At 72.4% G+C, this 56,017-nt stretch carries 52 protein-coding genes and 1 tRNA gene (2 of these 53 running past the window's edge); 29 read left to right on the plus strand and 24 right to left on the minus strand.

What is annotated here, in order from left to right:
* Positions 1-2,037, plus strand: partial view of a protein kinase gene (locus tag ACBJ32_RS27605; protein ID WP_375129169.1) — the 3' portion only. 1,881 nt of this gene lie to the left of the window's left edge; only the last 2,037 of its 3,918 coding nucleotides appear in the window; the start codon falls outside the window, past its left edge; the stop codon is at positions 2,035-2,037.
* A gap of 78 nt (positions 2,038-2,115) precedes the next feature.
* On the opposite strand, the gene ACBJ32_RS27610 is transcribed toward ACBJ32_RS27605, so the two are convergent.
* The 4 genes from ACBJ32_RS27610 to ACBJ32_RS27625 form a co-directional block, all read right to left on the minus strand.
* Positions 2,116-4,035 (minus strand): protein kinase, encoded by a 1,920-nt coding sequence (locus tag ACBJ32_RS27610; RefSeq protein ID WP_375129170.1) that lies wholly within the window; start codon positions 4,033-4,035, stop codon positions 2,116-2,118.
* Between the two features lie 33 nt (positions 4,036-4,068).
* Positions 4,069-5,685, minus strand: coding sequence for a methionine--tRNA ligase (gene metG, locus ACBJ32_RS27615; RefSeq protein ID WP_375129171.1), 1,617 nt, complete (start codon positions 5,683-5,685; stop codon positions 4,069-4,071).
* An 84-nt stretch (positions 5,686-5,769) separates the two neighbouring features.
* Positions 5,770-6,774, minus strand: a complete 1,005-nt coding sequence (locus tag ACBJ32_RS27620; RefSeq protein ID WP_357872569.1) for a hydroxyacid dehydrogenase — start codon at positions 6,772-6,774, stop codon at positions 5,770-5,772.
* Between the two features lie 97 nt (positions 6,775-6,871).
* On the minus strand, positions 6,872-9,712 hold the full coding sequence (locus ACBJ32_RS27625) for an AAA family ATPase (protein WP_375129172.1): 2,841 nt from the start codon (positions 9,710-9,712) through the stop codon (positions 6,872-6,874).
* Between the two features lie 176 nt (positions 9,713-9,888).
* Between ACBJ32_RS27625 and ACBJ32_RS27630 the strand changes: the two genes are divergently transcribed.
* The 3 genes from ACBJ32_RS27630 to ACBJ32_RS27640 all read left to right on the plus strand — a co-directional run bounded on the left by ACBJ32_RS27630 (position 9,889) and on the right by ACBJ32_RS27640 (position 13,652).
* Positions 9,889-10,911: a hypothetical protein gene (locus ACBJ32_RS27630; protein ID WP_375129173.1), complete on the plus strand. Its 1,023-nt coding sequence runs from the start codon at positions 9,889-9,891 to the stop codon at positions 10,909-10,911.
* A complete protein-coding gene (locus tag ACBJ32_RS27635) occupies positions 10,881-12,458 on the plus strand; it encodes a clostripain-related cysteine peptidase (RefSeq protein WP_375129174.1) in 1,578 nt (525 codons plus the stop codon). Before ACBJ32_RS27630 ends, ACBJ32_RS27635 begins: the two co-directional genes overlap by 31 nt.
* A gap of 93 nt (positions 12,459-12,551) precedes the next feature.
* Entirely contained in the window at positions 12,552-13,652 is a 1,101-nt protein-coding gene (locus ACBJ32_RS27640; RefSeq protein WP_375129175.1) for a winged helix DNA-binding domain-containing protein, read from the plus strand.
* On the opposite strand, the gene ACBJ32_RS27645 is transcribed toward ACBJ32_RS27640, so the two are convergent.
* Genes ACBJ32_RS27645 through ACBJ32_RS27655 form a run of 3 tightly spaced genes read right to left on the minus strand, consistent with a single transcriptional unit; the run spans position 13,623 to position 16,557 of the window.
* Entirely contained in the window at positions 13,623-14,438 is an 816-nt protein-coding gene (locus ACBJ32_RS27645) for a carbohydrate ABC transporter permease (protein ID WP_357872558.1), read from the minus strand. The genes ACBJ32_RS27640 and ACBJ32_RS27645 overlap by 30 nt on opposite strands.
* On the minus strand, positions 14,435-15,316 hold the full coding sequence (locus ACBJ32_RS27650) for a carbohydrate ABC transporter permease (protein ID WP_375129176.1): 882 nt from the start codon (positions 15,314-15,316) through the stop codon (positions 14,435-14,437). The genes ACBJ32_RS27645 and ACBJ32_RS27650 overlap by 4 nt, the downstream gene beginning before the upstream one ends.
* Complete coding sequence (locus ACBJ32_RS27655; protein ID WP_375129177.1) at positions 15,313-16,557, minus strand: extracellular solute-binding protein; 1,245 nt, start codon at positions 16,555-16,557, stop codon at positions 15,313-15,315. The genes ACBJ32_RS27650 and ACBJ32_RS27655 overlap by 4 nt, the downstream gene beginning before the upstream one ends.
* A gap of 107 nt (positions 16,558-16,664) precedes the next feature.
* On the opposite strand from ACBJ32_RS27655, the gene ACBJ32_RS27660 reads away from it, so the two are divergent.
* The 6 genes from ACBJ32_RS27660 (at position 16,665) to ACBJ32_RS27685 (ending at position 22,066) form a co-directional block, all read left to right on the plus strand.
* Positions 16,665-17,432: an IclR family transcriptional regulator gene (locus ACBJ32_RS27660; RefSeq protein ID WP_375129178.1), complete on the plus strand. Its 768-nt coding sequence runs from the start codon at positions 16,665-16,667 to the stop codon at positions 17,430-17,432.
* Positions 17,429-18,373, plus strand: a complete 945-nt coding sequence (locus tag ACBJ32_RS27665; RefSeq protein WP_375129179.1) for a sugar kinase — start codon at positions 17,429-17,431, stop codon at positions 18,371-18,373. Before ACBJ32_RS27660 ends, ACBJ32_RS27665 begins: the two co-directional genes overlap by 4 nt.
* 109 nt (positions 18,374-18,482) lie before the next feature.
* Positions 18,483-19,529 carry a hypothetical protein gene (locus tag ACBJ32_RS27670; protein ID WP_375129180.1) on the plus strand — a complete coding sequence of 349 codons (1,047 nt, stop codon included), beginning with the start codon at positions 18,483-18,485 and terminating at the stop codon, positions 19,527-19,529.
* 98 nt (positions 19,530-19,627) lie between these two features.
* Positions 19,628-19,999 carry a BlaI/MecI/CopY family transcriptional regulator gene (locus tag ACBJ32_RS27675; RefSeq protein ID WP_375129181.1) on the plus strand — a complete coding sequence of 124 codons (372 nt, stop codon included), beginning with the start codon at positions 19,628-19,630 and terminating at the stop codon, positions 19,997-19,999.
* A 76-nt stretch (positions 20,000-20,075) separates the two neighbouring features.
* Positions 20,076-21,734, plus strand: coding sequence for a catalase (locus ACBJ32_RS27680; RefSeq protein ID WP_375129182.1), 1,659 nt, complete (start codon positions 20,076-20,078; stop codon positions 21,732-21,734).
* A gap of 59 nt (positions 21,735-21,793) precedes the next feature.
* On the plus strand, positions 21,794-22,066 hold the full coding sequence (locus ACBJ32_RS27685) for a DUF1876 domain-containing protein (RefSeq protein ID WP_357872540.1): 273 nt from the start codon (positions 21,794-21,796) through the stop codon (positions 22,064-22,066).
* A gap of 41 nt (positions 22,067-22,107) precedes the next feature.
* Here the strand turns inward: ACBJ32_RS27685 and ACBJ32_RS27690 are convergent, their stop codons facing one another.
* The 5 genes from ACBJ32_RS27690 to ACBJ32_RS27710 are packed head-to-tail and all read right to left on the minus strand — an operon-like array spanning position 22,108 to position 28,564.
* Entirely contained in the window at positions 22,108-23,094 is a 987-nt protein-coding gene (locus ACBJ32_RS27690; protein ID WP_375129183.1) for a dihydrodipicolinate synthase family protein, read from the minus strand.
* Positions 23,091-24,080, minus strand: a complete 990-nt coding sequence (locus ACBJ32_RS27695; protein WP_357872534.1) for an ABC transporter ATP-binding protein — start codon at positions 24,078-24,080, stop codon at positions 23,091-23,093. The genes ACBJ32_RS27690 and ACBJ32_RS27695 overlap by 4 nt, the downstream gene beginning before the upstream one ends.
* Complete coding sequence (locus ACBJ32_RS27700; RefSeq protein ID WP_375129184.1) at positions 24,073-26,007, minus strand: dipeptide/oligopeptide/nickel ABC transporter permease/ATP-binding protein; 1,935 nt, start codon at positions 26,005-26,007, stop codon at positions 24,073-24,075. Before ACBJ32_RS27700 ends, ACBJ32_RS27695 begins: the two co-directional genes overlap by 8 nt.
* On the minus strand, positions 26,004-26,963 hold the full coding sequence (locus ACBJ32_RS27705; RefSeq protein WP_375129185.1) for an ABC transporter permease: 960 nt from the start codon (positions 26,961-26,963) through the stop codon (positions 26,004-26,006). Before ACBJ32_RS27705 ends, ACBJ32_RS27700 begins: the two co-directional genes overlap by 4 nt.
* A complete protein-coding gene (locus ACBJ32_RS27710; RefSeq protein WP_375129186.1) occupies positions 26,960-28,564 on the minus strand; it encodes an ABC transporter substrate-binding protein in 1,605 nt (534 codons plus the stop codon). The genes ACBJ32_RS27705 and ACBJ32_RS27710 overlap by 4 nt, the downstream gene beginning before the upstream one ends.
* Positions 28,565-28,698: 134 nt before the next feature.
* Here ACBJ32_RS27710 and ACBJ32_RS27715 point away from each other — a divergent pair, with 134 nt between their 5' ends.
* Positions 28,699-29,409 carry an FCD domain-containing protein gene (locus ACBJ32_RS27715; protein ID WP_357872523.1) on the plus strand — a complete coding sequence of 237 codons (711 nt, stop codon included), beginning with the start codon at positions 28,699-28,701 and terminating at the stop codon, positions 29,407-29,409.
* 4 nt (positions 29,410-29,413) lie between these two features.
* On the opposite strand, the gene ACBJ32_RS27720 is transcribed toward ACBJ32_RS27715, so the two are convergent.
* Complete coding sequence (locus ACBJ32_RS27720; RefSeq protein ID WP_375129187.1) at positions 29,414-29,998, minus strand: HD domain-containing protein; 585 nt, start codon at positions 29,996-29,998, stop codon at positions 29,414-29,416.
* A 49-nt stretch (positions 29,999-30,047) separates the two neighbouring features.
* Here ACBJ32_RS27720 and ACBJ32_RS27725 point away from each other — a divergent pair, with 49 nt between their 5' ends.
* Both ACBJ32_RS27725 and ACBJ32_RS27730 read left to right on the plus strand, forming a co-directional pair.
* Positions 30,048-30,911, plus strand: a complete 864-nt coding sequence (locus tag ACBJ32_RS27725) for a DUF4429 domain-containing protein (RefSeq protein ID WP_375129188.1) — start codon at positions 30,048-30,050, stop codon at positions 30,909-30,911.
* Positions 30,912-30,975: 64 nt separating this feature from the next.
* The gene (locus ACBJ32_RS27730; protein ID WP_357872515.1) at positions 30,976-31,311 is read left to right on the plus strand and encodes a hypothetical protein; all 336 of its coding nucleotides are present in this window, start codon (positions 30,976-30,978) and stop codon (positions 31,309-31,311) included.
* 48 nt (positions 31,312-31,359) lie between these two features.
* Here ACBJ32_RS27730 and ACBJ32_RS27735 read toward each other — a convergent pair.
* The 3 genes from ACBJ32_RS27735 to ACBJ32_RS27745 all read right to left on the minus strand — a co-directional run bounded on the left by ACBJ32_RS27735 (position 31,360) and on the right by ACBJ32_RS27745 (position 33,050).
* Positions 31,360-31,436 (minus strand) — tRNA-Lys (locus tag ACBJ32_RS27735).
* 44 nt (positions 31,437-31,480) lie between these two features.
* Complete coding sequence (locus tag ACBJ32_RS27740) at positions 31,481-32,407, minus strand: nucleoside hydrolase (RefSeq protein ID WP_375129189.1); 927 nt, start codon at positions 32,405-32,407, stop codon at positions 31,481-31,483.
* A 250-nt stretch (positions 32,408-32,657) separates the two neighbouring features.
* Complete coding sequence (locus ACBJ32_RS27745; protein ID WP_357872510.1) at positions 32,658-33,050, minus strand: OsmC family protein; 393 nt, start codon at positions 33,048-33,050, stop codon at positions 32,658-32,660.
* A 51-nt stretch (positions 33,051-33,101) separates the two neighbouring features.
* On the opposite strand from ACBJ32_RS27745, the gene ACBJ32_RS27750 reads away from it, so the two are divergent.
* Positions 33,102-33,803, plus strand: coding sequence for a hypothetical protein (locus ACBJ32_RS27750; protein WP_375129190.1), 702 nt, complete (start codon positions 33,102-33,104; stop codon positions 33,801-33,803).
* A 51-nt stretch (positions 33,804-33,854) separates the two neighbouring features.
* Positions 33,855-34,658, plus strand: coding sequence for an FAD:protein FMN transferase (locus ACBJ32_RS27755; protein WP_375129191.1), 804 nt, complete (start codon positions 33,855-33,857; stop codon positions 34,656-34,658).
* Positions 34,659-34,946: 288 nt separating this feature from the next.
* Here ACBJ32_RS27755 and ACBJ32_RS27760 read toward each other — a convergent pair whose 3' ends face one another.
* Positions 34,947-35,222: a hypothetical protein gene (locus ACBJ32_RS27760; protein ID WP_357872502.1), complete on the minus strand. Its 276-nt coding sequence runs from the start codon at positions 35,220-35,222 to the stop codon at positions 34,947-34,949.
* A gap of 132 nt (positions 35,223-35,354) precedes the next feature.
* Between ACBJ32_RS27760 and ACBJ32_RS27765 the strand changes: the two genes are divergently transcribed.
* Entirely contained in the window at positions 35,355-35,735 is a 381-nt protein-coding gene (locus tag ACBJ32_RS27765) for a phage holin family protein (RefSeq protein WP_375129192.1), read from the plus strand.
* Positions 35,736-35,744: 9 nt separating this feature from the next.
* Positions 35,745-37,091, plus strand: a complete 1,347-nt coding sequence (locus ACBJ32_RS27770) for an aromatic amino acid lyase (protein ID WP_375129193.1) — start codon at positions 35,745-35,747, stop codon at positions 37,089-37,091.
* Positions 37,092-37,167: 76 nt separating this feature from the next.
* On the opposite strand, the gene ACBJ32_RS27775 is transcribed toward ACBJ32_RS27770, so the two are convergent.
* Positions 37,168-38,157, minus strand: a complete 990-nt coding sequence (locus ACBJ32_RS27775) for a LacI family DNA-binding transcriptional regulator (RefSeq protein ID WP_357872494.1) — start codon at positions 38,155-38,157, stop codon at positions 37,168-37,170.
* Positions 38,158-38,572: 415 nt separating this feature from the next.
* Here ACBJ32_RS27775 and ACBJ32_RS27780 point away from each other — a divergent pair, with 415 nt between their 5' ends.
* Positions 38,573-39,505, plus strand: a complete 933-nt coding sequence (locus ACBJ32_RS27780; protein WP_375129194.1) for an amidohydrolase — start codon at positions 38,573-38,575, stop codon at positions 39,503-39,505.
* A complete protein-coding gene (locus tag ACBJ32_RS27785) occupies positions 39,502-40,095 on the plus strand; it encodes a cysteine dioxygenase family protein (RefSeq protein ID WP_357872488.1) in 594 nt (197 codons plus the stop codon). The genes ACBJ32_RS27780 and ACBJ32_RS27785 overlap by 4 nt, the downstream gene beginning before the upstream one ends.
* Here the strand turns inward: ACBJ32_RS27785 and ACBJ32_RS27790 are convergent.
* Positions 40,064-40,732, minus strand: coding sequence for a hypothetical protein (locus ACBJ32_RS27790; protein WP_375129195.1), 669 nt, complete (start codon positions 40,730-40,732; stop codon positions 40,064-40,066). The two genes, ACBJ32_RS27785 and ACBJ32_RS27790, sit on opposite strands and share 32 nt — an antisense overlap.
* Before the next feature lie 19 nt (positions 40,733-40,751).
* The gene (locus tag ACBJ32_RS27795; protein ID WP_375129196.1) at positions 40,752-41,924 is read right to left on the minus strand and encodes a CynX/NimT family MFS transporter; all 1,173 of its coding nucleotides are present in this window, start codon (positions 41,922-41,924) and stop codon (positions 40,752-40,754) included.
* Between the two features lie 68 nt (positions 41,925-41,992).
* Here ACBJ32_RS27795 and ACBJ32_RS27800 point away from each other — a divergent pair, with 68 nt between their 5' ends.
* Complete coding sequence (locus ACBJ32_RS27800; protein ID WP_375129197.1) at positions 41,993-42,979, plus strand: LacI family DNA-binding transcriptional regulator; 987 nt, start codon at positions 41,993-41,995, stop codon at positions 42,977-42,979.
* Here the strand turns inward: ACBJ32_RS27800 and ACBJ32_RS27805 are convergent.
* Positions 42,976-44,208 carry an MFS transporter gene (locus tag ACBJ32_RS27805; protein WP_375129198.1) on the minus strand — a complete coding sequence of 411 codons (1,233 nt, stop codon included), beginning with the start codon at positions 44,206-44,208 and terminating at the stop codon, positions 42,976-42,978. The two genes, ACBJ32_RS27800 and ACBJ32_RS27805, sit on opposite strands and share 4 nt — an antisense overlap.
* A gap of 65 nt (positions 44,209-44,273) precedes the next feature.
* Here ACBJ32_RS27805 and ACBJ32_RS27810 point away from each other — a divergent pair, with 65 nt between their 5' ends.
* The 9 genes from ACBJ32_RS27810 (at position 44,274) to ACBJ32_RS27850 (ending at position 54,011) form a co-directional block, all read left to right on the plus strand.
* Positions 44,274-45,242, plus strand: a complete 969-nt coding sequence (locus tag ACBJ32_RS27810; protein ID WP_375129199.1) for a DUF5937 family protein — start codon at positions 44,274-44,276, stop codon at positions 45,240-45,242.
* An 84-nt stretch (positions 45,243-45,326) separates the two neighbouring features.
* On the plus strand, positions 45,327-46,292 hold the full coding sequence (locus tag ACBJ32_RS27815) for a sugar-binding domain-containing protein (protein ID WP_357872475.1): 966 nt from the start codon (positions 45,327-45,329) through the stop codon (positions 46,290-46,292).
* A gap of 132 nt (positions 46,293-46,424) precedes the next feature.
* Positions 46,425-47,513, plus strand: coding sequence for a sugar ABC transporter substrate-binding protein (locus ACBJ32_RS27820; protein ID WP_375129200.1), 1,089 nt, complete (start codon positions 46,425-46,427; stop codon positions 47,511-47,513).
* Positions 47,513-48,274, plus strand: a complete 762-nt coding sequence (locus tag ACBJ32_RS27825; RefSeq protein ID WP_357872469.1) for an ATP-binding cassette domain-containing protein — start codon at positions 47,513-47,515, stop codon at positions 48,272-48,274. The genes ACBJ32_RS27820 and ACBJ32_RS27825 overlap by 1 nt, the downstream gene beginning before the upstream one ends.
* A complete protein-coding gene (locus ACBJ32_RS27830; RefSeq protein ID WP_375129201.1) occupies positions 48,271-49,503 on the plus strand; it encodes a sugar ABC transporter permease in 1,233 nt (410 codons plus the stop codon). Before ACBJ32_RS27825 ends, ACBJ32_RS27830 begins: the two co-directional genes overlap by 4 nt.
* Complete coding sequence (locus tag ACBJ32_RS27835) at positions 49,503-50,978, plus strand: FGGY family carbohydrate kinase (RefSeq protein WP_375129202.1); 1,476 nt, start codon at positions 49,503-49,505, stop codon at positions 50,976-50,978. The genes ACBJ32_RS27830 and ACBJ32_RS27835 overlap by 1 nt, the downstream gene beginning before the upstream one ends.
* Positions 50,975-52,396, plus strand: coding sequence for an FGGY-family carbohydrate kinase (locus ACBJ32_RS27840; RefSeq protein ID WP_375129203.1), 1,422 nt, complete (start codon positions 50,975-50,977; stop codon positions 52,394-52,396). The genes ACBJ32_RS27835 and ACBJ32_RS27840 overlap by 4 nt, the downstream gene beginning before the upstream one ends.
* Entirely contained in the window at positions 52,393-53,010 is a 618-nt protein-coding gene (locus ACBJ32_RS27845; protein ID WP_357872460.1) for a histidine phosphatase family protein, read from the plus strand. The genes ACBJ32_RS27840 and ACBJ32_RS27845 overlap by 4 nt, the downstream gene beginning before the upstream one ends.
* On the plus strand, positions 53,007-54,011 hold the full coding sequence (locus ACBJ32_RS27850) for a 2-hydroxyacid dehydrogenase (protein ID WP_375129204.1): 1,005 nt from the start codon (positions 53,007-53,009) through the stop codon (positions 54,009-54,011). Before ACBJ32_RS27845 ends, ACBJ32_RS27850 begins: the two co-directional genes overlap by 4 nt.
* Here ACBJ32_RS27850 and ACBJ32_RS27855 read toward each other — a convergent pair.
* The 3 genes in view from ACBJ32_RS27855 to ACBJ32_RS27865 are tightly spaced (at most 48 nt apart) and all read right to left on the minus strand, a layout consistent with a single transcriptional unit that may run on beyond the window.
* Positions 54,001-54,861, minus strand: coding sequence for a carbohydrate ABC transporter permease (locus tag ACBJ32_RS27855; protein ID WP_375129205.1), 861 nt, complete (start codon positions 54,859-54,861; stop codon positions 54,001-54,003). The genes ACBJ32_RS27850 and ACBJ32_RS27855 overlap by 11 nt on opposite strands.
* Complete coding sequence (locus ACBJ32_RS27860) at positions 54,858-55,739, minus strand: carbohydrate ABC transporter permease (protein WP_375129206.1); 882 nt, start codon at positions 55,737-55,739, stop codon at positions 54,858-54,860. The genes ACBJ32_RS27855 and ACBJ32_RS27860 overlap by 4 nt, the downstream gene beginning before the upstream one ends.
* A gap of 48 nt (positions 55,740-55,787) precedes the next feature.
* Positions 55,788-56,017, minus strand: the end of a protein-coding gene (locus ACBJ32_RS27865) for an extracellular solute-binding protein (RefSeq protein WP_357872449.1). Its footprint extends 1,066 nt past the window's final position; only the last 230 of its 1,296 coding nucleotides appear in the window; its start codon lies off the right edge, out of view; it ends in the stop codon at positions 55,788-55,790.

Consider the following 56,017-nt stretch of genomic DNA (forward strand, 5'->3'; position numbering starts at 1 on the left):
CTGGCCGCGGGCCGTACCAGGACCGGGGTGGTCGAGGTCGAACCGCTCGCGGACGCGGCCGCCCCCGCCCTCGCCTTCAGCCCCGACGGGCGCACGCTGGCGGTGGCGGGGCGCGACGGGGTCACGCTGGTGGGGGCCAAGGACGTCCGGTCGCGTACGGGGTCCGCGGAGACGTTCGGCGCGGCCGTGGAGCCGGGCCCCGACACCCCCGCCGACCTCGCCCGCAGCCCGGGGCCCGCCCCGCCCGCGGCCGCGCAGAGCCCTGGTGTGCTCGCGCTCCCGACCCCCGCCCAGGCCCGCCCCTCGGCCCCGCCCGCCTCCCCGGCTCCCGCCACGGCCGCCTCGCAGGCTCCAGCGGCAGGCACCTCGCGGGCCCCCGCGACGGGTACCTCACAGGCCCCCGCGGCAGCCGCCTCGCAGGCTCCCACGGCGGGCACCTCCCAGGCTCCCGCGGCGGGCGCGTCCGAGGGCACCGGCGCGGGCGCGCCGGCGACCGGGCGGGACGGGGTCCAGACCTTCAGCGCCGGCGGCGGCCAGACCGCCGGGCCGCAGGCCCGCGCGACCGGAACAGGCCGGCCGGACGCGCGGGCGGGGACGGCGCAACCCGACACGAAGACCCGCGCGAGCGAGGCCACCAGGCCGGGCACCGGCGACTCGGGCACCGCCCGGCCGCAGCCTCGCGCGACCGGAGCGGACCGGCGGGACGCCGGCGATGCGGGTGCCGGGCAGCCGGACGGCGGCGATCCCCAGGCGGCGCGCACCCGCGACAGCGAGGCGGCACGCACCCGCGACGGCGAGGCGACCCGGCCGGGCGGCGATACGGGGGCCGCGCCGACCACGGGACGGGAGGCCGAAGCCGGGCCGCCGCAGGACGGCGCGTGGGGTGCCGAGGTCGTGGACGGGCTGGAGACGACCCCTGGCGCGTCGGCGGGCCCACTGGTCTTCAGCCCCGACGGCCGCCTGCTGGCACTCCCCGGCGACGGCGAGGTACGCGTCTGGAACGTCGCCGAGCGCCGCCTGGCCGGCTCCTACCCCCTCCAGAACCCCGGCCACGGCCTGACCTTCTCCTCGGACGGCCGCCAGCTGCGCTACCTCAGCGGCAGCGGCTCGGTCGTCTCGCTCGACGTGACCGGCCTGCCGGCGCCGTCCGACGACGGGCACGTCGCCGCGTTCTCCGGCAACGGCCGGGTCGCCGCCAAGGAGGTCGGCGACGCCATCGAGCTCACCGACACCGAGGAGCACAGGAAGCTGGGCCGCATCGCGGCGGCCGGCGACCTGGCGTTCGACGCGGGCGGGCGGCTGCTGGCGGTGGCGGGCGACCCGGTGACCGTGTGGGAGGTGGCCGGCGGCAGGCAGGTGTCCATGATCAGGGCGGGCGGTGACGTGCCCGCCGTCGCGCTCTCCCCCGACGGCGGCACCCTGGCCACCGCCCGCGGAACGCTGCTGGAGACGTGGGAGGTGCGCACGGGGCGGCGGATCAAGGCGTACGCGGGCGCGGGCGACCTGGCGCTGGCCTTCAGCCCCGACGGCGCCACGCTGGCCGCCGGGCCGAACCTGCTCGACCTGCCCACCGGCCGGATCACCCCGCTCGACCTGAGCGACGGCGCGGCCCCGACGGCGCTGGCCTTCTCCCCCGACGGCGCCAGGCTGGCGATCGCGCTGGACGCCGGCAGGGTGCTGCTGTGGGACGTACGCGAGCGCGAGCCCATCGGCACGATCGAGACCGGCTCGGCCCCGGTGGACGAGCTGCGCTTCTCCCCCGGCGGCGACCTGCTGGCCGTCGATGCCGCCCGTACCTCGCTCTGGGACACCGCGGCGCTGCGCGAGGTCGGCCAGGTCGGCTCGTGGGCCGCCGGGCTGGCCTTCAGCCAGGACGGCAAGCGGCTGCGCGGGGTCGCGCTCGACGGGACCGTACGGGAGGTCGCGGTCGACCCGGGGCTGACGGCGCGCGAGGTGTGCGCGCGGGCGGGCGGGGCGCTGAGCAGGGCGGAGTGGGCGCGCCTGATCCCGGAGAGCGGCTACCAGGACAGCTGCTGACCCTGCGGACGGACGCCCCGCCGACCCGGCGCCGCCTTCGGCGGCCTTCTTGCTGCGGCTTGCTGCGGCTTGCTCCGGTCAGTCGACGACCTTGAGCACCTTCCCCTGGGGGTTGGCCACCAGGTAACCGCCCCGGTTGTACTCGTCGGAGGCGTAGACCAGCAGCACCTGCCTCGTCGAGGTGAACGAGTAGTCGGGGTCCACGATCATGTGGTGGGAGATCGGAGCGCGCGCGCCGAGGTCCTGCTTCGCCTTCTTGAGCAGGTTCGGCAGGGCGTTCCAGTTGAACTTGGCCAGGTCCACCAGGGGCGTGTCGAACGTGCTTCCCGCCGTGGGGCCGGTGACCTCGCCGTCGCGGTAGTCGTAGCTGTCGTAGACCTCCGGGTCGTCCTTGCGGGGCACGTAGACGGAGGCGTGCGTCGGATGGATCGACATCTTGACGACCTTGGTGCCGCCGATGACCGGCTTCAGCTTGGCGATCATCCCGCGCATGCCGGCCGGGGTCAGCAGGTCCTTCTCGGCGGGCTGTTCCGTGGGTTCGTCCGTGCGTTCATCCGTGGGGTCGTCCGTGGGGTCGTCCGTGTGCTCCTCGACGGGCTCATCGGCTGGTTCCGTGGTGGCGGGGCCGGTCCCGAGGCTCAGGCTGGTGGCCCGCGGGTCGCCGTCGGCGCCCGGGGTGGCCGGCGGGAGGAACTGCCACACCAGCACGGCCGCCACCACCGCGATCGCCGCCGCGGACACGGACACCGCCACCGCCGCTCCGCGCCGGCTGCGGCGCGTGTTCGCGGTGTCCGCCCCCTGGACCGGCCCCGGGCCCCACGGGGGCTGCTGCGGGGCCTTCGCGTACCCGGGCGGCACGGTCTGCCCTGCGGCGGGCGGGAAGGCGTACCCGGGCGGCACGGTGTGCCCGGCAGGCGGGAAGGCGGGCGCGGGCTGCGCGGGACCGGAGAAGGCAGGCGCGCCCTGCACGGGCCCGGAGGAAGCGGGCGCGGGGTGCGCAGGCCCGGAGAAGGCGGGTGCGCCCTGCACGGCCCCGGAGGAAGCGGGCGCAGGTTGCGCGGGCCCGGAGAAGGGGGGCGCGGGGTGCGCGGGCCCGGGGAAGGCGGGGCCGGGAGCCATGGGCTGCGGCGTCGCGGGGCCGCCGGCGTACGGGCCGGGCTGCGGGGGTGTGCGGCCGGCTTCGGCCTCCGCCAGCATCCGGTCCAGGGTCTCGGGGTCCGGCCGGGCTGACGGGTCCCGGACGAGCAGGGCGCTCAGCACGGAGGTGAGCGCCCCGGCCCGCTCCGCGGGCGGCACGTCCTGGTTGAGCACCGCGGCGAGCGTCGCCAGCGTGGTGCCGCGGCGCAGCGGGTGCCGCCCCTCCACCGCGACGTACAACATCATGCCCAGCGACCACAGATCGGAGGCGGGATCGCCCTCGACCCCGTTGATCCGCTCGGGCGCCATGTACTCGGGCGAGCCGATGAACGACCCGGTCGCCGTGAGGCTCGTGGACTCCCGCATCGCCGCGATGCCGAAGTCGGTCAGCACCGAGCGGCCGTCCTCGCGCAGCAGCACGTTGGCGGGCTTGACGTCGCGGTGCTGGATGCCGACCGAGTGGGCGGCCCGCAGCCCGGACAGCACCTCCCGCCCCAGCCGCGCCGCCTCCCTGACCGGCAGGGGGCCGTGCTGGAGGTGGTCCTGGAGGGAGCCGCCGGTGACCAGCTCCATGACGATCCAGGGGTAACCGTGCTCCCCCGGGTCCACGATGTGGTGGATGGTGGCCACGTGGGGGTGGTTCAGCCGGGCCAGGGCGCGGGCCTCGCGCAGCACCCTGGAGCGCAGCTCGCGGGCGAGGGTGGGGTCGTGCTCCTCGATGGCGGGGTCGGGCGGGCGTACCTCCTTGAGCGCGACCTCGCGGTGCAGGGCCACGTCCCAGGCGCGCCACACCAGGCCCATGCCCCCGCCACCGAGCCGCTCCACGAGCTCGAAGCGACCGTCGATCACCCTCTTGTCCATGCGGGAAGCGTAGGGCCGGGCCGCCGGGGTCCGCTACGCGCCCGGCTTGTCCTCCAGGCGCGGGAACAGGACGGCGCCCTTGGTGATCGTCGAACCGGCCGGGAGCCTGCCCCATTCACCGGCGTCCTGGACCCGCTGGCCGGCGAGGGCGCCGAGGGCGGGCTCCGCGCCGAGCGACTCCCAGAGCCGCTGGGAGCTCTCGGGCATGAACGGGTTCAGCAGCACCGCGACCGCGCGCAGGGACTCCGCGGCGGTGTAGAGGATCGTCGCCAGGCGGGCCCGGCCCTCCGGGGAGTCGTCCTTGGCCACCTTCCACGGCTCCTGCTCGGAGATGTAGCCGTTGACCTGCTTGACGAAGTCGAAGATGGTCTGGATGCCGGCCTGGAACTCCACGTCGTCGCCGATCTTCCTGTCGGCTTCCGCGACCGTCTTGGCCAGGCTGTCGTGGACGGCCCTCTCGGCCTCGCCGTCGGCGGTCGCCTCGGGCAGGACGCCGTCGAAGTACTTGCCGACCATGGCCGCCACGCGGGAGGCGAGGTTGCCGTAGTCGTTGGCCAGCTCGGAGGTGTAGCGGGCGGCGAGGTCCTCCCAGGAGAACGAGCCGTCCTGGCCGTAGGCGATCGCGCGCAGCAGGTACCAGCGGAAGGCGTCCACCCCGAAGTGGGAGGTGATGTCGCGCGGGCTGATGCCGGTCAGGTTCGACTTCGACATCTTCTCGCCGCCGACCAGCAGCCAGCCGTTCGCGACGATGCGGCCGGGCAGCCGCAGCCCGTTGGCCATCAGCAGCGCCGGCCAGATGACCGCGTGGAAGCGGAGGATGTCCTTGCCGATCAGGTGCACGTCGGCCGGGAAGCTGCCCTCGAACGTGTCCTGGTTCTGGTTGTAGCCGACCGCCGTCGCGTAGTTGAGCAGCGCGTCCACCCACACGTAGATGACGTGCCGGCCGTCCCACGGGACGGGCACGCCCCAGTCGAAGGTCGAGCGGGAGATGGACAGGTCCTGCAGGCCCTGCCGGACGAAGTTGACGACCTCGTTGCGGGCGGACTCGGGCTGGATGAAGTCCGGGTTGGCCTCGTAGTGAGCGAGCAGCCTGTCGCCGTACTCGCTCAGCTTGAAGAAGTAGTTCTCCTCCTTGAGGATCTCCACCGGCCGCTTGTGGATCGGGCAGAGCTGCTCACCCGCGTGCTCGCCCTCGCCGGCGATCAGTTCGCCGGGGAGCTTGTACTCCTCGCAGCCCACGCAGTACGGGCCCTCGTACCCGCCCTGGTAGATCTCCCCCTTGTCGTACAGGTCCTGGACGAACTCGCGCACCCGGTCGGTGTGCCGCTTCTCCGTGGTGCGGATGAAGTCGTCGTTGGCGATCTCCAGATGCCGCCAGAGGGGTTTCCACGCCTCCTCCACGAGCTTGTCGCACCATTCCTGCGGGCTCACCCCCTTGGCCTCGGCGGTGCGCAGCACCTTCTGGCCGTGCTCGTCGGTGCCCGTCAGGAACCACACCCGCTCGCCGCGCTGCCGGTGCCAGCGCGTGAGCACGTCGCCCGCGACGGTCGTGTACGCATGGCCCAGGTGCGGAGCGTCGTTGACGTAGTAGATGGGAGTGGTGACGTAGAACGCCTTTCCACTCTGATTCCCTGATCCGGAGGCCGCCATGGGCGAGATCCTACTGGCCGCGTGACCGTCGTTTCGCGTGAACGGCCGGACGCCGGATCCGCCGGGCGGGCAGGGTGCTGCCGGTCAGGCGAGCGTGGCCAGCTCGTCCGCCGCTACGCCGTGCGCGAACGGCAGGCCCCGGGCGTACCTGTCCAGCTCGTCCACGGCCAGGTCGGCGATGCGGGCCAGCTCCCCGCCCAGCGACCCGGCGATGTGCGGGGTGAGCAGGACGTTCGGCAGGTCGTACAGGGGCGAGTCCGCCGGCAGCAGGTCGGGCTCGGTGACGTCGATGACCGCGTACAGCCGCCCGGAGGCCAGCTCGGCGACGAGCGCGTCCTGGTCGACGAGCACGCCGCGGGCGGTGTTGATCAGCGTGGCGCCGTCGCGCATGCGGGCCAGGCGGGCGGCGCTGACGAGGTGGCGGGTCTCGGGCAGCGCGGGCGCGTGCACGCTGACCACGTCGCACCGCTCGAACAGCTCGTCCAGCTCGACGTGCGGCACGCCCAGGTCCTCGGTCAGGTACGGGTCCGCGACCAGCACGTCCAGCTCGAACGGCCGCAGCAGCTCGATCACCCGCCGCCCGATCTTGGACGCGCCGATGATGCCGACCGTGCGGCGGTAGTTGCCGAACCCGGGGAACATCCCGTCGTAGTCGAGCCGCGTCTCCCGGTGCTCCCGGTAGAGGCGGGCGATGTCGGTCACCCGCTTGTTGGCGAACAGGATCGCGGCCAGCGTGTACTCGGCGACGGGCTCGGCGTTGGCCGCCGCCGCGGAGGAGACGAGCAGGCCGCGCTCCCAGCACGCCTCGGTGACGTGGTGCTTGACCGAGCCGGCCGCGTGCACGACGGCCCGCAGGCGCGGCGCGGCGGCCAGCACCTCGGCGGTGATGGGCGGGCACCACCAGCTCGTGTAGAGCACCTCCGCCTCGGCCAGCGCGCCGGCTACGGCCGGGTCGGCGAAGTCGGCGGCCACCAGGCCGGGGTCCACGTCGGCGATCGCGACCAGGCGCTCGCGCACCGGCCCCGTGATGAGCCGGGTGGCGATGTCGGGTCCCATCGCGAGCAGGGTCTTCGGCCGCGAAACGGTCATCACGCTCCCCCGAACGTCAATACGGTCAACGCGATCATAACGATCACGCGCGGGCCGGGCCCGCGCGGGCCGCCTTGACGGCGCCACCGGGGGCGCGTCACTCACCGAGATCGCTCAGCTTCCCGATCAGCGCCGTCCGGGAGGTGATGCCGAGCTTGGTGTAGATGTGGCTCAGGTGGTACTCGACGGTCTTGACGCTCAGCACCAGCTTGCGTGCCGCCTGCCGGTTGGTCAGCCCCCTGCTGATCAGCACCGCGACCGTGTGCTCCTGCGGCGTCAGGCCGAGCCTGGCGGTGTCCTGCGGGCGCAGCACCGCCCGCCCGCTCGCGGCCAGCTCCAGGTCGCACTGCTCCAGGTACGGCAGCGCGCCCAGCCTGGAGAGCGTGAGCTGCGCCGCCTCGAGCTGCTCGGCGGCGGCCGAGCGGCGGCCCCTGCGGCGCAGGAACGTTCCGTAGGCGAGCTGGATCCTGGCCTCCTCGAACGGTGTCTCGATCTTGGCGGTGTGCTCCAGCGCCACCTGGTAGCAGGCCTCCGCCTCGCCCGGCTCGTGCCTGGCCGCGTGCAGCCCCGCCCTGGCGCGCGCGGCGGCGGCCAGGGCGCCGCGCCGCTCCCTGTCCAGGGCCGGCAGCTCGCACGGTAGGAGGACCTGCTCGGCCTCCTCCGGCCTGCCGGCGTTGACCAGGGCGTCGGCCAGGAGCGTGCGCCAGAGCACGGCGGCCGGCTCGTCGGGCAGGTCCGTCCTGGTGAGCGGGGTGAGCGCGGTGACGACCGCGTCGTGGTCGCCGCGGGCCGTGGCCACCAGGGCCTCGGCGGCGGCCGTGCTGACCTGGGCGCAGACGTTGCCGGGCGAGCACGCGGCGCGGGCGGCGCGTACGTGGGTGGCGGCCCGCTCCCACTCGCCGCGCGCGGCCGGCACGAGGGCGGCCACGGCGTGCGCGTAGCTCGCCAGCCACGCCTGGCCGAAGTCGTCGGCGGTCGAGGCGCCGAGCTCGGCGTGCCCGGCGGCGTCGTCCCACCTGCCGAGCCGGTACTCGGCCTGGGCCAGCGTGATCGCCACCAGGAGCTGGAACGGCGCCGACCTGCCGGCGCTCACGGCGAGCAGGCCGAGCAGGTCCGCCTGCGCGCCTGTCAGGTCGTCGGCCCACAGGCGCAGGGTGCCGCGGCCGAGCAGCGCGCCCAGCTCCCCTGCCGTGCCCTGGGCCGGCACCGGCAGCTCGGCGCTCGCCGCCAGCCCCTCCTGGACGTGCCCGCCCAGCCCCAGCCCGACCAGCCGGGCGAACCGCACGAACGCCCGCCCGCCGCCGGCCGCCTCGGCACCGCACGGCTGCCGCCGACGAGCAGCCACCCGCCCACCGCTCGCCCCGCCCACCGCCACCCCGCCCTCCTTCGTGGCGCGTTCCGCCGTACCGCGTTCCGCCCAGCGGGCCGCGTCCGCGCCGCGGCCGCGGAGCAGGCCGGCCATCGCCTGGCGGGCGGCGATGGCCGAGGCGAGCCACGCGTCGCCGCCCGCGTGCGTCCACGCCTCGTCGAGCAGCCGCACCGCCTCCTCGACCCGCCCCGCCACCAGCGCCACCGACCCCTGCACGTAACCGTGCACCCCGGGATCCCCGCCGGGCGCCACCTGGGCTCCCAGCACCCCGGCGTCTCCCGGCCGGCCGGCGGCCAGCAGGGCCTCCACCGCCTCGGCGATCAGCCGGTCCCGTTCCGGCCCGTTCTCCGTGAGCTGCACGGCCCGGGTCAGGCACCCGCACGCGCCGGCCCAGTGCCCGGCCGCCGCCTGCCGCCGCCCCACCAGGGCGACCTCGCGGACGAGCGCGTCGTCCACCTGGTCGGCGGCGGCGAGCCGGTGGTGCAGCCGGTGCACCACGTCGTCCACCAGGGAGGCGGCCAGCAGGTGCAGCCGCCGCCGCGTGGCGGGCCCGAGGTCGTGGTAGACGGCCGCCCTGACCAGCGGGTTCGGGAAGCCCACCGACACCCCCGCCCCCGTACGCCACTCCACGAGCAGCCCGGCGGCGGTGAGCTGCTCCAGCGCGGGCAGCGGCTCTGCCAGCTCGGCCATGCGGGCCACGAGGTGCAGGGGCGCGGACGTGCCGAGCGCGGCGGCGGCCGTGAGCAGCCGCTGCGCGGAGGTCTCGCACCCGACCAGCCGTCCGCGCACCAGCGTGGCGTACGCGCGCGGCGCCGGCAGCGGGGCGTCCACGTCGGCCAGGGTTTCCGCGCGCACCTGCTGGAGCAGCGCCCGCGCGTGCAGCGGCACGCCCCTGGTGTGCTCGTGCAGCCGCTCGGCGGCCTGGGGCGTCAGCCGTACGGGACCGAGCCCGGCGCTGAGCGCCTGCAGCTCGCGCGCGCTCAGCCCGCCCAGCGGCAGCCGCAGCGCCGCGCTGCTGCGCAGCAGCCGCCGCAACCCTTCGGGCAGCCGGGGATGGTCGTTCTCCCTGACGATCACGACGGCGAGCACCCGGTCGGTACGCAGCCGCCGCAGCGCGAACGTCAGCGCCTGCAACGAGGGCAGGTCCGCCCAGTCCGCCCCGTCGATGGCGACGACCACGGGCGCGGTGAGCTGGAGCTGGGCCAGCAGCTCCAGCAGCGCGGCCCCCACCGCCAGCGGGTCGGGGGTGGCCCCGGCGGCCAGCCCGGCCAGCACCTCGGGCACGTGCTGCGCCTGCGTCCCGAGCTGCGCCAGCACGCCGTACGGCAGCTCGGACTCGCCGTCGTCCCCGCTGACCTCCAGCACGACCGCGTTCTCGATCGCGGACAGGAACTCCCCTGCCAGCGCCGTCTTGCCGATCCCGGCCGGCCCCTCCAGCACGACGAGGCTCGACCTTCCCTCACAGACCCGGCCGAGCTGGGCGTGGAGCACCGCCAGTTCCCGGCACCGGCCGACGAACTGTTCGTCCCGGGAGCGCTCGGGTCCCTTGCGGAGGGCGCGGGCTGCCATCGGACTCACCCCCTCGCCGGATGTTCCCTGGGCCGAAGTTCATCGTGTGCCTTGGCCCGGCGGGCGTCCAGTGTCCTTGACCCGAGTCAGCTCTTTCGGTCATTAGGGAAACGCCCCGGGGTAATCCCCAGGGCGTTCCCTGATGCTCGCGGCAAAACCCGTTCATACCGTCCAACGTGGACGAATGCCCCAAACGCCGGGAGAACATGATGCCGTCCTACATCGCAGAGGAGCAGCGGGGAGCGGAGACACGGATCCTCAACGTGCTGTTCCCCACGATCCTCCAGGGACTCCAGCTGACCCACCAGGCAGCGGACCAGTTCGGCGCACGTCCGCAACAGGCGCACATGCTGCCGATGAGGCCGCGCATGGAGCACCGGCCCGTGGAGTACCAGCAGCACCAGTACGCCGGCCCGCAGACCTACGCCCAGCTCGCCGCCGACCGGTCGTTCATGGACGTGGCCGCCGTCCTCATGCCGGTCGTGCAGGCCATCATCCCGCCGCTGGTGGAGCAGCTCCTCTCCTTCGGCCCGGCCAAGGCCGACACCGACCAGAACGAGGAGGACCGTTTCCTGCAGTTCGTGCCGCACCTGCTCGGCACGGTCACCCCGATCATGATGCAGGTGCTGCCCGGCCTGCTCCAGGCCATGCACGGCATGCGGGCCGAGCACCCCGTACGCGTGACCGACCGCGAGCTCAACCAGCGCTACTTCGGCCCCATCGTGCAGGCCACGCTGCCCGCGATCGTCTCGCAACTCCCCGAGCTGCTGGCCATCGTGCACGGCGACCAGCGCTCCCCCCTCCGCTACGAGCGCATGCCCGGCCGCGGCCCGATGCAGCTCATGCGGATCACCAGGAACGACCTCGCCAGCGCCCACCGGCTGCGCGACGGCGACGTCCTGCACCTGACCGAGACCCCGGCCCAGCCCGGCACGACCGAGATCCGCATCACGACGGCGCCGCACAGCATCTGGTGGAAGGGCATCCAGGTCACCGACGAGACCGACAGGCAGCTCTGCTTCGTCGAGACCGACGGCGACCGCTACGCCGTCTTCGAGTCCAGGGCCGTGCAGGCCGGCGGCTCGATCGTGCTGTGGAAGGCGCGGATGTTCGGCGAGCACGCGCCGATGTACGTCGTCCCGATCGGCGACCTGTCGCCGGACGGCAAGTGCTTCAACTTCCACTGGGCCGCCGACTGATGGCCGGGCCCACGCTGCGGCTCGGCAGCAGAGGGGAAGAGGTCAGGCGGCTGCAGGAGCTGCTGCGCACCCGCGGCCACCGGGTACGGGCCGACGGGTACTTCGGCGGCGCCACCTACGGGGCCGTGCTGAGCGTCCAGCAGCGCGCGGGGCTGCCCGCCGACGGCGTGGCGGGCCCCGCCACGTGGCGGGCGCTCGGCCGGACCCCGACGGCCATGGCGGACGAGCCCCGCCCGGACGGGCAGGCCGAGTGGACCGTCATGATCTACATGGCGGGCAACAACAACCTGTCCGACGCCGCGGGACGCGACCTGGAGGAGCTGCGCGCCGTCCAGTCGTACAACGGCGTCCGGGTCACCTGCTTCGTCAAGCGGCAGGACGCCGGCGGGCGGGCCCAGCACATGGAGATCAGGGCAGGCGGCGCGCCCGACCTGATCGAGGAGCTGCACCCGCCGGTCGACTCCGGCCACCCGCAGACGCTGCTGGACTTCGTGCGCTGGTCCGTCGCCCGCGCGCCCGCCAGGCGGTACGCGCTGGTGATCTGGAACCACGGCGGCGGCTGGACCCCGGACGACCTCGACCAGATCTACACCCAGGTTAGGGGCCGCGCGGTCCGGCGCGACGTGGAGAGCGGCTACGTCCGCAGGGCGCCGCGCGCGGCGATGGCCGACGGCGAGCCGGCCTTCTCGGAGCTGTCCAGGCTGACGGAGTCGCAGGAGATCACCAAGGCGCTGTTCACCACGTCGCTGACCGAGGTGCTCCGCCTGCCGACCGGGCAGGACCGGGCGATCGCCGGCGACGACGGCACGCTGCACTCGCTGGACACCATCGAGCTGTGCAACGTCATGCGGGCCGTCCACCAGGACCTCGGCCGGCCGATCGACCTGCTCGGCATGGACGCCTGCCTGATGAGCAACCTCGAGGTCTGCTACGAGATCCGCGAGCACGCCGGCGTCGTGGTGGGCTCGGAGGAGCTCGAACCCAACGAGGGCTGGCCGTACACCGAGATCCTCACCGCCATGGCGGCCGACCCGCGCATGGACGCGCGCGAGCTCGGCCGGATCGTGGTGGAGGAGTACGTCAAGTCCTACCGCGGCACGCACCGGACCGTCACCCAGTGCGCGGTGGACGCGACGCGCATCGAGGAGTTCATGCGCGAGTTCCAGACGCTGGCCGAAGGCATGCGCCGGCAGGTGCGGGTCAACCGGTCCGTGGTGGACAGCGTGCAGTCGGTCGCGACCCGCTTCCACATCGACCGGTCGCTGACGGACCTGCGCACGATCTGCCTGGCGCTGGTGGCCGACTCGCGGACCGACCCGACGCTGGCCTCGGTGGCCGACAAGCTGCTGGCCATCCACGGGCCGGGCGGCTTCGTGATCGACGAGGGGCACCTGGGCGAGAAGGTCGAGGAGTGCGGCGGGCTGAGCGCGTACTTCCCGATGGAGCGCACGATCTCGCGCTACTACGGGGACCTCCAGATCGCCCAGCACACCGAGTGGGACGAATTCCTCAGGGACTACGCGAAGGCGCGTACCATCAGACGGTAGGAGGGCGTCAGAGGCCACATGCCGGCGTTCCGCCGGCGTCGCTGGGGCTATTGCGGCCCGGGACCGGCCGCAATAGCCCCTACCTTTACTGTCATGGATCCCCTCATCAGCCGCAGGGCGCTCAACCGGGCCACGCTGGAGCGCCAGCACCTGCTGCGCCGCACAGGCAGCTCCGTGACCGAGGTCGTGGAGCACCTGGGCGGGCTGCAGGCGCAGACCCCGCACACCTGGTACACCGGCCTGTGGAACCGCATCGCCGGGTTCAGGCCCGCCGACGCCGCCGACCTGCTGCTCTCGCGCGAGCTCGTGCGCATCGCGCTGCAGCGCTCCACCATCCACCTGGTCTCCGCCCGCGACTGCCTGGCCATGCGGCCGCTGCTGCAGGCGGTGACCGAGCGCATGACGCGCACGACGTTCGGCAAGCGGCTGGCGGGCGTGGACCTCGACGAGCTGGCGGCGGTGGGGCGGGCGCTGCTGGAGGAACGGCCGATGACGTTCGCCGACCTGGGGCGGGCGCTGGCCGAGCGCTGGCCCGGCAACGACCCGCACGCGCTGGGCCAGGGCGTGCGCTGCCTGGTGCCGCTGGTGCAGGTGCCGCCGCGCGGCGTGTGGGGGAAGAGCGGGCCGATCGCCCACACGAGCGCGGAGTCCTGGATCGGGTTCGAGGTGCCGCCGATGACGCCGGCCGAGCTGGTGCGGCGCTACCTGGCCGCGTTCGGGCCCGCGTCGGTGCAGGACGTGCAGGCGTGGTCGGGGCTGACCCGGCTGGGCGAGGTGGTCGAGTCGATGGACCTGGTCAGGTTCAGGGACGACGCCGGCAGGACCCTGTACGACCTCCCGGACGCGCCCCGGCCCGGCGAGGACGTGCCCGCCCCGGTGCGCCTCATGTACGACTTCGACAACCTCTTCCTGTCCTACGCCGACCGTTCCAGGACGATCACCGAGACGGGGGCGGCGGTGCTCCAGGGCTTCATGGGCACGAACGTGATGCCCCGCGTGATCCTGGTGGACGGTGTCACGGCCGGCGACTGGACGGTCACCCGGGCCAAGGGCGTCTCCACGCTCAACCTCCACCAGTGGGAGCCGATCAAGGTCCTGGACGAGGCCGAGGAGGAGGGACGGCGGCTGCTGGAGTTCCTGGCCCCGGGCGACAAGCACGAGATCTCAGTCCTTGACGGCCCCTCCAAGTCCTGACACCAGCCGCCGCTGAACGGCGACGAAGAAGATCAGCACCGGGATCGTCATCAGCGTCGAGGCCGCCATGATCCCGCCCCAGTCGTTCTCGTCCGGTTTGAAGAAGACGAGCAGCGCCGCGGGCAGGGTCTGGTTGTCCTTGGCGGAGATGATGAAGGTCCTGGCGAAGACGAAGTCGTTCCAGGCGGTGATGAAGGAGAACACGCTGGTCGCCACCAGTCCGGGCGCGACCAGCGGGAACAGGATGCGCCACAGCACGGTCGCCCGCCCGGCCCCGTCGATCATCGCCGCCTCCTCCAGCGCCTCGGGCACGGCGGCGACGAACCCGCGCATCATCCAGATCGCGAACGGCAGCGTGAACGCGAGCTGCACCACGACCAGCGAGACCAGCGTGTTCAGCAGCCCCAGGTCCCGCACCACGAAGAACAGCGGGATCGTCAGCGCCTCAACCGGCACCATCTGCGCGATCAGGAACATGATCAGCACGGTCGTCCTGAACCGGAACCTGAACCTGGTCACCGCCACGGCCGCGAGGAACGCCACCGCGGCCGACAGCACGACCACGCTCAGCGCCACGCCCGCGCTGTTGAGCAGGTAACGCCCGAAACCCTCCCCGGTCAGCACCCTGGCGAAGTTGTCCAGGGTCGGGTGGAGGGTCCACGGCCTGACGTCCAGCGACTGGATCTCGCCGTCGGGCTTGAGCGCCGACAGCACCATCCAGTACAGCGGGAACGCGGTCAGGAACGCGACCACGCAGGCCACCGTGCCGGGGACGATTCTCCTCATGGCCGTTCCCCTCCGCGATGCAGCGCCCGGATGTAGAGCAGGGTGAACACCAGCAGCACGAGCGTCATGACCACGGCGATGGCCGAGCCGAGCCCGTACTCCGAGGAGCCGAACGCGGTCTGGTAGGCGTAGACGTTCAGCACGGTGTTCTGCCCGGCGACGCCGCCGCCGTTGGTCATCACGTAGATCTGGGTGAACACCTTGAAGTCCCAGATCACCGACTGGATGACGACGATGGTGACCAGGGGCCGCAACATCGGCACGATCACCTTCCAGAACGCGTACCAGGCAGAGGCCCCGTCGAGCGCCGCCGCCTCCAGCACCGAGCCGGGGATGGCCTGGATGCCCGCGTACAGGGTGAGCATGACCAGCGGGAACGAGTGCCACACGATCGTCGTCCCGACCACGAGGAAGGTCACCCACCGGTCGTAGAACCAGTTGAACCCGTCCAGGCCGAGCACCTGGTTGACCAGCCCGAGATCGGCGTCGAACAGGAACATCCACACGGTGCTGCCGGTCATCGCGGGCGCCGCCCACGCGCCCAGCGCGGCCAGCGACAGCGCGGTCCTCGGCACCGGCCCGGTGCGGGTCAGCAGCACCGCCAGCGCCGCTCCGACCGCCAGCGTGGCCAGCACCAGCGCCGCCGCGAAGGCGACGGTCTGCAGCAGCACCTCCCAGAACCGGCCGTCGCCCAGCAGCGTCGCGTAGTTCCCGAACCCGACGAACGTGCTCGGCTGCCCGCCGCTGACCTGGGCCTGCCGGTAGTCGAAGACCGACAGCAGGCCCAGCATGTAGAGCGGGTAGCCGAACAGCGGCACGAGCACGGCCGCGGCGGGCAGCAGGTAGAGCCACGGCCGGTGGTCGAACCGGGCTCTCACGAGCGGCCGAAGGCCGTCTTGACGGCGGCTGCCGCCTCGGTGGTGGCGGCGTCCACGGTGGCCTGGCCGGTGGCGATCTTCTGCAGCATCGTGGGGATGACCTTGCCGTTGTCGATCTTCACCCAGGCGGGGTCGATCGGCACGAACTTCGTGCCCTTGGCCACCGTGTCGAGGAACGGCTTCAGGAACGGGTCCTTGGCCGCCAGCTCGTCCCGCGCGGAGGTCAGCGTCGGCAGGTTGCCCATGGCCTCGTACATCTTGGTCTGGTACGCCTTGCCGCCCAGCAGCTCGACGAACTCCACCGCCAGCGTGCGGTGCCCGGCGTGCTTCATGACGCCGAGGTTGTTGCCACCGGCGAAGGCCGGCGCGATCGAACCCTCGGCCGAGCCGGGCAGCGGGACCACCGCGTACTTGCCGGCCGCCGCCCCCGCGTCCACGGCGGAGCGGTTGAAGTTGCCCAGGATGCCCATCGCGGCCTTGCCGCTCGCGAACAGCTCGACGGTCTTGCCGCCGGTGAGCGACACGCAGGCCTGGGGCGGGCAGATGTCGTCCGCGAGCAGGTCCGTGTACGCCTTGACGCCCTTGCGCGAGGCCGGTGAGTCGAGGGCGGTGATGTCGCCGCCGGCGTCCCAGACGAAGGGCAGGGCGCCGAAGGTGTACTCGCCGCCGACGGCGATGCCGTACAGGCCGGGCTTCTTCGCGCGGATCGTGCGGGCGGTCTCGGTCAGCTCGGCGATCGACGACGGCGGCTCCAGCTTCAGCTCCTCGAAGACGTCGGTGCGGTAGTACAGGGCGCGGACGCCGATGAACCAGGGCAGGCCGTACTGCTTGCCGTTCACGGTGGCCGACTCGACCAGGTCCGGCGTCAGGTCCCCGGCCGGGAGGCCGAGCTCGGCGAACCCGCCGGCGGCCGCGTACTCGGCCAGGTCGGTGTTGCCGTACTCGGCCACGTCGGGCGAGCTGGCCGGGTCGTTGAAGGCGCCCTTGAACCTCTCGTGCCTGGCCGGCGTGGTCGGGATGTAGGTCACCTCGACCTGGACGCCGGCGTGCGCGGCGGTGAACTCCTTGACGGCCTCGCCGACGACCTTCTCCTTGGGCGCGCGGTTCGGCTCGTCGAAGAGCCAGACCCGCAGCGTGCCGGTCTTCTCGTCGGCGCCGCCCGGGGCGGGGGCGGTCGAGGGGGCGCAGGCGGCCAGCGCGAGCAGGGCGGCGCCGGCGGCAACATAGTTAAGAAACTTCACTATTACCTCCCGAGCGCGACCCTAGGAAGCGCCGGGCGGGACGGAAAGCGCTCACGCAGGTTGTTGTGCAATGCACAACAGCATGTTGCATAGCGACTTCCCCCGCTATGGTGGGCGACGTGCAGGAACGCAACCAGTCCGCCTCGCTCAGGCGTGCGCTGACGGTGCTCGACCACGTACGCGAGCACTCGGGCCTGACGCTCACCCAGCTCGCCGAGGCGGTCGGCCTGTCCAAGAGCACGGTGCTGCGGCTGACCGTGCCGCTCGTCGAGGCCAAGCTGCTCGACCGCGACCGCAGGACCGGCGTCTACCGCCTGGGCCACGGCACGCTCCGGCTCGGGCAGGCCTACCTCGCCACGCTCGACCTGCGCGCCGTGGCGGCCGAGGAGTCGCACCGGCTGATGAGCGAGGTGCGCGAGACCGTCCACCTGGTCGTCCACGACCACCCGCACGTCGTCTACATCGACAAGGTGGAGAACGAGGCGAACGTGCGCATGGCCTCCCGCATCGGCAGCCGCGGCCCCCTCCACTCCACCGCCGTCGGCAAGGCCATCCTGGCCTGGCTGCCCGAGGAGCTCCTGGCCGAGCTGGTCCTGGAGCCCAGGACCAGGCACACGATCACCGACACCGAGCGGCTGCGCGCGGAGCTGGCGCACATCAGGCGCCGCGGCTACGCCGTGGACGACCGCGAGAACGAACCCGAGGTGCGCTGCGTCGCCGCACCGATCTTCAACCACCACGACGCCGTCGCCGCGGCCATCTCCGTCTCCGGCCTCACCTCGCGCATCACCGCCGCGCGGGTACGCGAGCTGGGGCCGCTGGTGGCCGGGGCGGCGGCGCGCATCTCGAGAAAGCTGGGTAGTACGAGCCGATGACTGAGCTGGTGACCTTCGGCGAGACCATGGCCCTGTTCGCCGCCCGCCGCACGGGCCCGCTGCGCTTCGCCCGCGACTTCGACCTCGGCCTGGGCGGCGCCGAGTCCAACGTCGCGATCGGCGTGGCCCGGCTCGGCCATGACGTGACCTGGATCGGCAGGGTGGGGGCCGACGAGTTCGGCGACCTGATCCGGGCCACGCTCGCGGGCGAGGGCGTGCACGCGCACGCGATCCCCGACCCCGCCGCGCCCACCGGTCTGATGATCAAGGGCAGGCGCACGGCCGACCTCATCGACGTGCGGTACTACCGCAAGGACAGCGCGGGCTCCCGGCTGAGCCCCGCCGACCTCGACCCCGGCCTCATCCGCGCCGCCAGGGTGCTGCACGTCTCCGCCATCACGCCCGCGCTGTCGCAGTCGGCGCGGGAGGCCGTGCGCCACGCGATCTCCGAGGCGCGCTCCGCCGGGGTGGCCGTCTCGCTCGACGTCAACTACCGGCGCGCGCTGTGGACGCCCGAGGAGGCGGGGGCGTGGCTGCGGGAGGCGGTCGGCGAGGTGGACGTGCTGTTCGCGACCGAGGCGGAGGGCCGGCTGATCGCCGACGTCGAGGGGGCCGAGGAGCTGGCCAGGGCGCTGGCGGGGCTGGGGCCGCGGCACGTGCTGCTCAAGTTCGGCGCCGAGGGGGCGATGGAGCTGTCCGGCGGCGTCGTACGGCGGGCGGAGCCGTACCGGGTGACGGAGGTCGACTCGGTGGGCGCAGGAGACGCCTTCGCGGCCGGCTGGCTGGCCGACTGGCTGGCGGGGGCGGAGCCCGAGCAGCGGCTGGCCACCGCGTGCGCGGCCGGCGCGTTCGCCGTCACCAGCCAGGGCGACTGGGAGAGCCTGCCCCGCCGCGCCGACCTCGACCTGCTCCGCCGCCCCGCCGACGGCGTCAGCCGCTGACCACCACCGGCCCGGCAGCGCGGCGGCCCGGCAGCGCGGCGGCCGGCAGCGCGGCGGCCGGCTGTGTTGGGAAATGCGGTGCAGTCCCGACATGTCGTAGCCTGCCGGAATGCTTGATCACCATCTCGACGCGCTCTTCCAGGCCGCCGCCGACCGCGACCCCGACCGGCTCTTCGGCCACGCCTCGCAGCTCTACGCGGCCACGGAGACCGCCGACGAGGCGACCCTGTCCGCCGTGGCGGCCCGCTTCGGCCCGGTCTTCGACCTGGTGCCGCCCGGCATCGGCGCCCGCCTGGGCATCGTGGCCGGTGCCCTGGCCGAGCGCGGCGCCGACCCGGTCCCGCTGGCCGAGCCCCTGGTCGACCAGCTCACCGGGCTGCTGGAGCAGTCGGCGAGGTTCGCCGCGGCCTGGCGGTCGGCCACCGGCGAGGAACCGCCCGAGCCCGACGACAACGACCCCGGCTGGCTGCAGAGCACGGCCGGCCGCCTGACCGGCCTGCCGGAGCGTGAGGCGTTCGGGCTGGCCGACGCCTGGGCGAGCGTCCACCTGGCGCACATGCCGATCCTGTCCATCCTGCAGCTCTCCCCGAAGCTGCGCGCCGCGCTGCCCGGCCGCGAGCGCCTGGTGGCGGCCCTGTCGGCGGTGGCCGGCGACCGCGACGACCTGGAGTGGCTGGCCGGCCTGCTCGCGGTGCTGGAGGACGAGCACCTGATCGTCCTGCACAGGGAGACCGGCCGCGGCTACGAGGTCGTCATCGGCGGGATCGGCGACAACTTCCAGCTCCACACCCTGCTGGCCGACGTGGTGAGCGGCCCGTCCGACCACGGGCTGATCGAGGGCGTGCAGCCGGACCCCGAGTGGGTCATGGCCGCCTCCGACGGCGACGTGGATCCGGAGGACGGCCCGGTTCACGGCCAGTTCAACCTGGTGGACGCCTACGGCAAGTGGATCTGGAACGAGGGTGTCCCCGCCGACATCCCGCGGCTGGACGGGGTGCGGGTCGTCGTCCTCGACCCGCCGCCGTACGCGCGGTCGTGGAGCCCCGGCAGGCGCTACCCCATGATGCCGGGCACCATCCGCCTGGAGCGGATCCTGCCGGCCGACGAGGCCGCGGCCTGGATGGCCAGGATCGCCCCGGAGGGCGGCGCCGAGTAGGCCCGATCCGGCGGCGCGGACCTCGGTCATGGAACCGGGCCGCACCGGCCCCCGATCGGCGACGGGCCGATCGGGGCTCAGCCCTTACCATGTGGGGCATGAAGCGCCCTCTCGGAGAGCTCGAATCCACGATCATGGACAGGATGTGGTCCTACCGCAGGCCCGCCTCCGTCCGTGACGTGCTCGAGGACCTCCGTACGGAGCGCGAGATCGCCTACACCACGGTCATGACCGTGATGGACAAGCTGCACACCAAGGGCCTGCTGCGGCGCGAGCCGGTCGGCCGGGCCTACGTCTACGAGCCGGTCGCCACGAAGGAGGCCTACACCGCCGAGCTGATGCGGCACGCGCTGGCCACCAGCGGCAACCAGGCCGCCACCCTGGTCCACTTCCTCGAGCGCCTCACCCCGGAGGAGGCCACCGCCCTGGAGGCGGCGCTGCAGGTCTTCCCGCCCGGCAGCCGCCGGTAGGAGCAACCTTTGCCCGTTTCCGTTCCGGCCTTGAGGGCAGGCGGGGAAGATCTCGTCCCGGGGAAGGAACAGTGCGATGACAGACGTTTCGGGCATGGGTTCAGGGCCTGACGACAAGCGCGAGGTGCTCACCAACCGGCAGGGGCACCCGGTCTACGACAACCAGAACCAGCGCACGATCGGCCCGCGGGGCCCGGCGACGCTGGAGAACTACCAGTTCCTGGAGAAGATCAGCCACTTCGACCGGGAACGCATCCCCGAGCGCGTGGTGCACGCCAGGGGCACGCTCAGCTACGGCTACTTCGAGGCGTACGGCAGGCTCGGCGACGAGCCGATCGACCGCTACACCAGGGCCAAGCTCTTCCAGCAGGAGGGCAAGCGCACGGACGTCGCGGTGCGCTTCTCCACGGTCATCGGCGGGCGCGACTCGGCCGAGACCGCCCGCGACCCGCGCGGGTTCGCCATCAAGTTCTACACCGAGGACGGCAACTGGGACCTGGTCGGCAACAACCTGGCGGTCTTCTTCATCAGGGACGCGATCAAGTTCCCCGACGTCATCCACTCGCTCAAGCCGGACCCGGTCACCTTCCGGCAGGACCCGAACCGGATCTTCGACTTCATGTCGCAGACTCCGGAGAGCCTGCACATGCTGGTCAACCTGTTCAGCCCGCGCGGGATCCCGGCCGACTACCGGCACATGCAGGGGTTCGGGGTGAACACCTACAAGTGGGTCAACAAGGACGGCCAGTCGTTCCTGGTGAAGTACCACTGGATGCCGAAGCAGGGCGTGCGCAGCATGACCGAGGCGGACGCGGCGGCCGTGCAGGCGCACGACCTGGGCCACGCCACCAAGGACCTGCACGACGCGATCGAGCGCGGCGACTACCCGGAGTGGGAGCTGCTGGTCCAGATCATGAGCGACGACGAGCATCCCGAGCTGGACTTCGACCCGCTCGACGACACCAAGGTCTGGCCGGAGAACGACTTCCCTGCGCTGCCGGTGGGCCGGATGGTGCTGAACAGGAACGTGGAGAACCAGTTCGCCGAGAACGAGCAGTCCGCGTTCGGCACCGGCGTGCTGGTGGACGGGCTCGACTTCTCCGACGACAAGATGCTGATCGGCCGGACGTTCTCCTACAGCGACACGCAGCGTTACCGGGTGGGCCCGAACTACCTGCAGCTCCCGGTCAACCAGACGAGGGCGCCGTGCCGTACCAATCAGCGGGACGGCCAGATGACGTACTTCGTCGACACGGCCGGCGAGAGCCCGCACATCAACTACGAGCCCTCGCTGCGCGGCGGGCTGCGCGAGGCCCACTACCCGCACCCGGACGAGGTGGGCCCGGTCGTCACCGGCCGCCTCACCCGCAAGCGCATCCCGCGCACCAACGACTACGTGCAGGCCGGCCAGCGCTACCTGCTGATGGAGGAGTGGGAGCGCGACGACCTCGTCCGCAACCTCGTCGCCAACCTCAAGCAGTGCGACCGGATCATCCAGGAGCGCATGGTCTGGCACTTCCTGCTGGCCGAGGACGACCTGGGGCTGCGCGTCGGCGAGGGGCTGGGCATCACGCCGGACGACGTGGCGGGGCTGGAGCCGTTGCAGAGCCAGGACCTGACCGACGAGGACCGCAGCCGGCTGGCCAAGCTGGGCAGGAACGGCCCCCGCGACGTCGAGAACCTCAAGATGACCCACTGCGTGCCGAACGAGCGCGCGGCACACGCCGACCGCTGACCGCTTCTCTTTACGTCCGCCTCTCCTGGAGAGAGGCTGGACGTAGGGAGGTGGTCGTCATGGAGTACAAGCAGTGGAACGTGCAGATCTGGATCAGCGAGGATGACGACGACGCTCTGACCACGGCCACGGCCGTGCTGTTCACCCCCGACGGCAAGCGGCACGAGAGCGTGTCGCACGCCCGCCGCAACCCGACCGACCAGCCCGTGCCCGGGATCGGGGACGAGCTGGCCGTCGGACGGGCGCTGTCGGACCTGGCCTCGAAGCTGATCGAGGACGGCGCCGCGGACGTGGCCCAGTTGACGAGCCCCGCGCAGCGGAGCCCTGTCTAGAGCAGCCCCGCTCAGAGGAGGCCCGCCCAGCGGAGCCCTGCCTAGAGGAGCCCCGCGCCGGCCAGGAGTTTGCCGATCCGGCCGACCTCGTCCTCGTTCAGCGGGATCTGCGGCAGCGCGGTGATCGGGCAGTCGATGACGCCGCGCAGGTGCAGCGCGGCCTTGAACGCCCCGAGGCCCGACGAGCTGCCGCCCATGCGGTCGCCACCGACGTGGACGATCTCGAACAGCCTGACCAGGCGCTCCTGCTCGGCCCTGGCCGCCTCCCAGTCGCCCTGGGAGGCGCACCGGTACAGCTCGACGTACCCCTGCGGGTCCACGTTGCCCAGTCCGGGCACCACGCCGTCGGCGCCCATCCACAGGGCGGAGTCGACGGTCACCTCCGACCCGGTGAGCACGCTGAACGGCGCCTCGCGGCCCATGACGACCGCGCGCAGGCCGCCGTCGTCGCCGCTGGAGTCCTTCAGCCCGGCCAGCACGCCTTCTGCGGCCAGCTCCAGCACCAGCCCGGCGCTCAGCTTGGTGTGCACGGACACCGGCAGGTCGTAGGCGTAGACGGGCAGCCCGGCCCGCTGGGCGATCGTCCGGAAATGGGTGCGGATCTCCTCGGGATGCGTGCGCGTGTAGAACGGCGCGGTCGCCACCAGCCCGGACGCCCCGGCCTCGGCGGCGACGCGCGCGTGTTCGAGCACCCGCGGCGTGGTCATGTCGATCACCCCGGCCAGCACCGGCACCTGGCCGCCCACGTGCCCGGCCACGGTGTCCAGCACCGTGCGCCGCTGCGCGTCCGTCAGGTAGGCGACCTCCGACGAGGAGCCCAGCACGAACAGCGCGTCCACCCCGCCGTCGATCAGGTGGTCCACCAGCCGCACCAGTGAGACGGTGTCCACCTCGTACTCGGGGGTCATGGGGGTGCACACCGGCGGGATCACACCGGACAGCGTCGCGGGCCCGGCGACATGAGAACTCGTCGCGGACCCGGCGACGTGAGAAGGCGTCGCGGCCTCGGCGACATGGGGAATCGTCATACTCGCTCCTGGATCAGTTCGATGTCGGTCGCCCCGGCCGCCACCGGATGGTGGCAATGGAACAGGTGGTCGCCCTCGACCGTCGCCTCGGGCATCTCGGCGGCGCAGACGTCGTCCGCGCGCCAGCACCGCGTGCGGAACGGGCAGCCGCTCGGCGGCCTGGTGGCCGACGGCACGACGCCTACCAGCGGGATCGGGTTGATCGGCGAGATCAGCCCGGGCGTGGCGGAGAACAGCGCCCTGGTGTACGGATGCCGCGCGCCCAGCGGCACCGACTGCGCCGGCGTCCGCTCCACGATCCTGCCCAGATACATGGTGACCACGCGGTCGCTCATCCTGCGGACCGTCTGGATGTCGTGCGAGACGAAGACCAGCGCCAGCCCGAGCCGCTCCTTGAGATCCAGCAGCAGGTTGAGTATCTGCGCCCGCACCGACACGTCGAGCGCGCTGGTCGGCTCGTCGGCCACGACGAGGTCGGGTTCGAGCGCCAGGGCCCTGGCCACGGCCACGCGCTGCCGCTGGCCGCCGGAGAGCTGGCCGGGCAGCGCGTCGGCCGCGCCGGCGGGCAGCCCGACCAGGTCGAGCAGCTCCCGGACGCGGGCGTCGCGCTGGGCGGGGGTGCCGCGGCCGTGCACGTTGAGCGGGTCGCGCAGCACCTGCCTGATCGGCAGCCGCCGGTTGAGCGCCGTGGACGGGTCCTGGAAGATCATTCCCACGCTCGATCCGACCAGCTCGCGCCGCTCGGACTCCTTCATCCCCCACAGGTCCCGGCCGCGGAAGGTCACGGTGCCCGCGGTCGGCTTCTGCAACCCGACCAGCACCTTGGCCAGCGTGGACTTGCCGCATCCCGACTCCCCCACCACGCCGACCGTCTCGCCGGGGTTCACGACGAGGTTGGCGGCGGTCAGCGCGTACACGCGGTCGCGCCCGAGCAGGCCGCCCGAGCGGGCCTTGTGCACGACGTGCACGTCCTTCAGCTCAAGCATGCTGCTCGCTCCTCACCAGCGTCTGCGCCGGGTGGTGGCAGGCCACCTGGTGCGTGGCGTCCCCTTCCAGCACCGGTTTCTCGGTACGGCACACGTCCGTGGCCATCGGGCACCGGTCGGCGAAGCGGCAGCCGGGCGGGAAGTCGGCCGGTGCCGGCACCACGCCGCGGATCTGCGTGAGCCGTTCGGCACCCGCCTCCAGCGACAGCACCGAGCCGAGCAGGCCGCGGGCGTAGTGGTGGGCGGGCCTGCCGACCAGGGACGCGGTGACGCCGGTCTCGACGATCTGGCCGCCGTACATGACGACCACGCGGTCGGTCACGTCGGCCACCAGCGCCAGGTCGTGCGAGACGAGGATGAGCGCGAACCCGAGTTCCTCGCGCAGCTTCAGCAGCAGCTCGATGACCTGTGCCTGCACGGTCACGTCGAGCGCGGTGGTGGGCTCGTCGGCGACGATCAGCTTGGGGTCGCGCGAGAGCGCCATGGCGATCAGCACGCGCTGCCGCTGCCCGCCCGACAGCTCGTGCGGGTAGGCCGACAGGGTGCGGCGGGCGTCGAGCCCGACGAGTTCGAGCAGCTCGGCGGGGGTGCGCCGGCCGCCTCGCCGGGTGAGCTGCTTGAGCTGGGCCTTGATGGTCATGGCCGGGTTCAGCGAGGAGAGGGCGTCCTGGTAGATCATCGCCATCTCGTGGCCGAGCAGGCGGCGGCGGGCGCGCCTGGGCTCGGCGAGCAGCTCCCGCTGGTCGAAGCGGACGTGGCCGCTGACGCGGGCGTCGCGGGGCTGCAGGCCCATGATGGTCAGCGCGGTCAGCGACTTGCCGCAGCCGGACTCGCCGACCAGGCCGAGCACCTCGCCGGGGCGTACCTCGAAGCCGATGCCGTCCACGATGTCGACGCCCTCGGCGAAGCCGATCCGCAGCCGCTCCACGGCGAGGATCGGCGGGCCCTGCGGCAGCGGGCGGGCCCGCTCGGCCAGCCTGCGCGCGGCCTCCTCCAGCCCCGGCAGCTCGACGATCTCGCCGGAGCCGGGCCTGGCCTGCTCGAACGCGTCGTCGTCCTTGCGCACCTGCGCCTTGCGCGCCGCCGGGGCGGCCCAGGCGTCAGAGATGCCCTCGGCCAGGATGTTGAGCGCCAGCACGGTGATGAGGATGAGCAGGCCGGGGAAGACCGTGGCCCACCAGCCGCCGAGCAGCACCAGGTTCTTGCCGTCGGCGATGACGCTGCCCCAGGACGGGTTCGGCGGGCGCACGCCGGCGCCGATGAACGACAGCGACGCCTCGAACACGATCGCGTCGGCCACCATCACGGTGCAGAACACCAGCACGGGCGCGGCGCAGTTGATCGCGACGTGCTTGACCACGATGTGCGGCGTGCGGGCGCCGATGATGCGCTCGGCCGCCACGTAGTCCTCGCCGTACTGCGCGATCACGTTGGCCCGCACGACGCGGGCCACGGACGGCATGTAGAGGAAGGCCATGGCCATGACCAGCACGGGGATGCTGCCGCCGAACACGGCCACGAGCACCGCGGCCAGCGCGATGCCGGGGAAGGCCATGATGACGTCGAGCACGCGCATCAGGGTCTCGTCCACGGCCCTGCGCGAGGTCGCCGCGACGGCGCCGATGACCGCCCCGGCGACCAGGGCCAGCCCGGTCGCGCCGAGGCCGATGATCAGCGACCAGCGGGCGCCGTACAGCAGCCTGGACAGGATGTCGCGGTTGGCGCTGTCGAGCCCCATCCAGTGCTGGGCCGACGGGCCTCCGCCCGCCGCCTCCTGGAAGTACGGCGAGTGCGGCGCGATCCACGGCGCCAGCACCGCGGCCAGCACGACCACCGCGATGATGCCGACCGAGACCCACGACAGCGGCTTCAACCGGCGGAAGGCGAGGCCGGGCCGTGCGAGGCGCTCTGTCAGTCCACGTCTCATGTGGCACTCCTGAGGCGGGGGTTGACCAGCAGGTACAGGATGTCGACGACCAGGTTGACGACCATGAAGCCGATCGCGATGGTCAGCACCACGCCCTGGACGACGGCAGGGTCGCCGTCGCGCACGGCGTTGATCATGAGCTGGCCCATGCCGGGCAGCCCGTAGATCGTCTCGATCACGACCGTGCCGCCGATCAGGTAGCCGATGCGCAGCCCGAGCACCGTGAGCGGGTTGATCAGGGCGTTGCGCAGCACGTTCCGGCCGACGACCACGATCATGGGCAGGCCGCTGCCGATCGCGGTGCGCACGTAGTCGCGGTCCAGCTCCTCCACCATCGACGTGCGGATGATCCGGGTGAGCTGGGCGGCGATCGGCAGCGACAGCGACAGGGCGGGCAGCGTCATCGACTGCAGCCAGCCGGCGAGCGAGTCGGCCGGGTTGATGTAGCCGCCGGTCGGGAAGAGCCCCTCGCCGACGGCCAGCCACTGGATCATCAGCAGCGCCAGCCAGAACGCCGGAGCCGCCACCCCGATCAGCGACACCATGCGGATCACCTGGTCGGGCCACCGGTCGCGGAACAGCGCCGCCGTCACGCCGAACACCAGCGACAGCACCACCGCCACGGCCAGGCCGAGGAAGGTGAGCTGCAACGTCAGCGGCAGCGCGGTCGTCACGGACTCGAGGACCGGCTTCTTGGTCAGCACGCTGGTGCCCAGGTCGCCCTGCGCCAGGTCTCCGACGAAGCGCACGTACCGGACGGGCAGCGGGTCCAGCAGGCCGTTCTCGAGCTGGAACTGGTGGATCTGCTCGGGGGTCGGGTTCGCGCCCTGGAAGTAGGCGTACTCCGGCTTGACGCCGGAGAAGCGCATGACGATGAACACGAACGCGATCACGCCGAGCACCAGCGGGATCAGGATGAGGAGCCGCCGCAGCAGCATCCGGGCGACGAGGGTCATGTCCTCTTGGCCTGCAGCAGGTTGATGCCCGGGTACGGCTGGGCGCGGATGCCGGACAGCTTCTTCGGGTCCCAGGCGGTCATCAGCTCGTTGTGCACGACCGGGTAGAGGATGGCCTGCTCGGCCACGAAGTCCAGATATTTGTGGATAAGCTCCGTGCGCTTGGCCTTGTCCGTCTCCTTGGCGGCCTCGTCCATCATCGCGAACAACTTCTCGGCGTCCTCGGTGCCGTCCCAGTGGGCGTACTTCATCCACAGGCCGCCGGGCACGTAGTTGTAGTGCAGGATCAGGTCGGCGTCCATGCCGAACTGGTTGGGGTTCGAGGCCGCCGCGACGACCTGGTACTCCTGGAACTGGTCCATCTTCGTGAACAGGGCGGCCGTGTCCTGCGGCTCCAGCGTCGTCTTGATGCCGACGGCCTCCCAGGAGGAGGCGATGGTGGGCAGGCAGTCGGCGATCCAGCTCACGTTGACGGCCATGAGGTTGATCGTCAGGTTGCTGACGCCGGCCTCCTTCAGCAGCGCCTTGGCCTTCTCCGGGTCGTGGTCGTAGACGACGGAGGCCCGCTGGTGGTCGGGGTGGCCCTCGTTGAGGAAGGAGCTGGAGGCGGTGCCGTGGCCCTTGAGCGCCACGTCGATCATCTTCTGCTTGTCGATGGCGTAGTGCAGGGCCTGGCGCACCCGTACGTCGTCGAACGGCTTGGTGGCCGTGTTGAACATCAGGAACATGTGGTTCATGCCCTTGCCGCCCTCGACCGTCAGCCCCTGCTGCTTGAGCTGCTCGACGTTGGCGTACGGGATGTTGTCGGCGATCTGCGCCTCGGCGGACCCGCCGGAGATCTTGGCCACGCGGGCGGCGGCGTCCACGATCGTCAGCCAGTTCATCTTCTTGACGGTGGCGGGGCGCGGCCCGTTGTAGCCGTCGAACGCCTCGAACGAGGTGTTGGACTTGGGGTTGTGCGCGGTCAGCCGGTACGGCCCCGAGCCGACGGCCTTGCCGCCCTTGGCCTGGTCCCACGCGCCGGCCTGGCCGAAGACGTGCTTCGGCATGATCTTGGCGATCGTCAGGCGGGGCGCCGCGTCCGGGAACGGGAACTTCAACACCAGCTCCACGTTCCTGTCGTCCACCTTCCTCACCTCCCGCAGCCAGGACTTGAAGAAGTTGCCGGCCAGCACGTTGTCGGGGCCGAGGATCCGCTCGAAGGTGAAGACCACGTCGTCGGCCGTGACGGGCTGCCCGTCGTGCCACTTGGCGCCGTCCCTGAGCGTGAACCTCCACGTGGTCGCGTCCGGGTCCGTGGGCAGCGCGGTGGCGAGCGCGGGATAGGGCTCGCGGGTGATGGGGTCGGTGTCCAGCAGGCCCTCGTAGACGTGGTTGATGCCGGCCATGGCGAAGGCCGAGGCGGTCTGCGTGGGGTCCCAGCTCTGGTCGTTGCCGTACCCGATGACGGCGGTGATGAGGTCCTTGTTGGATCCGGCGCCGACCGAGCCGGTCGAGGCCGGGCCTCCGGAGCAAGCGGAGAGCGTGGCCGCGATGAACGCCGCCGCACCGGTCGCCCCGCTGTAACGCAGGAAGTCGCGGCGACTGAACTCAGAGCTCACGGTTGCCTCCTGAAGATGATAGGACGTGGGACATCCCATGTCCTACGATGTGCGTAAAGTGGACGCTAATTGCCACCACGGCTTGAGGTCAACGGAAGATTTCCGGATTGTTACCTGTGATGAAAGGATTCTTCATGACCACAGTCCCGCGTCCGGCGCGCCCGAGCCGCGCCGTCGAGGCCCAGGAGGGCGTCAAGGACCTCATCGTCAGACGCGGGCTGGTGGCGGGCGACCCCCTCCCCACCGAGTCGGAGCTCATGGAGGAGCTCCAGGTCAGCCGCAACTCGATCCGGGAGGCGCTGAAGGCCCTGCAGGCGGTGGGCATCGTGGACATCCGCCACGGCTTCGGCATGTTCGTCGGCCGCATGTCCCTGGCCGGGCTGGTGGACGAGCTGACCTTCCACAGCCGCATCACCCTCCAGAACGGCGCGAACCACCTCGCCCACCTGGTCGAGATCCGCGAGATCCTGGAGACCGGCCTCGTCCAGCGCCTGATCGAGCTGGGCCCCGAGGTGGACCTGACGCCGGTCGCCGAGGTCATGGCCCGGATGGAGAGCGAGGCGCAGGCCGGGCTGGTCTCCCCCGAGACCGACCGCCTCTTCCACGACGTCCTCTACCGCCCGCTGGGCAACCCCCTGGTGAGCCGGCTCCTGGGCGCGTTCTGGGACGTCTACTACCAGCTCCGCGACGCGCTGGGCGCTCCCGACGAGCCGCCCGCCGACGTGGCCAGGCGGCACCGTGACATCTACACCGCCGTGCTCAAGGGCGACAGCGACGCCGCCGTGGCCGCCGTGCACGCGCACTTCGAGGGCGTGCGCAACCGCACGGCCAGGATCGGCGGCTAGCGGTTCATGAAGCCGGCCAGCGCTCGACGCGCCGCCACCGCCCCCGCCACTCCCCGAACCACTGCGCGAACCACGGGTGCGCCCCGGCCAGCGGCATGATGTACGCCACGGTCTCCAGGTAGTAGCGCCGCTGGAACCGCCACGCCATCCGGTGCAGCTCCTGCACGTTGCTGACCCGATCCGACAGCTTCACCAGCACGGCCCGCGGCGGCGCCTTGACCAGCGAGGCCAGGTAGTCGGCCTTCGAGCCGCCGCCGGGCTTGGTCACCCACCGCACGAGCGCCGCCACCTCGGGCCCGAAGCGCCGCGCGATCTCGCCCTCGGTGCACGACGTGTCCTCCAGCACGTCGTGCAGCACGGTGGCCACCAGCACCTCCCTGTCGCTCAGCCCCGCGCCGGTCACCGCCACCTCCAGCGCCTCCAGCAGGTGCTCGACGTACGGCCGCCCGGTCGGCCGCTGCTGCGACCCGTGCATGCGCCGGGCGAAGGCGACCGCGTCGCGCAGGGAGGCGACGGTGGACGCCGGGAGCGCCCGGCTCAGCGGGCCTTCCGCGTGCGCCCAGGACGGCCAGCTCGTGAAGATCTGCATCCCGCTCCTTCGCATGGGTGGTGCCGCGAGCGTGTCCTAGGCTGAGAATATGGCCGAGATCGCTGTCCCAGACGGGTCATGGACGTTCAATGGGGAAATGCTGCGGATCGTCCCCGGTAGCGACAAGGACATCGACGAGCTGCGCCGCACCCTCGGCGAGGTGCGGGTGCCGCTGGAGGCGATCGCCGGCGTGGCCTTCGAGCCCGCGCGCAAGGGCGGGCACCTCCGCCTGCGGCTGCGCAAGGGGGCCGACGCGCTGTTCGACGTGGCGGCCGGGGCGCTGGGCCCGCCCGCCGACCCCTACCGGCTGGCCGTGCCGAAGGCCCGCGCGGGCGCGGCCGAGTACTTCGCCGACGAGGTCCGCGACACCATGGCCGTCTACCAGACGCCGGGCGGCCCCTGCGACGGCTACCTCCTGCCCGTCCCCGACGTGCCGATCTCGGCCTCGGCAGGCGACGGCGCGGCGCTCTTCGACGGCGAGCGCGTACGGCTGGAGTGGACCGGATGGGCCAGCTCGGAGAAGGAGAAGGCGGGCCCGCAGGAGTTCCCGCTGTCCGACGTCTCCGGCGTGGAGTGGAAGCCGCAGTCCGGCATGGGGTACGGCACGCTGCGCTTCCGCATCAAGGGCGAGGCGCCGAGCGCCAGGCCGCCGCAGAAGGACCTGCGCTGCGTGTCCTGGGGCATCCAGCGCTTCGGCGGCGCGACGGCCCTGGTCGCCGCGGCCGTGCTGGCCCGCCTGCCGCGCGAGCAGCCCGAGCTGCCCGCCGCGCCCCCGCCGGTCGCCGACGACGTGCATGACGCGGTCCTGCGCCGCCTGGCCGAGCTGGGCCAGCTGCACCGCTCGGGGGTGCTGACGGACGAGGAGTTCGCCGTGGCCAAGCAGGCGATGATCCGCCGGCTCCAGGAGTCGTAATCCGCTTTTCCCGTCGCCACTTGTTGCGTACGCTCGACCACGCACAGTGACTTCGGGAGGGGCAATGATCGCAAGATCACACATCGCGGCCGCGGCGACCGGGGCGGCCTTCGCGCTCATGTCGGCGGGGATGCCGACCTCGGCGTCGGCGGCGGCCACGGTGCTGCGGTGCGACACCTACGTGCACGCCAACGACAACGACCTCGGCATCGCCGCCTGCAGCAACCCCACGGGCCAGACCTGGATCTTCCGGGCCGTGGTGGTCTGCGGCCGGGCGCCGGACGTGGTGGGAGAGTGGGTGACGCTCCCGCCGGGCGGCTACGGCGAGTCGCAGGGTTACTGCGGCGGCATCTTCACCAGCGGGGTCGGGGCCGTCGGCGTGGACGAGCGGCTCGCCTGAGCGGGAAAGACGAAGGGCACCGTCGCCGGACGGTGCCCTTGTCAGTGGTGGTGCGCCGCCAGGGACTCGAACCCCGGACCCGCTGATTAAGAGTCAGCTGCTCTGACCAACTGAGCTAGCGGCGCAACAAGAGAAACTCTATCAGCCGCCGGGCAGTGGTCGCGCCGGGTCACCCCAGCCGGGTGGCCAGCTTCTCGTACGCCCCGATCACCAGGTCCCAGAACGCGGGCACGTCCACGGAGGTCGCCACCAGCGCGTTCGCCCCCCGGTCCGTCACCTTGAAGTCGGTCACGGTCATGCCCCGGGTGAACTCCCCGGCGGTCTCCACGTTCACCACGGCCGGCACGCAGGTGAACAGCGCCGGGTCGAGCACGTACGCCACCGCGCACGCGTCGTGGATGGCCGGGCCGCCCTCCGCCGTCACCACCCCGTAGAACTGCGCGGCCGGCACCAGCAGGTCGGCCAGCCGGCCGAGCGGCCGCATCCGGTCCAGCACCCCGGAGTTGACCACGGCCTTCAGCGTCACGTCGAGCCCGAGCATCGTGACCGTCCACCCGGCCTCGAACACGATCGCCGCCGCCTCGGGGTCGGCCAGCATGTTGAACTCGGCCGCCGGGTTGTGGTTGCCGCGGGTGTAGGAGCCGCCCATGATGACCAGGTCGCGGGCCCACTCCACGACGCGCGGCTCGCGGCGTACGGCGAGGGCGATGTTCGACAGCGGGCCCACGGCCACCAGCGTGATCTCGCCGGGTGCGGCCTTGAGCGTCTCCACGATGAAGTCGACCGCGTGCCCCTCGGACGGACGCCGCGCCGGCATGGGCAGCACCACGTCACCGAGCCCGGTGGTGCCGTGCACGGCGGTGGCCCTGACTGTGCGGCGCAGCAGCGCGCCCGCGCTGCCCGGCGTCACGGGCACGTCGCCGAGCTGCAGGAACTCGCGCAGCGCCAGCGCGTTCGCCGTGGTCAGCTCCAGATCGACGTTGCCGCCGACCGTGGTGACGCCGACGAGGTCGAGGGAGTCGGCGGATCCGGCCGCCAGGGCCAGGGCGAGGGCGTCGTCGATGCCGGGGTCACAGTCGATGAGAACTTTCTTCACGTAACCGGAGGATACGCATGGATCGGGCCGGGCAGTTCCCCCAAAGCTGCCCGGCCCGATCACTGGCGGTCCAGGCCGGCGCTTTCCCCCAAAAGCGCCGGCGGTCCCGCACTTGCGAACCGCGGTCCCCCTCCGCGTCCGCATCGGTGAAGGTCCTTCGGCCAGTCGCAGAGCTCCTGACCTGCTACAACGCTACCGAGACGAATGCAACGCTCGCGTCATAACGGGGTCGAATATCTGTCTTATCCGCCTACGGAAGCTCCAACCGCACCTCAGTGCCTTCCTCCAGCGACCGGCTCACCGTGCAGTACTTCTCGTGCACGCGGCCCGCCACCGCCCTGAACACCTCGTCGGCCTCCTCGGAGGGCAACTCCACGTCGTACGTGATCGTCACCGGGCCCAGCTTGTTCTGCTCGACCTTCTCCGCCTGCACCGTCATCGCCAGCCGCACCAGCCGATGCCCGCGCTTGGCGGTGAGCGGCTCGACGGTCACGATGTTGCACCCGCCCACCGCCGCCAGCAGCAACTCGACGGGGGTGAACACCCCGTCCTCGTCGCCGCTCCCGATGAGCACCTCGGCGCCGCGGGCGTTGGTGGCCCGGAATCCGCCTTCTTCAGTCCGCTCGACACGTACGTTAGCCATGTTTCAGACCCTACTCAGGAACCTTTCATGTTCGTTCAGGATCGTGAGGTCATGGCTAGCGAGGTGAATGTTCGTCAGGGCCCGATCCTCTTCTGGAGCGGGGTCGCGGTGGCCGAGTTCGGCGCGATCGGGCCTGGTTTCGGTTACCCCTGGTCCCCGGCCGCCCTGGCGGCGGCGGCGCTGCTCGTGGCGCTCGGCTTCCTCAGCGTCAAGGCCGCCGACTACCTGCGCACCGAGGAGGCCAGGCAGCGCCTGCGGCTCGGCGGTTACCTCGCGGGCGCGCTGCTGGTGGCGCACCAGTTCAGCTCCACGGCCCACGTGACCAGCCTGAGCCGGGCGGGCTCGCTGCTGCTCTACGCCATGGCGGCGGTGATGGCCGTCCGGAGCCACCGGGTTCCCCACGGGACGAGGCCGGCCCTGCTGATCGCGACCGGGCTCGACCCGGGCTCTCTGCGCGAGCGCCTGGCCGGCGCGACGGACACCGTGGCCGTCTACCGAGCGGATCGCGCCACCGACGAGCTGCGCGACCTGGAGCGGCGCTACGGCCTCATCCTCGTGGTGGGCGACGAGCACGACCCCCGGGTCAAGGAGCGCGTCAGCGCCTCCGGCCTGAGCCGCGAGATCCCCGACATCGCCGAGCGCGAGGTGGTCGTGGCGGGTCCGCGGCGGTTCAAGCGGTACGTGGGGGGCGCGCTGTCACGCCTTGCCATCCCCAAGTCACAGATTCATTTCAAATCAGGACAAAGGGTTTAGGCTCACCATACGCCCCACCTGGCAGCGTGGGTCCCAGGACAAGGAGGCAAGGTGACGACTTCTCAGATCGCCCAGTCCGCGACGACGTTCCCAGGAAGCGCCCGTGTCGAGATGATCATGGGCAGGCCCGTCAGCGTGGACATCCGCACGGCGCTCCCTGCTCGTGAGCTGACCCCCCTGCTCGATGACGCGTTCTCCTGGCTGAGGTGGGTGGAGGACACCTTCGACCCGGCCAGGCCCGACAGCCAGATCGCCCGCCTCAACCGCGGCGGGACGATCAGGCAGGTTCCCGAGCTCATCGAGGTCCTGCACCGCTGCGAGGAGCTCAGCGAGGCCACCGGCGGCTGGTTCGAGCCCCGCATCGGCGGCGTGATCGACCCGTCGGGCTACATCAGGGGCTGGGCGCTGGAGCGCCTGTCGCGGGCCCTGTCCAACGCCGGCGCCGGCGATCACCGCATCACCGCGGGCAACGACATCAGGGTGCGCGGCTCCTCCGCGCCGGGCAGGCGCTGGCGCATCGGCATCCGCGACCCGCGCACCGACACCGTACGCAAGGTCGTCTTCGCCCACGACCTGGGCGTCGCCACCTCCGGCGGCTCGTCCGTCGTCGATCCGCACACGGGGCAGGTCGCCGACGGGCTCGGCTCGGTCACCGTGATCGGCCCGGACCTCGGCATGGCCGACGGCTACGCCACCGCCGTCTACGCCATGGGGCCCGTCCGGGGCCGCCGCTTCGCCGCCGACCTCGCGCGGTCGGGGCCGTACGAGACGATGATCATCACCAGGGACGGCCAGGAGCTCACCACGCCCGGTCTCCTCGACCACAGCGGCACGCAGGCCCGCCTCGCGGGCTGACCCACCTCGCTCCGGCCCGGCCCTCCGCCTGACCCGGCACACCCTCGCCGGCCCCGCCCGGCGCGGCCCGGCCTTTTCTCCCGGTCCGGCGCAACCCCGTCCGGCCCGGCCTTTCGCCTGGTCCGGCCTTCCGCGTGGTTCCGGCCCCGCCTTCCGCCTGCCTCGGGGCATCCCTCGCCTGGCCGGTCACGCCCATCGCCTGAGCGGGCCGCGCCCTTGCGAGGCGTCCGGCACGACGGGGCACGCCGGGGGGCGGCGGCCCGCGCCGGCCAGGCGCCGGCAGGCCGGCTAGGCGTCGGGATGCTTGCGCAGGTAGTCGATGTAAACCGGCCGCAGCGCATCGCCCAGCTTGCCCTCGCCCGCCGCGATGGCGTCGCTGAGCAGCGCGGAGACCTTGCTGAGGTCGTTGGCGGTCTCGTTGGCGTGACCGCTGGCGGCCTCGGCGGCCGGGATCACCTTCAGCAGCTCCCACAGGAACCCCAGGTCCCCATGGCGTACGGCGTACCGCACCGCTCGCTCGTGCAACTCGTTGGCCGGCAGCGACTCGAGCCCGTTCGCGTCCATTTCGCTCCCTCCCCTGCACGCCTGTTCCCCCGTTGGAGCGACGATAACCGGGACTACGGACAGTGACGGTCGGGCATCGTTGTGACTACGCCCTCTATCGAGTGCCGATCTCAAGTGGGAGGATCAACCAGCGTGAGATTCATCATCAGAACCCTCGCCGCCGCGGTGGCGCTGTGGGTGGCCATCCAGTTCATCGACGGCATCGACGTCGACGCTCCCACCAACTCGGCCAGATACTGGGGCGTCCTGCTGCTCGTGGCGCTGATCTTCGGCGTCGTCAACGCCATCGTCAAGCCCATCGTGAAGGCGCTCGGCTGCGCCGTCATCGTGCTGACCCTGGGCCTGTTCCTCCTCGTGATCAACGCCGCCATGCTCTACCTGACGAGCTGGATCGCGGGCGAGTTCGACATCCCCTTCCACGTCGACAACTTCTACCCGGCGGCGTTCTGGGGCGCGGTCATCGTCAGCTTGGTGAGCTGGCTGCTCGGCCTGTTCATCCCCGACAAGGACTGACCCTCCCCCATGGAGCTCGACGGTGCCGGCCTGACCTGCGCGCAGGTCCACGAGGTCGCGTACGGCGGGGCCCGGGTCACGATCGCCTCCCTCGATCGTGCCCGGGCCGCGTGGGTCACCGCCCAGGAGCTGACCAGCCCCGTGTACGGCAGGAGCACCGGCGTGGGCGCCAACCGCGACGTCGTGGTGGCGGGCGCGGGCCTCGACCTCCTGCGCAGCCACACGGTGGCCGCCGGGCCGCCCATCCCGCCCGCCCGGGCCAGGGCCATGCTGGTGGTCCGGCTCAACCAGATCCTGGCGGGCGGCTCCGGCGTGGACCCGGCCGTCTGCCTCGCGCTGGCCCGCGCGATCAACCACGGCTACACCCCGCCCCTGCACACGTACGGCGCCATCGGCACCGGCGACCTGACGGCCCTCGCCACCACGGCCCTGTGCCTCCTGGGCGAGCTCCCCTGGCACCACGACCCTCCAGCATCGCGCGCGCACGCTCCCACCCCATCCCGACGCGGCCCCCGCCACCCCCTCACCTCGGATGACGCGCTGCCGTTCATCAGCTCGGGCGCCGCCACCCTCGCCGACGCCGCCCTCGCCTGTCACCGCCTGGGCCACCTCCTCGACGCGGCCATGGACGTGGCCGTGATGTCGTTCACCGCCGTGGACGCCTCGCCCGAGCCGCTGGCCGCCGTCGTGCAGGAGGCCCGGCCGCAACCGGGCCAGGCCGTCGTGGCCGCCCGGCTGCGCGGCCTGCTCGCCCCCGAGCCCACCACCCGCGTCCAGGACCCGTACGGCTTCCGCGCCTTCGCCCAGGTGCACGGCGCCGCCCTCGACACGCTCGGCCGGGCCGTCACCACGATCGAGACCGACCTCAACGCGGCCACCGAGAACCCCCTCTTCGCCGCCTCCCTCGCCTGGCACAACGGCAACTTCCACTCGGCCCCCGTGGCCCTGGCGCTCGACGCGCTGCGGGCCGCGCTCGTGCAGACGGCCCAGCTCAGCACGTCCCGCCTGGCCACGCTCATGGACCCGGCCTACACCGGCCGCCTGCCGTTCCTGGCCGACCGGCCGGGCGCCTCGGGCGCGCTGATCCTCGAGTACGTGGCCCAGGACGCCCTGGCCACCCTGCGCCACCTGGCCGGCCCGGTGACCACGGGCACGGCGGTGATCTCGCGCGGCGTGGAGGATCACGCGGGGTTCGCCACCCAGGCCGCCCGCCACGCCCTGTCCTGCGTGGAGCCCCTGGAGCTCGTCCTGGCCTGCGAGCGCACCGCCGCCACCCGCGCCCTGCGCGCCCCGGGCCCTGACCGCCCCCTCACGGCGGATCTGGAGGACTCCCGCAGCGCGCTGTCACCCGGCTAGGCGCCCCAGGACGCGCGGCCTCAAGGCACCCGGCCGACCGGCGCCACCTCAGGGCACGCGCGCCACCAGCGCGATCTCAGGGCACGCGCGCCACCGACCCGCGCTCCCTGAGCGTGGGTTTCTGCATGACGCGCCGCCGCCGGGCCCCGCCGTCGGCGGCCGCCGAGATGAGCCGCACCGCCGCCCGCACGATCCCGGCGATGTCCCAGTCGACGGTCGTGAGCCCCGGCGACAGCAGCCCCGACATCGGATGATCGTCGTAGCCCATGACGGACACGTCACCCGGGATCGACAACCCCAGCTCCTGCGCCGCCGCGTACACGCCGTAGGCGATCGAGTCGGCGAAGCAGAACACGGCGCTCGGCTTCTCTCCGCTGAGCAGCTCGTGGGCGGCCGCGGTGGCCCCCGCCAGCCCGTGGGGGGCGGTGGCGACCTCGATGTCCAGCCCCAGCCGGTCGGCCTCGGCCGTGACGTACACGTCGGCGGGCCGGTCGGGCGTGCTGGCCTGGGTCGAGGTGAGCACGGCGACGCGACGGTGGCCGAGCGCGCGCAGGTGCTCGAGGGCGAGCGTCACCCCGCTGCGGTTGTCGAAGACGACCTCGCCGGCGGTGCCGGAGATCGAGTCGCCGATCGCCACCACCGGCAGCGACTCGCACAGCTCGGGCCAGAACTCGGCGGCCGGGTCGATCGGCTGCACGATCATGCCGTCGACGCGCTGGTCGCGGAGCTGCTGGGCCAGGGCCCGCTCCCTGGCGGGATCGCCGAACGCGTCGAGGATGAGGGCGTAGCGGTCCTTCTCCCGAAGCCCTCTGCTGATGCCGACCGCCAGGGACTGCTGCCAGAGATCCTCCAGCGAGCCGCACAGCAGGCCGATCATGCCGGTGCGCCCGCTGGCCAGAGCCCTGGCGATGGGATCGGCCTCGTAGCCGAGCTCGGCGGCGGCGGCGCGCACCCGCTCCATGGTCTCCTCCGACACCTGCAGGCCGCGGAGCGCGTAGGAGACGGCCGCCGGTGACAGGCCTGTGGCCTGGGCCACCTCACGGATGGTCGCTCTCTTGCGAGGCATTCCGCAAGCCTATTGCGTGACGCCGACAGAAGCAGATTCCCTGTCATCGATTTGTCAGGTTTGCCGTCATCCCGTAAATCCGTGCTTACCAGCCGCACCCCGTCGTATCCCGGGTCGAACGCCGGCACCGGCTGATCGACGCCCGCAAGGAACTGCCCCCGCTCGCCCTCACCCCGGGCGGGGGTGTCGGCGCCGGCGGCCCTCCCTCGTGGCCGTCGGTCCCCGCGCCTCGGCCGCCGCCCAGCCGGCGCTCGCCGAGCTCGTGGCGGCCCTCCGGGAGCACCCGCCCGTTGACAAGCGGTAAGTGAAGCGGTTCACTGAACCGTATCACTGAAACGGTTCACGGTATGGACGTCGCAGCACAGAGCGTTTACATGTATTGTGAGTAGGAAATAGCGGAAGGAGGCGCCCGCCGATGAGCGTCGACGTGCATCAGCACCTGTGGACGAGTGCGTTCGTCGATGCCCTGCGCGCCCGCGACACCCCTCCGTACCTCGACGGCTGGACGCTCGTCCTCGACGGCGAGCCGCCGTACGAGGTGGATCCCGCCGACCACGAGCAGCGCGACACCACCGGCCTGGAGCTGGCGCTGGTGTCGCTGTCGAGCCCGCTCGGCATCGAGTTCCTGCCGCCCGAGGAGTGCTGGCCGCTCATCGACGCCTACCACGACGGCGCCCTGGCGCTGGGCGAGCCCTACGGGGCCTGGGCGGCCACCTGCCACAGCGAGCCCGACCCCGACCGCCTGGCCAAGGATCTCGACCGCGGGTTCGCGGGGCTGCAGATCCCGGCCACGGCCACGCCCGGCGACGAGCTGCTCGAGGTGCTGACCAGCCGCGACCTGCCGCTGTTCGTGCACCCGGGTCCGGCCGGGCCCGCGATCGGCACGCCACCGTTCCCGTACCGCGGGCACGCATCCGCCACGCCACCATCCCCGCCTGGCGAGCAGGCGCCCGCCACGCCGCCGTGGTGGCCCGCGCTGGTGCCGTACGTGCAGCAGATGCACGCGTCGTGGCACTACTTCCACGCCGTCGTCCGCCCCAGGCACCCGCGCCTGCGGGTCTGCTTCGCGCTGCTCGCGGGGCTGGCGCCGCTGCACTCCGAGCGCCTGATCGCCAGGGGCGGCGGCGGGCGCGGCCTGGTGGACCCGAACTTCTTCGTGGAGACCTCCTCCTACGGCCCGCGCGCCATCGACGCGATCGTCCGCGAGCTCGGCATCGACGTCGTCGTCAACGGCTCCGACGCCCCCTACGCCAGAGCACCCGAACCCGGCCTCGGCGCGGCCGCCGACCACGCCATCAAGGTCGTCAACCCCCGTCGCCTCATCAGCGGAAAGGAGACTCGTACGTGAACACTGAGCAGATCCAGGACGGGGGCACCTGTGCCAGGCTCCCGGAGCGCGTGCTCGACCGGCGCGAGCTGCGCGACCTGGTGAACGAGCTGGCCGCCAACCCCGCGGAGTGGCGCGACCAGGTGGACTTCCCGGCCGACGGCGGCCGTCACTACGCCTCGCTCTACCGCGACGCGTACGTGGACGTCTGGCTGCTGTGCTGGCGCCCCGAGGACGACACGGGCTGGCACGACCACGACACCTCCTCGGGAGCCGTGCACGTGGTCCAGGGCGCGCTGAAGGAGTGCAACCCGCGCATCGGCGGCGAGCACCTGGAGACGGTGGTTCCCGAGGGGCAGTCGTTCTCGTTCGGGCCCGACCACATCCACCGGCTCACCGGCGCGGTGGAGCAGAGCGTGTCGATCCACGCGTACTCGCCGCCGCTGTGGCGGCTGGGCCAGTACTCGATCGACGGCACGGGCGTCATGCGCCGGGTCTCGGTGAGCTACGCCGACGAGCTGCGGCCGATGGACACCGGCCCCGAGCCGGTCGCCCCCGAGCCCGCCGGCGTGACGGCGCTCAGCCCCGATCCGGTCGGCTCCGTGGCCTGAGCACGCAGCAGCTCCCGCAGGGCTCCACGCCGGGCAGCGCGATCCACAGGCAGCAGGTCCTGCGGAAGTAGCCGTCGCCGACGGGCTCGACGAGCCCGTCGAGCGGCCGGCCCAGCTCCCTGAGCAGCTTCATGTAGTCGCCCGGCACGATCGAGGTCAGCGGGTGGGCGATGGCCTCGGCCGTGGAGCCCCACAACGTGCGCTCGCCCACCCTGGCCAGGGAGCTGATCGCCTCGACCAGCGGCCGCTGCGACTCCTCCAGCGCCTCGCGGATCGCGCCGGCGCCGGAGGCCCAGCTCACGCGCGTGGCCGCGAGCGTCACCCCCGCGCCGGACACCTTGAAGTACGTCTCCGCCAGCCGCATGACCGGCACCCGCCCGTCCAGCGCCCACCCGAGCGCCATGGGCAGCGTGTGCCAGTAGCCGTAGGTCTTCCAGAACAGCGCCGCGCCGACGTGCCGCGGCGCGTTCCAGCGCGCGGCCGTCTCGTCCACGAGCCGTGTGAGCAGCGTGTACGGCTCCCGCACCAGCTCGCGCACCGGTGTCCAGCTCTCGTCGGGCTCGATGACGAGGCCGGGCTCCACCCCGATCACCCCGCCGCGCCCGTCGGCCATCCGCTGGAGCGTCTCGGTCAGCACGCTGCAACTCCTGGAGGATCTAAGGGTCGGCTCTGCCCAACGTAGCAGGGCGGCCGGCGAACCAGCCCGCCAGGATCTGCCCCGCGAGCACCCCCAGCCCCGCCAGCAGCGGCACCGTCCACCCGCCCGAGACCTGCCGCAGGAACCCGAACAGCAGCGGCCCCACGGCCGCGATCACGTACCCCACGGACTGCGCCACGGCCGACAGCGCCGTCACCTCGGCGGGATCGGACGGGCGCAGCGCGATGATCAGCAGCGCCAGGGCGAACGAGGCCCCCTGCCCGATGCCGAGCACGATCATCCACACCCACGGCAGGGTCGTCGGGGCCAGCAGCATGCCGAGGTAGCCGAGCACGGTCAGCACGCCGGCCCCGACCACGTACGGGACCTGCGAGGCGCGCCGGCCCGCCAGGACGGGGACGGCCAGCGAGGTGCCGACCTGGACCGCGTTCGTCAGGCTGAGCAGGTAACCGGCCTGGTCTGCGGCCAGGCCCGCCTCCAGGAAGATCGTGGGCAGCCAGGCCAGCATGACGTAGAAGGTCAGCGACTGCAGGCCCATGAGGCCGGTGACGTACCAGGTGACGCGGCTGCGCAGCACGGTGCCGAACGGCCGCGGCCCGTTCTGCCCGCCCCCCTGCTCGCGCAGCGCCTGCGGGAGCCAGAGCAGCGCCGCCAGCAGGGCGGGCACGGCGAGCAGGGCGGAGACGCCGCGCCAGCCGTAGCCGGTGGCGTGCTCGATCGGGATGACCAGGGCGGACGCCGCCGCGGCGCCGGCCACCACGCAGGAGACGTAGACGCCGGTCATGAGGTTGACCCGGGTGGGGAAGTGCTGCTTGACGACGCCGGGCATGGAGACGTTCATGACGGCGATGGCCGTGGCGGCCAGGGCGGAGCCGAGGTAGAGGACGGGCGCGCCGTCCAGGCCGCGCAGCGCGACGCCCGCGGCGATGACCAGCAGGCCGGCCATCAGCGTGCGGTCGAGCCCGATGCGCCGCGCCAGCAGCGGCGTGACCGGCCCGAACACGCCCAGGCAGACCACCATGACCGTGGTGATCGCGCCGCCGCCCGCGGGCGAGAGGCCGACGTCGTTCATGATCTCGTCGAGGAGGGGGGAGATGCCCGCGATGGCCGGGCGGAGGTTGAGCGCGGCCAGGGCGAACCCGGTCACGAGCAAGGCGGATCTCAACGACATAGAGGACCACTCTCGCACAACGCCTTGACAACGTTGTCTGCCCCTGCCGCATGAGACATGATCCAGGCGTGAGACCGACGATGAAGGACGTCGCCTCGGCGGCGGGCGTGGCGCTCAAGACCGTCTCGCGCGTCGTGAACGGCGAGCCCGGCGTGCACCCCGCCACCGCCGAGCGGGTGCGCGCGGCCATCGACCGGCTGGGCTACAGCCGCAACGAGAGCGCACGCGTGCTGCGCAGAGGCAGGACCGCCACGATCGGGCTGGTCATCGAGGACGTGGCCGATCCGTTCTACTCGGGGCTGAGCAGGGCCGTGGAGGGCGTGGTCATCGAGCACGGCTGCCTGCTGCTGAGCGGCTCGTCCGGGGAGGAGCCCGGCAGGGAGCGGGAGCTGGTCGAGACGTTCTGCGCGCGCCGGGTGGACGGGCTGATCATGGTGCCCGCGGGCGACGACCACACGTACCTGCGGCCCGAGCTGGAGACCGGCACGCCGGTGGTGTTCGCCGACCGGCCGCCGGGTGCGGGGATCGACGTGGACACGGTGCTCACCGACAACGTGGGCGGGGCCAGGCAGGCGGTCCGCCACCTCATGACGCACGGCCATCGCCGGATCGCCTTCCTCGGCGACGACCCGGCCATCTTCACGGCCTCGCAGCGGCTGCGCGGCTACCGCGAGGAGCTGGGCGGGCTCTTCGACGGGCGGCTGGTGTCGATGCGGCCGCCCGCGATGGAGGCCGCCCGCGAGGACCTGGCACGCATGTTCGCCCTGGACGATCCGCCGACGGCGCTGTTCACCGGCAACGGCCGCCACACCGTGACCACCCTGCGGGCCCTGGAAGGGCGGCGGGTGGCGCTGGTCGGGTTCGACGACTTCGAGCTGGCCGACCTGCTCAGGCCGGGGGTGACCGTGGTGGCGCAGGATCCGTCGTGGATGGGGCGGGTCTCGGCCGAGCTGCTGTTCCGCCGCCTGCGCGGCGACGGCGGCCCGTCCGAGCACCTCGAACTCCCGGTACGGCTCATCCCCCGCGGCTCGGGCGAACTCCCTCCGGAAGGCTAGGCCCGCTTCGGGGAAGGCTGGGCCGTGACCTGGGCGGGCGCGGGCCGCAACACGCGGGCCAGCGCGAGCGCGACCAGGATCCCCGCCGCGCCCGACACGGCGATGGCCTGCCCCGGCGCGATCACCTCGCCCAGCGCCCCGATCAGCGCCGCCCCCACCGCCTGCCCTGTCATGAGCCCCGCCGACTGCAACCCGAACGCCTGCCCCCGCGCCTCCTCCGGCACCGCGTCCACGAACCGCCGCTGCAACCCGAGCTGGTACGCCAGCCCGGCCGCTCCCGCCGCAGCCAGCGCGGCCGCCCAGCCGATCCCCGGCGAGGCGGCGAACCCCAGCCACGGCACCCCCAGCAGCACCGCCAGCGGCATCGACAGCCGCTCCCGCAGCGCGGGCGCCGCGAACCGCCCCACCACGAACTCGCCGACCGCCATGCCGCCGGCCGCCGCCGCGAGCACCACCCCGGCCTCTCCCTGCCCGCCCAGGTAGGGCACGACCATGGCCTCCGCGCCCGCCAGGCACACGCACGGCAGCCACCCGGCCAGGAGCAGCCCGCGCACCCGCCCGTCGGCCAGCAGCCGCCGGTTGACCTGCCAGGTCTGCCGCACCGCCCCCTGCCCACCAGCCTGCCGCCCCTGCCCGCCGGCCTGCCGTGCCGCCCGGTACGGCAGCCCCAACCGCAGCACCAGCGCCGCCACCACCGACAGCCCGGCCGTGACCGCCAGCGCCCCTGGCGGCCCGGCGAAGGCCAGGAAGGCTCCCCCGGCGGCCAGCCCCACGATCTGCGCCCCGGCCGAGGCCACGTTCAGGACCGACCGGCCCAGCACGAACGCGTCGCCCGGCAGCACTTCGGGCAGCATCGCCGCCCGCGCCGCGAAGAACACCGGCGAGAACAGTCCCGTGGCCACCACCAGGGCCAGCAGGCCCCACACGGGCAGCCCGGCGTAGGCCAGCAGCAGGCAGGTGACCGCCCTGACCAGCTCCCCCGCGATCATCAGCGCCCGCGGCGACAGCCGGTCGGCCAGGGAGAGCAGGAACATCCCGCCGAGGAAGAACGGCAGCCACCCGGCCATGTACGCCGCGGCCGACAGCCCCGGCGACCCGGTCCGCTCGTACACCAGCACGGACAGGGCCAGCATCTTGACCCCGTCGCCGGCGATCAGCAGCACGAAGCTGCCGAAGAGCACCTTGAACTCCCTGACGGCGAACACCTCGCCGAACGTCGCTGCTTTCACGCTCACGATGCTGGGTCCGGCCCCTGCTCTGGGGCGAATTCTTCGGATATAACCGAAAGGTGCTGATGACGATCGAGGTCGTTCCGCAGGATCTGATGGCGAGCAGGTTCGCGATCTCGCCCCTGATCGAGACCATGCACGCGCAGTGGGTGCTGACGGGCCGCTACCGGGCGGGCGCGCACGGCCCGTGGGTGGCGCGGTGGCGCGGGACGTACAGGGAGCTGGTGCGGCGGCATCCCGTGCTGCGGGCCGCCGGCGCCGTCAGCGGCAACAGGGGGGACGCGAACGTCGACTTCATCGCGCCTCCGCCGACCGCCGTGGACGTGCCGTTCGAGGCGGAGCTGGCGGCCATGCGGGCGACCCCGCCGGCGCAGGCGCACGCGGAGATCGAGCGGGTGCTGGCCAAGCGCCCTCCGGTGGCCCGCTGGGTCAGGGAGCTGCTGCTGGGGCCCGAGGTGGTGGCGCGGTTCGCGGATGCGTACGAGGCGCTGTGGACGGAGATCCTCGCCCACGACTGGCCGCGCTTCCGGGCGATCCTGCAGCGGGACGTGGCCTACCGGGCCGGGCGGCTGGCCGCGTACGGCTGGCAGGCGGCGCTGGAGGACCTCAGCCCGAAGGTGCACTGGCGGGCCGGCGGCCGGATCGAGATCGAGATGAACTCCACGGGCAGCCACCGGCTCGGCGGCAAGGGGCTGCTCTTCGTGCCCTCGGCGTTCATGGAGACCATCGGCACCTACCTGGAGGACGACTGGCCGTACGCGATGGTCTATCCCGCCAGGGGCATCGCGGCCGCGCCGGCACCGCCACCGCGGGACCTGGCCGCGCTGATCGGGCGCAGCCGGGCCCGCATCCTGGGCGAGCTGGCCGAGCCCGCCACCACCACCCAGCTCGCCGTCCTGCTCGGGCAGAGCGTGGGCACCGCGGGCGAGCACATCGCCGCGCTGCGCAGGACGGGGCTGATCGCGGGCACGCGTACGGGCCGCAGCGTGTTGTACGCGCGCACGCCACTCGGCGACGCCTTGATCAACGGCTAGCCTGCGCTCCGGGAAGCACGAAGCTATAGTTGTTGCGCATCAGTTCTGCAAAAATGTTCACGCACCGCACCCAGGAGCGCGCGAATGAATGCCGCCGACGTCGCACCCGAGGCTCAGGCCAGGTTCCCCCACGAGCTGATGTACGCGGCGGCCCAGCAGTACTACCTGGAGGACGCCACCCAGGGCGACATCGCCAAACGCCTGGGCGTCAGCAGGGCGACCGTGAGCCGGCTGCTCACCGAGGCCCGCAAGCAGGGCATCGTCGAGATCAAGGTGCACCGCCCGGCCGCGCTGGGCGACGGCCCGCTGGCCGCCGAGGTGGCGCGGGCGCTCGGCCTGGACCGCGTCCACCTGGTGCCCAAGGTCAGCGGCCCGGCGCTGGGCCCGTGGCTGGCCCCCGGGGTGACCCGCGCGCTGGCCACCGTCGGCCTGGAGTCGGGCGACGTCGTGCTGGTCTCCTCCGGCACCACGGTGTACGAGTGCGCCCGCGAGGGCCTCGGCCACTACCCCGGCGTCACGATCGCCCCCGCCGTGGGCGGCCAGGAGGAGCCGCAGCCCTGGTTCCAGACCAACGAGACCACCCGCATCCTGGCCGAGCGCATCGGCGGCGTGCCCGCCTACCTCTACGCGCCCGCGCTGCCGGGGCCCGAACTGTTCTACTCGCTCCAGCACGAGCCCTCCGTGCGCCGCGTCATGGATCTGTGGGCGCACGCCAAGTGCGCGGTCGTGGGCGTCGGCTCGCCCCCGCTGACCAGGCAGATGGTGCCCTCCCTGATGCCCCGCGACGCCGAGGGCCTGCGCCAGGCGGTGGGCGACGTGTGCATGCGGACCTACGACCGCGACGGCGCGCCCGTCACGTACCCGGGCAGCGAGCGCCTGGTGGCCGCCAAGCCGGAGGAGCTGCGCCGCATCCCCCACACGATCGCCGTGGCGGTCGGCGCGGAGAAGGTGCTCTCGATCGTGGCCGGCGCGAAGGGCGGGTACTTCAACCAGCTCGTGACGGATACGCCGACGGCGGAGGGCCTCCTGGCAGCCGCTCACCAAGTCTGAACACTTTTGCTGGACAAAGTTTCTGAACGCGCGCTAACGTGAGCCGCACCACAGGGTGTGCGCTCATGTGAAGGCGTTCCCTGTGTCGGGGGCAGGTTGCGTTCAGACCCGGCGTAAGTGAGGAAAAAACCCGTGAACAGAGCTCATATGCGGACCTCCGCGTTCGCCGCAGTGGCAGTGCTCGCAGTCTCCGTGCTGGCGGCCTGCGGCTCAGGCTCGGACGCAGGCGGGGGCACCGGCGGTGGCGACGGTGGCGTGCAGAACGCCAAGGTCGCCTTCCTCATGCCCGACCTCGCCTCCACCCGGTACGAGCTGCAGGACAAGCCGCTGTTCGAGGCCAGGATGAAGCAGCTCTGCCCGACCTGCGAGGTCATCTACCAGAACGCCGACTCCGACGCCGCCAAGCAGCAGCAGCAGGCCAACTCCGCGCTCGCCCAGGGCGTCAAGGCCATCGTGATCGACCCGGTCGACTCCGCCGCCGCGGCCACCATCGTCAAGTCCGCGCAGGCGCAGCAGGTGCCGATCATCGCCTACGACCGGCCCATCCCGGCCACCCCGGCCGACTACTACATCTCCTTCGACAACGAGAAGATCGGCTCCTTGATCGCCCAATCGCTGGTCGACCACCTCAAGGCGGAGAACGCCGAGGGCGGCATCCTCCAGGTCAACGGCTCGCCCACGGACGCGGCGGCCGGGCTGATCAAGAAGGGCATCCACAGCGCGGTGGACCCGAGCGGGTTCAAGCTGCTGGCCGAGTACGACACTCCCGACTGGCAGCCGGAGAAGGCCCAGACCTGGGTCAGCGGCCAGATCACCCAGTTCAAGGACCAGATCGTCGGCGTGGTCGCGGCCAACGACGGCACCGGCGGCGGCGCGATCGCCGCGTTCAAGGCCGCGGGCGTGAAGGTGCCGCCCGTCACCGGCAACGACGCCGAGGTGGCCGCCGCCCAGCGCATCATCTCGGGCGACCAGTACAACACGATCTCCAAGCCCATCAAGATCGTCGCCGAGGCGTCGGCCAACGTGGCCTGGGAGTTCATGCAGGGCAAGAAGCCCGCCGGCAAGACGACCCTCTACGAGACGCCGTCCGAGCTGTTCGTCCCCACGGTCGTGACCAAGGAGAACATCAAGGAGGTGCTGTTCGACAGCGGCATCATGAAGGCCGCCGACGTCTGCTCCGGTGAGTACGCCAAGGGCTGCGAAGAGCTCGGGATCAAGTGATGACCGTCCTGTCCCTGCGCGGGATCAGCAAGACCTTCGGCGCCGTGGCCGCGCTCACCGACATCGAGCTCGATGTCGCGGCCGGCCAGGTCGTCGCCATCGTCGGCGACAACGGCGCGGGCAAGTCGACGCTGGTCAAGATCCTTTCCGGGGTGCACCCGCCGGACGGCGGCACGATCACGTTCGAGGGCCGCGAGGTGGAGATCCCCACCCCGGCCGCCGCCCACAAGCTGGGCATCGCCACCGTCTTCCAGGACCTGGCGCTCTGCGAGAACCTCAACGTCATCCAGAACCTGTTCCTCGGCCAGGAGATCCGCCCCCTGCGGCTGAACGACGTGGCCATGGAGACCCGCTCGTGGGAGCTGCTCCGCCAGCTCTCCGCCAAGATCCCGAGCGTGCGGGTGCCGGTCGCCGCGCTGTCGGGCGGCCAGCGCCAGACGGTGGCCATCGCCAGGTCGCTGCTCGGCGACCCCAAGGTCATCATCCTGGACGAGCCCACCGCCGCGCTCGGCGTGGCCCAGACGGCCGAGGTGCTGAACCTGGTCGAGCGGCTGCGCGAGAACGGCCTGGGCGTCATCATGATCAGCCACAACATGGCGGACGTGAAGGCCGTCGCCGACACCGTCGCGGTGCTGCGGCTCGGCCGCAACAACGGGCTCTTCGACGTGGGCAGCGTCTCCACCGAGGACATCGTCGCCGCCATCACCGGCGCCACCGACAACGTGGTGTCCCGGCGCGCCCAGAAAGGACAGAGGTCGTGACGACAACGGCGACCGACCGCCAGGACGAGCGGCTCCAGAGCCGGGAAGGGCTGCGCGGCGCGCTGACCGACGTGGTCGAGCGGGCCCGCGGCGGCGACCTGGGCGTCATCCCTGTCGTGGTGGGGCTCATCGTCATCTGGTCGGTGTTCCAGATCCTGAACCCGATCTTCCTGTCCAGCGCGAACCTGGTGAACCTCACCCTGGAGTCCGCCGCCGTCGGCATCATCGCGCTCGGCATCGTCTGCGTGCTGCTGGTCGGCCAGATCGACCTGTCCGTCGGCTCCGTCAGCGGCCTGTCGGGGGCGGTGCTGGCGGTGCTGTTCGTGAGCGAGGGACTGCCGGTCTGGCTGGCCATCCTGGCGTCGGTGCTCATGGGCGCCGTCATCGGCTGGCTGTACGGGCAGCTCTTCAACCGGTTCGGCGTGCCCAGCTTCGTCATCACGCTGGCCGGGCTGCTGGGCTTCCTGGGGCTCCAGCTCTACGTGCTGGGCACCAAGGGCTCGATCAACCTGCCGTTCGACTCGGGTCTGGTGAACTTCGCCCAGCTCGACTTCGTACCGGCCTGGCTGTCGTACACCTTCGCCGTGATCGCGGCCGTCTGGCTGTTCGCCGGCGGATACCTGCACGCGCGGGAGCGGCGCAGGGCCGGGCTGTCGGCCAAGGGCGTCTCCACGCTGGCCCTCAGGAGCGTGGCGCTGCTGGCCGTGCTGGCGTTCGTGGTCTGGTACCTCGGGCAGACGCGCGGCGTGGGCTGGATGTTCGTCTTCTTCGTGGCACTCGTGCTGATCATGCACTACCTGCTGTCGCGGACGAAGTGGGGCCGCGCCGTCTACGCCGTGGGCGGCAACGTGGAGGCCGCGCGCCGCGCGGGCATCAACGTCAGGGCCGTCTACACCTCCGTCTTCGTGCTCTGCTCGACGTTCGCCGCGGTCGGCGGCATCCTGGCCGCGGCCCGGCTGGCGGCGGCCAACCAGAGCAGCGGCGCGGGCGACGTCAACCTCAACGCCATCGCGGCGGCCGTGATCGGCGGCACCAGCCTGTTCGGCGGGCGCGGCACCGCGTTCGGCGCGCTGCTCGGCATCATCGTGATCCAGTCCATCTCCAGCGGCCTGACCCTGCTCAACCTCGACTCCTCGATCCGGTTCGTGGTCACCGGGGCGGTGCTGCTGCTCGCCGTCATCGTCGACTCCGTGTCGCGCCGGTCCAGGACCTCCCACGGCAGGGCCTGATGGCGATCATCTGCGTCGACGCGGGCACCACGGTCATCAAGGCCGTCGGGTACGACTCCACCGGCGCCGAAGCGGCCGTGGCCAGGCGCGGGACCGTCGTGTCCAGGCCCGCGCCCGGCCACGCCGAGCAGGACATGCACGCCGTCTGGGACGCGGTCGCCGCCACCGTGCGCGAGGTCGCCTCCCAGGTCGGCGGCGCCGACTTCGTCGCGGTCACGGCCCAGGGCGACGGCTGCTGGCTGGTGGACGCCGACGGCGAGCCCACCGGGCCCGCCGTCCTCTGGAACGACGCCAGGGCCGCCTCGATCGTCGACAGGTGGACCCGCGACGGGCTGGCCGCCGAGGCGTTCCGGGTCAACGGCTCCTCGGCCGCGTCCGGGCTGCCGCACGCCGTCCTCGCCTGGCTGGGCGAGCACGCCCCCGGGCGGCTGGCCCGGTCGAGCACCATGCTGACCTGCGGCGGGTGGATCTTCTCCCGGATGACCGGGGAGCTGGTGGCCGACGAGTCCGACGCGTCGGCGCCGTTCATGGACCTGCGGGCGCGGGCGTACGCGCCGGAGCTGCTGTCCATGTTCGGGCTGGGCTGGGCCGAGCGGCTGCTCCCGCAGGTCCGCCCCTGCCCCGTCGCCGGGCTCACCGCCGAGGCGGCCGCCGCGCTCGGGCTGGCCGCCGGCACGCCCGTCGTGATGGCCCCGTACGACATCGCCTCGACCGCGCTGGGCGCGGGGGCGGTGGAGCCCGGGCAGGCGTGCGGCATCCTCGGCACGACGCTCTGCACCGAGGTCGTCGTCGGCTCCCCCGACCTCGACGGCGAGCCGATCGGCATCACGATCGCGCTGCCCGGCGGCTACCTGCGGGCGTTCCCGACGTTCGCGGGGACCGAGGTGGTGCAGTGGGCGTGCCGGCTGCTGGGGCTGACGGAGCCCGCCGAGCTGGGCGAGCTGGCGATGTCGAGCCGGCCGGGGGCGGGCGGGCTGGCGTTCCTGCCGTACCTGTCGCCCGCGGGCGAGCGGGCGCCGTTCTCCGACCCGCTGGCCAGCGGGGCGCTGCTGGGCATGTCGTTCGAGCACGACCGCGCGGACGTGGCCAGGGCGGTGCTCGAAGGGCTCACGATGGTCATCCGCGACTGCCTGGCGGCGACCGGGGCGGCGCCCGGCGAGCTGCGGGTGTGCGGGGGCGGCTCGAACAGCGCCACGTGGCTGCGGCTGATCGCCGACGTCACCGGGCTGCCCGTGCACCGCTCGGCCGACACCGAGGTGGGGGCACGGGGGGCGTACCTGGTGGGGCTGGCCGCCACGGGCGCCGCGCCGTCCGTGGCCGCTGCCGCCGCCGAGCACGTACGGCTGCGCGACGCGGTCGAGCCCGACCCCGGCCGCCGCGCCTTCTACGACCGGCTCTTCCAGGACTTCCTCGCCCTGCGCGGCACCAGCTCCGGCACGTGGCCGCTGCTGGGCGACATGAGGAGCCGTCCATGAGCGCGTGGATCGGCATCGACCTCGGGACGCAGAGCGTGCGGGCGATGGCCGTCGCGGCCGACGGCCGGGTGCTCGGCACCGGCAGCCGGCCGCTGACCAGCCACCGCGACGGTCCCCGGCACGAGCAGGACCCCGAACAGTGGTGGCGCGAGCTGGCCGCGGCCACCCGCGAGGCGGTGAGCTCCGCCGGCGGGCCCGTCGAGGGCGTGGCGGTGGCCGCGACCTCTGGAACGATCCTGCTCACGGACACGTCGGGCCGCCCGCTGACGCCCGCCCTCATGTACGACGACCGCCGCGCCGACGCCTCCCGGGCCAACGAGGCGGGGGCGCAGGTGTGGGAGCGGCTCGGGTACCGGCGCATGCAGCCGAACTGGGCGCTGCCGAAGCTGCTGTGGCTGCTGCGCGACGCGCCGGCCGGAGCCCGGCTCGCCCACCAGAGCGACTTCGTCAACCGGCGCCTGACCGGGCACGCCGTCGCGACCGACCTGAGCAACGCGCTCAAGACCGGCGTGGACCTCATCGAGGAGCGCTGGCCGCTGGAGGTGTTCGACGCGCTGGGCGTTCCCGGCGCGATGCTGCCCGAGGTCGTGCGGCCCGGCACCCGGCTGGGCGTGGTGTGCGCCGCGGCGGCCGAGGAGACCGGCCTCCCTGCCGGCACCCCCGTGATCGCCGGGACCACGGACGGCTGCGCGGCCCAGCTCGGCGCGGGGGCCCTGCGGGCGGGGAGCTGGAACTCCGTGCTGGGCACGACCCTCGTGCTGAAGGGCGTGACGAAGGAGCTGATCCACGACCCGCTGGGCGTCGTGTACTCGCACCGGGCTCCTGACGGGTCCTGGCTGCCGGGCGGCGCGTCCAGCACGGGTGCGGGCGTGCTGACCCGCGACCTGCCGGGCCGCGACCTCGACGCGCTCAGCGCCGAGGCGGCCACCCGCGAGCTGCCCCCTGCCGTCACGTACCCGCTCGTGTCGCGCGGCGAGCGGTTCCCCTTCGACGCCCCCGGCGCCGAGGGCTTCACGCTCGGCGAGCCGGCCGACGACGTCGAGCGGTACGCCGCCATCCTGCTCGGGGCGGCCTTCGTCGAGCGCCTGTGCTTCGACTACCTCGACCTCCTCGGCGCCCCCGTGGACGGCGAGCTCGTCCTGACCGGCGGCGCCACCCGGAGCGCGTACTGGACCCGGCTCAGGGCGGACGTCCTGGGGCGGCCCGTGACGCTGCGGGAGAACGCCGAGCCCGCGCTGGGCATGGCCGTGCTGGCGGGCGGCGACCCGGCGAGCATGATCAGGACCAGGGCGGTCGTGGAGCCGTCGGGGGCCGACCTGCGCGAGCCGTACCTGCGGTTCGTCACCGAGCTGGAACGGCGCGGCTGGCTCGACGCCACCGCCGCCGCACACGCCCGCGAGAGGACCACCACCCGATGACCGACCTCGTGCTCGTCCGCCACGGCGAGACCGTCTGGCACGCCGAGAACCGCTACGCCGGGATCACCGACGTCGAGCTGACCCCGCGCGGCCTCGACCAGGCCGCGCGGCTGGCGGGCTGGGCGGCCGGAGCGGGCCTGGAGGCGGTCTGGGCCTCCCCGCTCAGCCGCGCCAGGATCACCGCCGAGACCGCCGCCGCCAAGGCCGGCGCCACGGTACGGCTCGACGAGCGGCTGCGGGAGCTGGACTTCGGCCAGGGCGACGGCCTCACCTCGGCGGAGATGAAGGCCCGCTTCCCCGAGGCCCGCGCCGCGTTCGAGGCCGACCCGGCCGCGCACCCGCTCCCGGGAGGCGAGGACCCGCACCGCGCCGCCGGCCGTTTCGTCGCCGCGCTCGACGACATCGCGGCGGCGCATCCGGGCGGCCGCGTGCTGGTGGTGGCGCACACGACCGCCATCAGGCTGGCCCTGTGCCGGCTCATCGGCGTGCCGCTGGGCGAGTACCGGCGGCTGTTCCCGCGCCTGGACAACTGCGCCCTGACCGAGCTGCGCCTCCGCGATGACGGGCAGGTGGCGATGCTGCAGTACAACTCCCCGATTGGAGCCGTTCGTTGACCATCCGAGTCCTTGCCGCGGGCGATCACTTCGTCCAGAACCGCCTGCTCATCGACGCCATCCGGCACGCGGTCCCCACCGAGGTGGACATCCGCGAGCTGACGCTGCCGTGGCCGGTGGTGCCGTTCGGCCGGGTGGGCGAGGTGGACGAGGCCTCCGACGTGGAGGAGGAGCTGATCGAGGCGCTGCGCGGCGTCGAGGTGTGCGTGACCCAGATGGCCCCGCTCACCAAGCGCGTCCTGGACGCCTCGCCCGACCTGCGGCTGTTCTGCGTGAGCAGGGGCGGCCCGGTCAACGCCAACCTGGAGGCCGCCGCGCGGGCCGGGGTCGCGGTGACGTTCGCGCCGGGCCGCAACGCGGTGGCGACCGCCGAGCACACCCTGGCCATGCTGCTGGCCGCCACCCGCCGCATCCCCCAGACGCACGCCGACCTGGCGGCGGGCGTGTGGCGCGGCGACTACTACACCTACGACAACGTCGGCCCCGAGCTGGAGGGCAACACGGTCGGCCTGGTCGGCTACGGCGCGATCGGCCGCCGCGTGGCCCGCATGCTGGAGGGCTTCGGCGCGAACGTCCTCGTCCACGACCCGTACGTGGCCGCCCCGAACAGCGTCGGCCTGCCCGAGCTGCTCGAACGTTCCCTGTTCGTCTCCCTGCACGCCCGCGCCACCCCGGAGACCGCCGGCCTGATCGGCGCCACCGAGATCGCCGCCATGCCGAGGGGCTCGGTCCTGGTCAACTGCGCCAGGGGCGCGCTGCTCGACTACGACGCCCTGTGCGACGCGCTCGACTCCGGCCACCTGTTCGGCGCCGCGATGGACGTCTTCCCCGAGGAGCCGATCCCCCGGGGCTCGCGCCTGCTCGCGACGCCGAACCTGGTCATGACCCCGCACCTGGCCGGGGCCAGCAAGGAGACGGCGATGAAGGCCGCCGCGATCGTGGCCGCCGACGTGGCCCGCTACGTGCGCGGCGAGCCCCTGGCGCACGTCGCTACCCCTTGAGCGCCCCCGCCATGAGCCCGCGCATGAAGAACCGGCCCAGCAGCACGTAGATCAGCATCGTCGGGATGGACGCGAGGATGGCCGCCGCCATCTGCTGGCTGTACGGGGTGGCCTGCGCGCCCGCGATGTTGTTCAGCATCACGGTCGTGGGCCAGCTCGTCGGCCCGGTCAGGAAGACGGCGAACAGGAAGTCGTTCCAGAGCGAGGTGAACTGCCAGATGATCACCACGGCGATGGCGGGCCCCGACACGGGCAGCACCACCGACCAGTACGCCCGCAGCAGCCCCGCCCCGTCCACCCGCGATGCCTCGATCAGCTCGTCGGGGATCGTCACGTAGTAGTTGCGGAAGATCAGCGTGCAGATCGGGATGCCGTAGACCACGTGCGCCAGCACCAGCCCGGGGATGCCGCCGTAGAACACCCCCTGCAGCCCGGCGAACTGGTCGATCGACACGAGAAGCTGCACCAGCGGGATCATCACCCCCTGGTACGGGATGAACATCCCGAACAGGAACAGCGTGAACAGCAGGTCCGCTCCGGGGAAGCGCCACTTGGACAGCACGTACCCGTTCATGGAGCCGAGCGCGCACGACAGCAGCGACCCGGGGACGGCGAGCAGCACGCTGTTCCACAGTCCGGGGGCGAGCTTCTCCCACGCCACCCGCCACGCCTCGGTCGTCCACGTCCCCGGCAGGTTCCAGGCCTGGCCCGGGTCCGCCTCGGTGAGCGGCTTGAAGCTGGTGACGAGCAGCACGTAGATGGGGATCAGGAAGACCACCACGAACAGCACCAGCAGCCCGAACCTGGCCCACCCGAAGACGGCCGCCCTGCGCCCCGCCACCGCCGTCATGATCGCCTCTCCTTGCGCACCGACCAGATCAGGTACGGGATCACGAAGATCGCCACGCTGAGCACGATGTACGAGGCGATCGTGGCCCCCTTGGCCGGATCGTTGGAGTCGAACACCGCCACCCACATGAACACCGCCGGCACGTCGGTGATGATCTGCTTGCCGGACACCGCCACGATCAGGTCGAACACCTTGAGCGAGATGTGCCCCAGGATGATCAGCGCGGAGAGGGTGACCGGCCGGAGCAGCGGCAGCACGACGTACCGATAGACGCCCCACTCGGTGCAGCCGTCCACCCGCGCGGCCTCCCGCAGCTCCTCGGGCACCCCCCGGAAGCCGGCCAGGAAGAGTGCCATGACATATCCGGACATTTGCCAGATGGCCGGCAGCGCCATCGCCGCCATCCCCCAGTCCGGGTCCCGGAACCACTGCCACTGCGGCAGCCCGATCCAGTCGAAGAGCCGGTTCAGCCCGACCGCCCGCTCCTGCGTGCCCGAGTTCATCAGCCACCGCCACACGATGCCGGTCGCCACGAACGAGATGGCCATCGGGAACAGGTAGATCGCCCGGAACGTCCCCTCGCCCCTGATCCCCTTCTCCATGAGGAACGCCAGCAACCATCCGAGCACCAGCGCGCCCAGCACGAACACGATCGTGAACATGATCGCGTGATTCACCGAGAGGTGCCATCGCTGCTGATCCCAGATGTCGATGAAGTTCTGCAGCCCGACGAACTTCCCCTCGGACACCGCGTCGTGCTGGTCGGTCATGGCGACCCGGAAGTTCCAGCCGAGCATGCCGTACACGAACACGCCGATCAGGATGATCGACGGCGCGACGAGGAGCAGTCCGGGCAGCCACGTGCGTGCCCGCCTCACATGCTTTCCCTTCCGGGGGGCGGCCGCGGCCGTCCCCCGTGTGCCGAATTACTGGGCGTTGGCCGTGGCCGCGTCGGCCAGCCCCTGCTGCAGCGCCTTGACGTCCTTGCTGCCCAGGTAGAGCCCGACCGCCTCGTTGATCGCGGCCAGCCACGGCTGGTTCACCGCCACGCCGTGCTGGATCGACCCGGCGAGCTTGTTGCTCGACCAGTCCTTCAGCGCGTCGGCCAGGTAGTCGGTGTAGAGCGACTGGTCGGCGTCCTTGCGGGCGGGGATGG

Source organism: Nonomuraea sp. GTA35, from assembly GCF_041950525.1.
GTDB lineage: Bacteria > Actinomycetota > Actinomycetes > Streptosporangiales > Streptosporangiaceae > Nonomuraea.

Coding starts and splice junctions, on each gene's coding strand:
- ACBJ32_RS27845 (WP_357872460.1), top strand. CDS start 52,393: ATGACCGACCTCGTGCTCGTCCGCCACGGCGAGACCGTCTGGCACGCC.
- ACBJ32_RS27685 (WP_357872540.1), top strand. CDS start 21,794: ATGGAGTACAAGCAGTGGAACGTGCAGATCTGGATCAGCGAGGATGAC.
- ACBJ32_RS27775 (WP_357872494.1), bottom strand. CDS start 38,157: ATGCCTCGCAAGAGAGCGACCATCCGTGAGGTGGCCCAGGCCACAGGC.
- ACBJ32_RS27690 (WP_375129183.1), bottom strand. CDS start 23,094: ATGACGATTCCCCATGTCGCCGAGGCCGCGACGCCTTCTCACGTCGCC.
- metG (WP_375129171.1), bottom strand. CDS start 5,685: ATGGCGGCCTCCGGATCAGGGAATCAGAGTGGAAAGGCGTTCTACGTC.
- ACBJ32_RS27825 (WP_357872469.1), top strand. CDS start 47,513: ATGACCGTCCTGTCCCTGCGCGGGATCAGCAAGACCTTCGGCGCCGTG.
- ACBJ32_RS27770 (WP_375129193.1), top strand. CDS start 35,745: ATGGAGCTCGACGGTGCCGGCCTGACCTGCGCGCAGGTCCACGAGGTC.
- ACBJ32_RS27745 (WP_357872510.1), bottom strand. CDS start 33,050: ATGGCTAACGTACGTGTCGAGCGGACTGAAGAAGGCGGATTCCGGGCC.
- ACBJ32_RS27715 (WP_357872523.1), top strand. CDS start 28,699: ATGACCACAGTCCCGCGTCCGGCGCGCCCGAGCCGCGCCGTCGAGGCC.
- ACBJ32_RS27725 (WP_375129188.1), top strand. CDS start 30,048: ATGGCCGAGATCGCTGTCCCAGACGGGTCATGGACGTTCAATGGGGAA.
- ACBJ32_RS27795 (WP_375129196.1), bottom strand. CDS start 41,924: ATGTCGTTGAGATCCGCCTTGCTCGTGACCGGGTTCGCCCTGGCCGCG.
- ACBJ32_RS27780 (WP_375129194.1), top strand. CDS start 38,573: ATGAGCGTCGACGTGCATCAGCACCTGTGGACGAGTGCGTTCGTCGAT.
- ACBJ32_RS27695 (WP_357872534.1), bottom strand. CDS start 24,080: ATGCTTGAGCTGAAGGACGTGCACGTCGTGCACAAGGCCCGCTCGGGC.
- ACBJ32_RS27730 (WP_357872515.1), top strand. CDS start 30,976: ATGATCGCAAGATCACACATCGCGGCCGCGGCGACCGGGGCGGCCTTC.
- ACBJ32_RS27840 (WP_375129203.1), top strand. CDS start 50,975: ATGAGCGCGTGGATCGGCATCGACCTCGGGACGCAGAGCGTGCGGGCG.
- ACBJ32_RS27670 (WP_375129180.1), top strand. CDS start 18,483: ATGCTTGATCACCATCTCGACGCGCTCTTCCAGGCCGCCGCCGACCGC.
- ACBJ32_RS27675 (WP_375129181.1), top strand. CDS start 19,628: ATGAAGCGCCCTCTCGGAGAGCTCGAATCCACGATCATGGACAGGATG.
- ACBJ32_RS27760 (WP_357872502.1), bottom strand. CDS start 35,222: ATGGACGCGAACGGGCTCGAGTCGCTGCCGGCCAACGAGTTGCACGAG.
- ACBJ32_RS27620 (WP_357872569.1), bottom strand. CDS start 6,774: ATGACCGTTTCGCGGCCGAAGACCCTGCTCGCGATGGGACCCGACATC.
- ACBJ32_RS27680 (WP_375129182.1), top strand. CDS start 20,076: ATGACAGACGTTTCGGGCATGGGTTCAGGGCCTGACGACAAGCGCGAG.
- ACBJ32_RS27855 (WP_375129205.1), bottom strand. CDS start 54,861: ATGACGGCGGTGGCGGGGCGCAGGGCGGCCGTCTTCGGGTGGGCCAGG.
- ACBJ32_RS27720 (WP_375129187.1), bottom strand. CDS start 29,998: ATGCAGATCTTCACGAGCTGGCCGTCCTGGGCGCACGCGGAAGGCCCG.
- ACBJ32_RS27750 (WP_375129190.1), top strand. CDS start 33,102: ATGGCTAGCGAGGTGAATGTTCGTCAGGGCCCGATCCTCTTCTGGAGC.
- ACBJ32_RS27815 (WP_357872475.1), top strand. CDS start 45,327: ATGAATGCCGCCGACGTCGCACCCGAGGCTCAGGCCAGGTTCCCCCAC.
- ACBJ32_RS27640 (WP_375129175.1), top strand. CDS start 12,552: ATGGATCCCCTCATCAGCCGCAGGGCGCTCAACCGGGCCACGCTGGAG.
- ACBJ32_RS27835 (WP_375129202.1), top strand. CDS start 49,503: ATGGCGATCATCTGCGTCGACGCGGGCACCACGGTCATCAAGGCCGTC.
- ACBJ32_RS27625 (WP_375129172.1), bottom strand. CDS start 9,712: ATGGCAGCCCGCGCCCTCCGCAAGGGACCCGAGCGCTCCCGGGACGAA.
- ACBJ32_RS27665 (WP_375129179.1), top strand. CDS start 17,429: ATGACTGAGCTGGTGACCTTCGGCGAGACCATGGCCCTGTTCGCCGCC.
- ACBJ32_RS27660 (WP_375129178.1), top strand. CDS start 16,665: ATGGTGGGCGACGTGCAGGAACGCAACCAGTCCGCCTCGCTCAGGCGT.
- ACBJ32_RS27645 (WP_357872558.1), bottom strand. CDS start 14,438: ATGAGGAGAATCGTCCCCGGCACGGTGGCCTGCGTGGTCGCGTTCCTG.
- ACBJ32_RS27705 (WP_375129185.1), bottom strand. CDS start 26,963: ATGACCCTCGTCGCCCGGATGCTGCTGCGGCGGCTCCTCATCCTGATC.
- ACBJ32_RS27810 (WP_375129199.1), top strand. CDS start 44,274: ATGACGATCGAGGTCGTTCCGCAGGATCTGATGGCGAGCAGGTTCGCG.
- ACBJ32_RS27610 (WP_375129170.1), bottom strand. CDS start 4,035: ATGGACAAGAGGGTGATCGACGGTCGCTTCGAGCTCGTGGAGCGGCTC.
- ACBJ32_RS27700 (WP_375129184.1), bottom strand. CDS start 26,007: ATGAGACGTGGACTGACAGAGCGCCTCGCACGGCCCGGCCTCGCCTTC.